Here is a 57,209-nt window from a genome sequence, read left to right on the forward strand (position 1 = left end):
CGCCGACGTGGCCGGAGTCGGCCGGGGCGTCCGCTATCTGGTCCTTCAGGATCACGATCACCGGTGCTGCCGGCCCGTCCGCCGACGCCGCGGGGGCGTCCTGCGGGGTCGGGGCGGGGGCAGCGTTCGCGCAGGTCCCGAAGGTGAGGACCATGGACGCGGTGGTGACCGTGACGGCAGCTGCGAGCTGGGCTTTCCGCCAGCCGATCAATGGACATCCTTTCGTCTGATGAGACGTCAGGTAGCACGGTCCACCGTACGCGAGTCCGGATCGGCCGCGTGGTTGGTCCGGACCGCGCGTCCCGACAGCGGTCGCATTCCAGCGCATCCGACACGACCACGACAAGGGGGGAAATCCCCATCAGAAAGTAAAAATGACCATCAGAAAGTAAAATTCACGGGAGAAATCGGGCCAGGTCCCCGCTTTTTCCCTGACCACGCCTGGTCGCAACGGACCGAAGTCGAACGAAAAAAGTCGGTGGCGAACTCTGGACACTGGCGAACCATCGCCACGTACGCCCGGGCGGTGACCACGGCGGCGCGAGGCGTCCGCGAACCGCCTCGCACCGTTCCCCGCGCCCGCCGGGCTCAACCCTCACGACCGGCCGGCGGCCCGTTCCTGCAGCTCCCGCGCGTCCGCCAGGTCCTCGGCCGTCGGGGCGTCGTCCTGGGTCAGCCGGTGGCGCCAGTACCCACTGAACTCGACGGCCTCCTTCGCCACCCCGCGCTCCGTCACCAGGTGGCGGCGCAGCGCCCGTACGGCCCCGGCCTCCCCCGCCAGCCAGGCGTACGGCCGGCCGGGCGGCAGTTCGGCGGCGGTCAGCGCGGCGGTCAGGGCCACCCCCTCGGGGGCGCCGTCGCGGTGCAGCCAGCGCACGGTCAGACCGGGCGGGCCGTCCAGCGGTTGCCGCTCCCGTACGTCCGCGACCTCGACGAACGCCAGCGCCCGGGCCTCGCGCGGCAGCGCCCCGACCAGCGTCGCGATGGCCGGCAGCGCGCTCTCGTCCCCGGCCAGCAGCACCCAGTCGGCGGCCGCCGCGGCCGCCGCGAAGGGGACGGGCGGGGCGTACAGCGCGGAGGGGCCGACCATCCCGAGCCGCTGCCCCGGCGCGGCGCGCAGCGCCCAGGCGGAGGCGGGGCCCGCGCCCTCGTGGAGCACGAAGTCGACCTCGATCAGCCGGGTGCCGGGCCGGCGGTGGCGCAGGGTGAAGCTGCGCATCAGCGGGCGGCGGGGCTCGGGGATCGCCAGGTAGGCCCGGTACCAGCTCATCGGGTCCTCGGCGGGCGCGGGCAGTTCGGGTACGGCCTGGCCGGGGCGCGGGAAGCAGAGCTTGAGCTGCTGGTCCGGCGCGGTGCCCACGGAGTCCGCGAGCGCCTCGGCCTCGAAGGTGATCCGGGCCGTGCGCGGGGTGATCCGGCGGGCCTCGACGACCTCGACGCAGGTGACCGGCAGGGTGGTGGGCGGTGTCATCGCGAAACCCCTTCGATTGATAGCCTTACGGCATAAAGAGTTGCCGTCGGGAACGATACTTTACGCCATAAGGAGATGCCGGATGACCGTCTACGCCGGGCAGGGCGACGCCCGTCGCACCCTCGACCTCCTCTGGGGCGCCGCACCCGCGCCCGCCGTGCGCAGCGGCCCGAAGCCAGCGCTCAGCGTGGAGGCGATCGTGAGCGCGGCGATGGAGGTCGCCGACGTCAGGGGCATGGCCGCCCTCTCCATGCGCGCCGTCGGCGAGCGGCTCGGGCGCACCGCCATGGCGCTCTACACGTACGTGCCCGGGAAGGACGAGCTGCTCGACCTCATGCACGACCGCGCGCTCGCCGAACTCCCTTCGCGTGAAGGCGGATCGGAGGACTGGCGCAGTGCCGTCACCACCTGGTCCGAGGATCTTTACGAGTGCTACCTGCGCCACCCCTGGATGCTCCAGGTCTCCCAGGCGCGCCCCGTCCTCGGGCCGGCCGAACTCGGTGCGATGGAAGGGCTGTTGAGCGCCCTCGCGCCCGCCGGGCTGGAACCCCGGCGGCTGCGCGGGGCCGTGGCCGCGCTCTGGCAGTTCGTCCGGGGCCTGGCCGCCGCCACCGCCGACGCGCGGGGGGCCGCCGCCGCGACGGGCGTCTCCGACGAGGCCTGGTGGGGCGCCCGCTCCGCCCGGCTCGCCGAGCTCGCCCCGGACCTGCCGCAGCGCTTCCCGCAGTTCGTCGCGATGCAGGCGGGGGGCGCCTCCGATCCTTCCGCGGGAGAGCCGGACGCCTTCAGCAGCGGTCTCGCCGTGCTCCTCGACGGCATCGCCGTATCCTGCACCGGCACTTGATCGAAGTTTGATCGAAAGATACAGTTCGATCAAACACTCACGGTCCGGGAGCGACCGGCGGAGGGGGCGGAGCGATGGCCATCTCGGCCGACGAACGTCGGGAACTGATCCTGCGAGCGGTCCGGGAATCCGGCACGCCGCTACGGCTGGCGGAACTCGCCGACCGCCTCGCGATCCCGGCGGTCACCGTCCGCCGGGACGTCGCCGCCCTCGCCGAGGCCGGGCGCGTCGGACGCTCCCACGGCTTCGTCTCCTTCCGCGAGGCGCCCGGGGAGCCCACCCCCGCCTCCGCCCGCACCGTCGGACTGCTCGTCCCCTCCGTCGGCTCCTACTTCGACGAACTGATCGCCGGAGCCCGCGCCGCGGCCGCCGCCCAGGGCGCGCGCCTCGTCCTCGGCATCGCCCCGTACGAGGTCCGCGACGACCGCGCCCAGGCCGCGCAACTCCTCGAGAACGGCGCGGACGGCCTCCTCCTCGCCCCCAACCTCCTCCCCAACGGCTCCGCCCGCGACCACCGTTGGCTCGACACCCTCCCCGTCCCCGCCGTCCTCGTCGAACGCGGCCGACCCGACCACGGCACCCTGGGCGACCGCCTCGACATGGTCTACTCCGACCACCGCCACGGCGTCCTCCTCGCCCTGCGCCACCTCGCCTCCCTCGGCCACGAACGCGTCCTCCTCGCGGCCCGCGACGACTCCTGGACGGCACTGGAAGTCCGCGCCGGCTACGAACAGGGCATGCGCCTCCTCGGCGCCCAACCCCTGCCCGTCCTCTCCACCCTCGACCCCGGCGCCCGCCCCGCCGACCCCGCCCTCCTCGCCGCCCACATCGCCACGGCCGCCGCGAACGGAGTCCGCGCCGTCCTCGTCCACAACGACCAGGACGCCATCCAACTCCTCCCCCACCTGCGCACCCACGGCCTCACCGTCCCCGACGACCTCGCCCTCATCGCCTACGACGACGTCTTCGCCGCCCTCGCCGCACCCCCGCTCACCGCCGTCTCCCCACCCACCCGCGCCGTCGGCGAAACCGCCGTCGACCTCCTCCTCCGCCGCCTCACCACCGCCACCCCCCTGCCCGTCCACCGGACCGCCCTCCTCCCCACCCTGCGCATCCGCACCTCCTGCGGCGGGTGAGGTTCACCCGTCACCGGGCTCCTGGCGGGAGATCAGCACGTGGAACTGGCATCCACAGCGGCGGCGGAGCGCCGACTCAGGCTGAATCGAGGAAGCAGGCGTTTGACTTCTTCCGCGCCGGTTTCGATGTAGGTGCCGTCGTTCGCCGCGGTGTCTTCGATGAAGATTCCGCCCGCCAGGAAGGAATGGAGATGGGCGAACCTGGGGGCGAGTTCCGTCAGCACGTCCAGCGGTTCGTCCTCGCAGTACTCCTCCTCGATGACCAGGTCCTGGATGCGCAGATGCTCAAGCTGTGAGAGGAGGGGCGAGTTCGCGAGGACGAGAAAATCGGTGGCCTCTTCCGGGTCGAAGTCGGCGTTTCCCAGATCGAGATTCCTGAGCTTCGGGAAACGCTGCGGTGCGAGTTCGTCGAGGACGTCGTTCAGGACGTGAACGCCGTGCACGTTCTCGCGGACGTCGACTTCCAGCGAGACAAGACCCGGTGTCGCGGACGGGAACATGGACCTCGTGAATGTGTACCCCCGAATCCGCAGCCGGGTGAGGGTTTCATGCTCGACATCATGGAAGAGGAAACCGCCCTCGAGTTCCAGCGTGCGCAGTGCGGGAAGCGACCTCCACAGCGTTTCACCCGCCTCTGCGGAAACCACGCCCGTCTCCACGTGATCCTCGGGGTCGATCACCTTGCCCGCTGACGTCTCACCTGGTTCGCAGAGGTAGGTGAAGTCGTAGCCGTAGTACATGCGTTCCAGCCGGGGGCGTCGGCGGCCGGCAAGTGAGATCGCGGAGTTTTCGCCGGAGTGGTGGTAGTCGGTGAGGTGCAGTTCGAGTGTGCGCAGCCGGTAGGTGGCGGGGTGGGTGAGGAGGGTGTCGATCAGTGCGCTTTCCCACTGTTCGGGGTCGGCCGGGTCGATGCTCGCGGTGTGGGGGTGGTCCGTCAGGAGCCGTTCCACCAGGTTTCGGCGTTGCGGCCGGGTGTCTTCGGCCAGGCGGAAGCATGCCTCGTCGATGAAGCCGCGGGACCAGGTGAACTGCCAGGAGCCGTCCTCCCGCAGCACGTCCAGTCCCAGTTGCCGTTCCACCTCCGCGTACGCCGCGGTCGGGCGGGACGGGTCCGCGTCGCCGTGCTCGCGGTGGTGTTCCTGCCGGATGGCCTCTCCCCGCAGGTCACCTTCCCGGGTCAGCAGGTCCGCGTAGGCGAGCCATGCCTCCCAGTCATCCGACTCCGGAACGGCTGTGGCATCGAAAAGGCTCATGTCGAGGATTCTCCGGCCGGCGATGAAAGAAAGGGGCAGCTGGTGCACCGCTGGTTCCTCGGCGAGTACGCGGAACCTTCAGGGCGCATCGTCACATCGTCGTCACCATAGATGCCCCCTCTGACACCGGCCCGCCCCACAGGTACGTGCACCTGGGTCACGCCCCGAGGTGCGCTCCTGCCCGCACAGACCGTCCTCGTGGTCGAGGCACCTCAAAGCCCCGACGCGGGCCCTCGCCCGGCGCTACGCGCGGGCCGGGAGAGGGGTGTGCAGCTCGCCGGTGGCGAAGTGGGCGGGGTCGTCGCCGAGGGTGGAGAGGACGAAGGCGGTGGTGAGCGCGCGGATGTCGTCGGCGCGCTTCACCAGGAAGTGGCCGCCTTCCGGCACCTCGTAGCGGGCGAGGTCCGGGACGAACTCGGCGGCCCGCCGGGCGTAGGCGAGGGAGTGGGCGGCGCTCGCCGTGGAGCGGTCGCGGTCGCCGTGGACGACGAGCACCCGGCGGCCGGCCAGGTGGTCCACGGGGTCGCCCTCCGGCAGCCAGGGGGCGATCCCGGCCACACCGACCACGGCGGGGTCGCCGGCGCACCAGAACGCGGCCCGGCCGCCGAGCGAGTTGCCGACCAGGACAACGGGGACGCCGCCGTAGCGCCGGGCGATCTCGGCCAGGGCCCAGCGGGTGTCCACGGCGGTGTCGGCGGCCTCGCCGTTCCAGCCCCGGTAGCGGTAGCGCAGCAGGTGCACGGCGATGCCGTGGTCGCCGCCGCGCTCCGTCAGTTCGGTCGCCAGGTCCCGCAGGCCCAGCTCGGCGAGCTTCAGCGGCCCGCGCCGACTGCGCACCGACCCGCCGGGCAGCAGCAGCGCCACGCCCTTGACCTCGCCGCTTCCCCGCCGGTCCGTCAACTCCGCAGCGCGCTCGCGCGATCCGAACACATCGACCTCCCCCGTAGACCGCGGAGATCCTACCGCCGGCCGAGGACCGCCCGGAGGCGGGGAGCGGGGTGCCTCCGGGCGGGGCCTCGGCGCCGCCGCCGGTCAGCCGGTGGCGCCCTGCTGGTCGGCGACGGTGCCGGAGAGGCGGTATGCGGTGGAGGTGTCGACGCCGAGGGCGGTGAGCAGGTCGAGGGCGGCGGCGAGGGGCGGGGCTCCGGTCGTGCGGGCGGCGGCGAGGTGGGCGGGGAGGCGGTCGGCGGCGATCAGGGCCGTCCACTGGGTGGCGGAGAGGGCGAGGTAGCGCAGGCCGGGGAGGTCGGCCAGCGGCGCCAGGTCCGGGGTGGCGCAGCGGGACAGGTCGAGGGAGCGCAGCGCGGGGAGGGTGCGCAGCGGGGCGAGGTCGATCGGGGTCTCGGAGGCGACGGCGAGTGAGGCGAGGTGCGGGTGGCCGGTGAGCGGGGTGAGGTCGGCCTCGGCGGCGAGGCCGACGGTCAGGTCCTCGACGGGGAGTGCTGTCACGGGAGACAGGTCGGTGGTGGCGCAGCGGTTGAGGTGCAGGCGCAGCAGGCGCGGGGTGGCGGAGAGCGGGGACAGGTCGACGGGTGACGGGGCGTCATTGAGGTGGATCGCCTGGACGCCCGGTGCGAGCCCCTCGTCCAGCGCGGAGACCACCACCTTGCGCGGCCCGTCCCCGGACTGCTGCGGGGCGTGCGGATCGGGCTGCCCGAGGGCCTGGCCGAGCCAGGCGGTGACGGAGGAGGCGACATGGCTGGGGCCTTCGTTGAAGTCCCGTCCGACCTCGATCACCTGGCCGGGGCGGCCGTCCGCGGCCGGTGCCAGGTCCACGGCGAAGTAGTTGCCGTCGAACCAGGTGGCGATCGGGAGCCAGCCCGGATGCCCCGAGCTGCGGCGCACCGTGTTCGGCGGGTCGGCGTCGAAGACCACCTGGCTCCAGCCGAGGCCCCAGCCGAACCAGGTCGGGACGCCGATGTACCCGTCGTGTGCGGCCAGCGCCTCGTCGAGCGACAGCCAGCAGTACCCGTCCAGTGCCTCGCTGCCGCCGTCCCCGTCGGCCTCCAGGTACAGCGCGCGCAGGTCCGCGGGGAGTGCCCGCCCGAGGCGGAGCTCTGCGGCGGCGAGCTGTTCCTCGGTGGCGGGCGCCGGCATCGGCGCTTCCCGGCCGGTGCGTTCGGCGTGCTGCCGGAGTACGGCCCGCAGCCGCTCGACCGCCTCCGACGGATCCCCGCCCGGGTGCGGCTCGGACGGTTCCGCGCCGTCGACCGCGCCCGGTTCCGACGGGCGGAAGTCGGGGTCGAGGGTCAGTATCCAGCCGTCCTCGCGGCGGGCCTCGGGTTCCAGTGCGTCCCGGAACACCACCAGCTCGAACGCGCCGGACGGGTGGCAGGTCAGCTCCAGGGCGATGGCCTCCCAGCCGTGGCTCTCCCGGAACCGGGACGCCAGCGATGCGACGCTCTCGTGCGGGAACGGCACGCCGGCGTAGGGGCCCGGACGGCTCGGCACCACGTATCCGCTGCCGAACATGCCGGCGCTCGCCCGGCTCGCGCGCACCCGCACCACGCACTCCGACCAGCCTTCCGGCGCCTTCGCGACGATCTCCGCCGCGATCTGCCGTGCCGTCCGTTCCACCGTCAGGTCCATGCCCGCCCCTCGTCCGTGCCGTGCGGACGATCATGCCAGTCGGCTCCGACAGGGCGATCGGCCGTCGGCCGGCGCCGGTGCCTACCTCCGGCGGAGGCCCTCCAGGAAGCGTGCGCCCTCCGCCAGGAGCGGCGGCAGGGGGGCCGCGGCGGGGTGCCAGGGGGCCTCGTACTCCCAGCAGGTCCAGGTGTCCGCCGGGAGGAGGGCGAGGCTGTCCGCGAGGGGCAGGGTGCCGGCGCCCAGGGGGAGGGGGGTGCGGTCGGCGGGGGAGGCGATGTCCTTGACCTGGACGTGGCCGAGGCGGGCCGCGAGGGCGTGGTGGGTGGCGGAGGGGGTTTCGCCGGCGAGGACGGTGTGCTGGAGGTCCCAGAGGGCGCCGACTGCGGGGTGGTCGGCGCGGGCGAGGAGGCGGGCGAGGGCCTGGCCGGTGGGGTGGGAGTCGTGGGTCTCGACGAGGATGCGCACGCCCAGGGCGCCCGCCCGGTCGGCGACGGCGGCCAGCCGCCGCGCCGCGCGGTCCTCGGCCGTGCGGGGGCCGACGGCGGAGCCGCCGGGGAAGACGCGCAAGGCGGGGCAGCCGAGGTCGGCGGCGAGTTCGAGGTGGGTGGCGAAGTCGGCGAGGAGTGGCTTGTCGAGGGGCTGGCCGGCGAGGGTGAGGTAGGAGGCGAGGGCGATCGGCTGAACCCCGGCGTCGGCCAACTCCCCTACGGCCGCGCGCCGTTCGTGGGCGTCGAGCCCGGGGTGGACGGGCTGCCCGGGGGCGCAGCGCAGTTCGAGGCCCTGCCAGCCGGTGTCGGCGGCCAGGCGTGCGGCGCGGGCGAGGGGCAGGTCGGGCAAGCCGAGGGTGGAGAGCGCGAGTCGCACCGGTCAGACCTCCACGACGGAGACGTGCCCGGGGCGGAGTTCGGCCTCCTGGGCGGTGCCGTCCGGCCAGGTCACGCGGAAGCGGCCGGGGTCGAGCAGGTGCAGGGTGACGGCGGAGAGGGGGGAGGAACTGGCACCCGAGAGCCGCGCCGCGCTGACGAGCAGCTGCTCGGCGCCCGCGATCGAGCCGGTGAGGACCGGCATCTCCCCCGCGGCCCCGAACGCCGTCCCGCCGTCGACCGCCGGCCGGTCGGAGCCCGTGTACCCGTGCAGGCCGAGCAGTTCGCTGCTCAGCCCCCCGGTGACGGCCCAGCCGCTCTCCCGTACGGCCGTGCCGCGAGCAGCCCCCGCGACCAGGTGCGCCCGCACCTCCTCCGCCCCCCGCGCCAGCGTCACCGAGGTGACGACCACCCCCGGCAGCGGCACGTGGCTGGACGCCGCCCAGCCCTCGCCGGTGCCCAGCGGGGTGATGCGGCCCCGCTCGGTGGCCTTCCCGTCGACCAGCAGCGCCAGGTGGTTGTCGGCGGGCCCGGAGCATGCGGGCCCCGTGCCCGTGGAGTAGGCGAGGCGCGCGTAGTGCGGGTCGTCGGGCCGGACGGCGCCTGCGGGCTGGTCGTCGCTGCCGTGGTTGTGCAGCCGTACCAGCCCGTCCGCCGCCGTGGACTGCACCAGCCAGCCGGGGGCGGGCAACGCCCTTACGGTGTCCCGGAGTTCGGCGGGCCCGGCCTCCTCCCGGTCCGTCCACACCGGGTGCTCCGGCGGCAGCAGCAGCCCCAGGAACGCGGACGAGGCCCAGTACGGCGAGGCCGGCCCCGAGTACGGCTGGACGAGCGGCGGGTGGGCGCCGTACCAGCCGAGGGTGAGCAGGCCGTCGGGCCCGACGGCGCCCCGGTCGAGGAAGTGCCGCAGGGCGCCGGAGGCGAGGCGGCGGGTGGTGCCGGGGGTGAGGGGGGTGTGGCCGGTGAGGGCGCCGGCCCAGAGGGGGGCGGCGGCCGCGAAGCGGTAGATGAGCGAGCGGCCCTGGTGGACGGGAGCGCCGTCCACTCCGAACAGGTGAGCCTGGTCGGCGAGGTGGAGGGCGAGGCGCTGCCCGTACTCGTCGAGGAGGGCGCCGTCCCCGGCGAGGTGGGCGTGCAGGACCGGGTAGAGGTGCAGGGCCCAGCCGTTGTAGTGGTCGAAGGCGCGGGGGCGGCCGTCGGTGTACCAGCCCCGGCCCAGGTGGAAGCGTTCGATGCGCTCCAGGCCGCGCCGGACGGCGGCGTGGGCGGCGGCCTCCTCGATACCCGCCTCGGCGAGGAAGCCGCCGACGGCGAGGGGGAAGAGCCACCAGTTGTTGTCGTTGGGGGTGCGGTGCAGGGCCTCGGCGAGCCAGCGGCCGAGGCGGTCGCGGACGGCGGGGGCGAGGCGGTCCCAGAGCCAGGGGCGGGTCAGGCGCAGGGCGAAGGCGATCGAGGCGGCCTCGACCATGGCCTGGCCCCGGTCGGTGACGGCGGGCCAGGAGTGCCGGTCGCCGTCGGCGAGGTGGCGTTCGGCGGTGGGGTGGCGGGTGCCGGCGTCGAGTCCGTCGGCGTAGCCCGCGAGCAGGCCACCGGGGTCGCCGCCGGCCCCGGCGGTGCGGAGGGCGGCGAGCAGGAAGGTGCGGGAGAAGCCCTCCAGGCCGTCGGAGCGCCGTCCGGACCAGCTGGGCCGGGGGCCGGGCAGGTCGATCAGGGCGTGTCCGGGGAGGGCGAAGGGCCGTACGGCGGCGAGCAGGTCGTCGGCGACGGCCTCCCAGTGGGCCCTGGTCCAGCCGGTGCGGGGGCTGAGGGCCCGGTCCTCGGGGGGAAGCGGCATGACGGTGGGTCCTCCCTGGCCAGGGCACGCGCGAGCTTGTCCGATGGTCGGGAAATCTAGGAAGCCCGTGATCGTTCGTCAAGAGCTGTGATCATTTCAGATCATTCGATACCGATCTCTTGACTCCGATCGATCGGCCTGCCCAAGATGACGTCCATTCACCCCCCACCAGGCCGCGATCCCGCGCCCCGCCCACCGGAGTCGTGCATGTCCTCACCCTCGGCATCCCGCCCCCCGCTGCGCCCCGCCGCCCCCACCGCCGCGCCCGCCACCGTGCCCTCCCCCGGCCCGGCCGCGCGCCGCAGAGCCCTGAGCGCCGCCGCCGGCCTGCTCTGCACCGCCCTGCTCGCCGCCTGCGGGAGCAACGGCGGAAGCGGCGACACCGCCGCCAAGGACGACGGCAAGCCCGTCACCCTCACCTTCTGGGGCTGGGCCAAGGGCACCAAGGACGTCGTCGCCGCCTTCAACTCCTCCCACCCGAACATCAAGGTGGAGTACGAGGAGATCCCCTCCGGCGCCGCCGGCGGCTACGCCAAGATCTCCAACGCCGTGAAGGCCCACAACGCCCCCGACGTCTTCAACGTCGAGTACCCCCAGCTGCCCGACTTCGTCAGCCAGGGCGCCGTCCAGGACATCACCTCCCTCGCCCCGGACTCCCTCAAGTCCCAGTACCTGCCCCAGGCCGTCGAGCTGACCACCCTCGGCGGCCGCACCTGGGCCCTGCCCCTGGACGCCTCCCCGCAGGCGTTCTACTACCGCAAGGACCTCTTCGAGCAGGCCGGCATCACCGCGCCGCCCAAGACCTGGGACGAGTTCCGCACCGCCGCCCAGAAGGTGAAGCAGGCCGAGCCGAACACCCGGATCGCCACCTTCTTCCCCGACGACCCGACCACCTTCGAGGCCATGGCCTGGCAGGACGGCGCGCACCTGTTCTCCGCCAAGGACGACGCCTGGGGCGTGGACCTCAACGGCGCCGGCACCAAGCCGACCGCCGACTACTGGCAGCAGATGATCACCGACGACCTCGTCCGGGTGCAGCCCTCCTTCAGCCAGCCCTGGACGGCCTCCCTCCAGAAGGGCGAGACGGCCGGCTACCTCGGCGCCTCCTGGGGCGCCGGCGTCCTCAAGGGCACCCTGCCCGACGCCGCCGGCAAGTGGGCCGTCGCCCCGATGCCCAGCCGCGACGGCAGCCCGGCCAGCGGCATGCTCGGCGGCACCACCTTCGCCGTCTCCAAGGACAGCAAGAAGGCCAGGGCCGCCGTCGAGTTCGCCACCTGGGCCACCACCACGCCCGAGGGCATCAAGGCCCGCATAGCCTCCGGCACCTCCTCCGCCTACCCGGCCGCGCCCGCGCTCGTCCCGGTCGCCAAGGACGCCTTCAAGGCGGACTTCTACGGCGGCCAGGACGTGTACGCCGTCTTCGCCGACGCCGCGAAGTCCATCAAGCCCAACTGGCAGTGGGGCCCGGCCATGGGCGCCACCAACGCCTCCCTCAAGGACGCCTTCGGCAAGCTCCCGCAGAACGGCACCGTCCAGGGCGCCCTGGACACCGCCCAGCAGGCCACCCTCGCCGAGCTGAAGAACCGCGGCCTCAAGGTCGGTCAGTGAGCGCACCGGGCATCCGGAAGCGGCCGCGGCGGCGCCAGGGCGGCGCCGCGGCCGTGCTCCTGGCCCCCTTCCTGATCCTGTTCACCCTCTGCTCGCTGATCCCCATCGGCTACGCCGTCCACCTCAGCCTCTACACCGAGCACCACTCCGGCCTCGGCTTCGGCGGCTCCGAGACGGTGTTCACCGGGCTCGGCAACTACACCCGCGCGCTGGGCGATCCGGCCTTCCGCTCCAGCTTCCTCACCAGCGCCGGCTACTGCCTGCTCTACATCCCGCTGATGACGGGCCTGGCCCTCGCCCTCGCCCTGCTGCTGGACTCCGGGCTCGCCCGCGCCCGCCGCTTCTTCCAGCTGGCGCTGTTCCTGCCCCACGCCGTGCCCGGCGTCATCGCCGCGCTGGTGTGGACGTACCTGTACACGCCCGGGATCAGCCCCGTCATCGACCTGCTGAACTCGGCCGGCGCCCACCCCGACCCGCTCGGATCGCCGCTGCCCGCCGTCGTCAACATCGCGGTGTGGGAGTGGACGGGCTACAACATGGTGATCTTCTACGCGGCCCTGCAGGCCGTGCCCCGCGAGGTGCTGGAGGCCGCCGTGGTCGACGGCGCGGGGGCGCTGCGCACCGCGTTCAGCGTCAAGATCCCGCTGATCCGCGCCTCGGTGGTGATGGTCTCCCTGTTCACCCTGATCGGCTCGCTCCAGTTGTTCACCGAGCCGATGCTCCTGCACGACGCCTCCCCCGGCGTCGTCTCCACCTGGACCCCCGGCATGTACGCCTACTCCGCCGCCTTCGGCCGCAACGACTACGGCCTGGCCGCCTCCTCCTCGGTGCTGCTGGCCCTGGCCGCGGCCGTCCTGTCCTACCTCGTCACCCGCCTCGCCCGACGGAAGGAGGCCTGAACGTGAGCGTCCTCGCCCCCGAGCGACCCGAGCGACCCACCACCTCCCGAAGCGCCCCCACACCGGGGCGCCGCCGCCCCCGGGCGCTCTCCCGCGGCGCCGTCAACGCCGCCCTCGTCCTGGCCACCGCCTACACGCTGCTGCCGCTCGGCTGGCTGCTCACGGCCTCCGCCAAGAACACCGGCGACCTCCTCGGCGGCCGCACCCTCTCCCCCTCCACCTGGCACCTGGGCGAGAACCTGCGCCACCTGTTCACCACCGACGACGGCGTCTACCTGCGCTGGTACCTCAACTCCCTGCTCTACGCCGGGCTCGGCGCGCTGCTGTGCGCCCTGGTCTGCGTCGCCGCCGGGTACGCGTTCCACGTCTACTCCTTCCCCGGGAAGGAGAAGCTCTTCGGCCTCGTCCTGCTGGGCGTCCTGGTGCCCGCCACCGCCCTGGCCCTGCCGATGTACCTGCTCGCCTCCGACCTGGGCGTGGTCAACAGCTTCTGGTCGGTGTTCGTCCCCTCCCTGGTCAACCCCTTCGGCGTGTACCTCGCCCGGGTGTTCTGCGAGGGCTACGTCCCCGCCGAGGTGCTGGAGGCCGCGCGGCTGGACGGCGCGAGCGAGCTGCGCGCCTTCCGCTCGATCGGCCTGCGGATGATGGCGCCCGGCTTCGTGACCGTGTTCCTGTTCCAGTTCACCGCGGTGTGGAACAACTTCTTCCTGCCGCTGGTGATGCTCTCCGACAGCCGCCTCTTCCCCGTCAGCCTCGGGCTGTACGGCTGGAACTCCCAGACCCACGCCTTCCCCGAGTACTACCCGCTGGTCGTCACCGGCTCGCTGCTCGCCGTCCTGCCCCTGGTGGCCGCGTTCGTCCTGCTGCAGCGCCACTGGAAGGCCGGCATGACCGCAGGAAGTGTCAAATGACCACTGTCGCCACCCGCCGCCCCCGCGCCCTGCTCGCCATGGACCCGGCCGTCTCGGCCCGCCTCCTGGACGCCGGCGCCCTCGCCCGCCTCACCGCCCTCGCCGACCTCGACCCCGCCCTGGTCGTGGACGACTTCGCTGCCCCCGAGGCGCGGGCCGCCCTCGAACAGGCCGAGGTGGTGATCACCGGCTGGGGCTGCCCGCCCCTGGACGAGGCCGTCCTCGACGCCGCGCCCCGGCTGCGGGCGGTGATCCACGCCGCCGGCTCCGTCAAGCACCACGTCACCGACGCCTGCTGGGAGCGCGGCCTCCAAGTCACCTCCGCGGCCTGGGCCAACGCCCTGCCCGTCGCCGAGTACACCGTCGCGGCCGTGCTGTTCGCCAACAAGCGGGTCCTCGCCCTGCGCGAGGAGTACCGCCGCCGCCGCGCCCCGCACGACTGGCTGGGCGGCCACCCGGCCGCCGGGAACTACCGGCGCACCGTCGGCGTGGTCGGCGCCTCCCGGATCGGCCGGCGCGTGCTCGAACTGCTGCGCCCGTACGACCTGCGGCTGCTGCTGCACGACCCGTACCTGGAGCCCGGGGAGGCCGAGCGCCTCGGCGCGAGCGCCGTCGGCCTGGACGAGCTGTGCGCCGCCTCCGACGTCGTCACCGTCCACGCGCCCGAACTCCCCGAGACCAGGCACCTGGTGGACGGCCGCAGGCTCGCCCTGATGCGCGACGGCGCCACCCTGGTCAACACCTCGCGCGGCTCCCTGATCGACCAGGAGGCGCTGACCGCCGAGCTCGTCTCCGGCCGCCTCGACGCCGTCCTCGACGTCACCGTCCCCGAGGTCCTGCCCGCCGACTCCCCGCTGTACGACCTGCCGAACGTGCTGCTCACCCCGCACGTCGCCGGCTCCCTCGCAGGAGAGCTGCACCGCCTGGCCGACGCCGCCGCCGACGAGCTGGACCGCTACGCCCGTGGCCTGCCCTTCGCCCACGCCGTGAGCCCCGAGGGCATCCACCGCTCCGCCTGAACCACCGCTCCGCCCGAAGCACCCGTACGAGAGGAACTCCCGTGACCCGCAAGGTGATCGGCGTCGTGATGAACGGCGTCACCGGCCGCATGGGCTACCGCCAGCACCTGCTCCGCTCCGTCCTCGCCATCCGCGAGCAGGGCGGCCTCGACCTCGGCGACGGGGTGACGCTGTGGCCCGAGCCGATCCTCGTCGGCCGCGACGCCGGGCGCGTCGGCGCCCTGGCCGAACGCCACGGCCTGACCCACTGGACCACCTCCCTCGACGAGGCGCTCGCCCACCCCCTCGCCGAGGTCTACTTCGACGCCCAGGTCACCCCCGCCCGCGAACAGGCCATCAGGGCCGCCATCGCCGCCGGGAAGCACGTCTACACCGAGAAGCCCACCGCCACCTCCCTGGACGGCGCCCTCGAACTCGCCCGCCTCGCCCGGGAGGCCGGCGTGAAGACCGGCGCCGTGCAGGACAAGCTCTACCTGCCGGGCCTGCGCAAGCTCAAGCGGCTCGTGGACGGCGGCTTCTTCGGCCGCATCCTCTCCGTGCGCGGCGAGTTCGGCTACTGGGTCTTCGAGGGCGACTGGCAGAGCCCGCAGCGCCCCTCCTGGAACTACCGCGCCGAGGACGGCGGCGGCATCGTCCTCGACATGTTCCCGCACTGGAGCTACGTGCTGGAGAACATCATCGCCCCGGTGCGCTCCCTCTACGCCCACACCGCCACCCACGTCCCGCTGCGCCACGACGAGCGCGGCGAGCCGTACCGGGCCACCGCCGACGACGCCGCGTACGGGGTCTTCGAGCTGGAGGGCGGCATCGTCGCCCAGCTCAACTCCTCCTGGACGGTACGGGTCAACCGCGAGGAGCTGGTCGAGTTCCAGGTCGACGGCACCGAGGGCAGCGCCGTCGCCGGGCTGCGCGAGTGCCGCGTCCAGCACCGGGCCACCACCCCCAAGCCGGTCTGGAACCCCGACCTGCCCGTCACCGAGCGCTTCCGCGAGCAGTGGCAACTCGTGCCCGACAACGAGGAGTTCGACAACGGCTTCAAGGCGCAGTGGGAGGCCTTCCTGCGCCACGTCGCCACCGGATCGCCGTACGCCGGGGACCTGCTGGAGGGCGCCAGGGGCGTCCAGCTCGCCGAGCTCGCCCTGCGCTCCGCCCGCGAGGGCCGCCGCCTCGACGTGCCCCAGCTGGAGCTGTGATGACGCCCCCTGGTCTCCGCATCGCCTTCGCCGCCGCCCACGTCGTCGCCGACCCTCGCACCGAGCAGGCCCCCGGGCGGCCCGCCACCGTCGACTGGGACGCCACCCTCGCCTTCCGCCACCACCTGTGGTCCCTCGGCCTCGGCGTCGCCGACGCCATGGACACCGCCCAGCGCGGCGCCGGCCTCGACTGGGCCGCCACCCGCGAGCTGATCACCCGCAGCGGCGCCGAGGCCCGGGCCGTCGGCGGAAGACTCGCCTGCGGTGTCGGTACCGACCAACTGACCGCCCCGGCCCGTACGCTGACGGAGATCACCCGCGCGTACGAGGAGCAGCTCGCCGTGGTCGAAGGCGCCGACGCCCAGCCCGTCCTGATGGCCAGCCGCGCGCTCGCCGCCCTGGCGCGCGGGCCCGAGGACTACCTCGCGGTGTACGGCCCGCTGCTGCGCCAGAGCCGCACCCCGGTCGTCCTGCACTGGCTCGGCCCGATGTTCGACCCGGAGCTGACCGGCTACTGGGGCTCCACCGACCTCGACCGGGCCACCGACACCGTCCTCGCCCTGATCCGCGAGCACGCCTCCGCCGTGGACGGCATCAAGCTCTCCCTCCTCGACGCGGACCGCGAGATCGCCCTGCGCCGCGCCCTGCCCGAGGGCGTCAAGCTCTACACCGGGGACGACTTCCACTACCCGGAGCTCATCCGGGGCGACGAACTCGGCCACAGCCACGCCCTGTTGGGCGTCTTCGACCCGATCGCCGCCACGGCCGCCGCCGCGCTGGAGGCCCTCGCCGCCGGGGACGCCGACCGCTACGACGCCCTGCTCGCCCCGACCGTCCCGCTGGCCCGGCACCTGTTCGCCGCACCGACCCGCCACTACAAGACCGGCGTGGTCTTCCTCGCCCACCTCGCGGGCCACCAGGACCACTTCACCATGGTCGGCGGCGCCGAGGGCGAGCGCTCCGCCGCCCACCTCGCCGAACTGCACCGCCTCGCGCTGGCCGCCGGGATATTGCCCGACCCGGAGCTGGCCGCCCACCGCGCCCGCGCCGTCCTCGGGAGTGCGGCATGAGCCTCGACCGCCTCTCGCTCAACCAGATCACCACCCGCTCCTGGTCCCTGGCCGAGGCCGTCCGGGGCTGCGCCGAGGCCGGCGTTCCCGCGATCGGCCTGTGGCGGGACAAGGTCGCCGAGGCGGGCGGCGGCGCCCGCGCCGCGAAGCTCGTCCGCGAGGCCGGGCTCACCGTCAGCAGCCTCTGCCGGGGCGGCTTCCTCACCGCCGCCGACCCGGCCGGTCGCCGCGCCGCCCTGGAGGACAACCTGCGGGCGATCGAGGAGGCGGCCACGCTCGGCACCGACACCCTCGTCCTGGTCGTCGGCGGCCTTCCCGAAGGCAGCCGCGACCTTCCCGGCGCCCGCGCCCGCGTCGCCGAGCTGATCGCCGAACTCGCCCCGCACGCCGGGGCGGCGGGCGTACGGCTGGCGATCGAGCCTCTGCACCCCATGTTCTGCGCCGACCGCGCCGTGGTCTCCACCCTCGGCCAGGCCCTCGACCTCGCCGAGCCCCACCCCGCCGGGCAGGTCGGCGTGGTCGTCGACGCCTACCACGTCTGGTGGGACCCGGCCCTGCCCGAACAGATCGCCCGGGCCGGACGCGGCGGCCGGATCGCCGCCTACCAGGTCTGCGACTGGACGCTCCCCCTGCCCGCCGACGCCCTGCTCGGCCGGGGCCACGTCGGCGACGGCCACATCGACCTGCGCGCCCTGACCACGCTCGTCGCGGCGGCCGGCCACACCGGCTGGATCGAGGTCGAGATCTTCAACGAGACGATCTGGGCCGCCCCCGGCCACGAGACCCTCGCCACCGTCCTCGCCCGCCACCACCTGCTGTTCCCACCAGCCTCCCCTCACGACAGGTGACGCCCCCGTGCCCCGACTCGACCTCGACGCCGACGGCTTCCTCCGCGACGGCCAGCCGCACCGCATCGTCTCCGGCGCGCTGCACTACTTCCGCGTCCACCCCGACCAGTGGGAGGACCGGCTGCGCCGCGTCCGCGCCCTCGGGGTCAACACCGTCGACACCTACGTCCCCTGGAACTTCCACGAACTCCCGGGCGGAGCCGTCGACTTCACCGGATGGCGCGACCTCCCCCGCTTCCTGCGCCTGGCCGGAGACCTCGGCCTGGACGTGATCCTGCGCCCCGGCCCGTACATCTGCGCCGAGTGGGAGTTCGGCGGCCTGCCCGCCCGCCTCCTCGCCGTGGACGGCCTGCGGCTGCGCTGCGCCGACCCGGCCTACCTCGCCGAGGTCGACGCCTGGTTCGACGCCGTGGTCCCCGCGTTCCTGCCCCTGCTCGACAGCCGGGGCGGGCCCGTGGTCGCCGTCCAGATCGAGAACGAGTACGGCAGCTACGGCGACGACGCCGCCTACCTGCGCCACCTGCGCGACGGCCTGGTCCGCCGAGGCGTCGACTGCCTGCTGTTCACCGCCGACGGCGCCCAGGACACCATGCAGCAGGGCGGCTCCCTGCCCGGCCACCTCGCCACCGCCACCTTCGGCTCCCGCGCCATGGAACGCCTCGGCGTCCTGCGCGCCCTGCGCCCCCAAGGGCCGCTCGCCGCGATGGAGTTCTGGATCGGCTGGTTCGACCACTGGGGCAAGCCGCACCACGTCCGGGACGCGAAGGAGTCCGCCGCCTCCCTGGACGACCTGCTCGCCACCGGCGCCTCCGTCAACCTCTACATGGCCCACGGCGGCACCAACTTCGGCTTCTGGGCGGGCGCCAACCACACCGGCGCCCACCCGTACGACGCCGGGTACGAGCCGACCGTCACCAGCTACGACTACGACGCGCCGATCGGCGAGGCGGGCGAGCTGACGGAGAAGTTCCACGCCTTCCGCGAGGTCATCGGCCGCTACGTGCCACTGTCCCCGGACGAACTCCCGCTTCCCGCAGCCCGTTTGTCCCCTTCGGTCATCCGCGCCACCGGCCGCACCCCGCTGCTCGCCTCCCTGGACGCGCTCTCCACCCCCGCCCACCGCCCCTGCCCCGAGCCGATGGAACTCCTCGGCCAGGACCGGGGGTTCATCCACTACCGCACCCGCGTCCCCGGCCCGCGCGAGGAACTCCCGCTGCGCGTCGACGGATTGGCCGACCGCGCCTACGTCTTCGCGGACGGGTGCCCCCTCGGCACCCTCGACCGCAACCGCCCCGGCGAAACCCTGCCCCTGGCCACCGGCGAGGACGGGGTGGTGCTGGACATCCTGGTCGAGGCACTCGGCCGGGTGAACTACGGCCCCCAGATGGACGATCGCAAGGGCATCACCCGCGGCGTCTCCCACGGCCACCAGCGGCTCTTCGACTGGCGGATCCGCCCGCTGCCGCTCGACGACCTCTCCGGACTCGATCTCTCCGGCCTCCCCCACGTCCCCGACGGCGAACCGGCGTTCCACCACTTCACCACCGAACTCCCCTCTCCCGCCGACGGGTTCGTCGCCCTTCCCGGCTGGGGCCGCGGCCTCCTCTGGCTCAACGGCTTCCTCCTCGGCCGCTACAGCGCCGAAGGCCCCCAGCGCACCCTCTACGCCCCCGCCCCGCTCTGGCGCGAGGGCGCCAACGAGCTGATCGTCCTCGAGCTCCAGCGGCACGGCGACACCCTGGAGCTGCGCGACCGGCCGGACCTCGGCCCCACCACCCAGGCCCCCAGCAACGAGTACTGACCGGCCCCGCCCCGTACCCCCGTCCCTCAGCCCCGCTTGGCGGCCGGGATCGCGAGCAGCACGCCCAGCACCAGCAGCGTCGCGTACCCGGCCGTCTCGTGGCCGTCCGGCACCAGGACCCCGACGAAGCCGAACAGCCGGAAGCCACCGAGGCGGTCGGCCAGCAGTCCGGTGCCGCCGCCGAGGATGAGTACGAGGCCGAGGTAGCCGAGCAGGTCCTTCATACCGGTGAGCCTAGGAAGCGCCGGGCGCCCGGTCATCCGACTTTCGGCGCGGCCCGGGCTCACCAAAGTCGCGCCACGCGCCTCAGGGGCCACGGTCCGGACGGAGCAGCAGGTACGGCGCTCCGGAGGCGGCGCGGTTACGTTCACGGTGTGTCGAAACACCCGAACCGCCCCGCCCGTGGACAATGGCGGCGCCCCGTCACCCGGATGGCGGGCGCCGCCGCGGCCCTCGCACTCACCTCCGGCGCCCCGGCGGCCTCCGCCCAGGACGCGGCCCCCGCCGTCGGCGGCGAGCGCCTCGCCCGTCAGGCCGTCCAGGTCGCCCCGCTGGCCGGGGCGCCGGCCCTTCCCCCCGAGCTGACCGGCCGCTCCTGGCTGATCGCCGACGCCGGCACGGGCGAGGTGCTCGCCGCCCGCAACGCGCACCTGCCGATGCCCCCGGCCAGCACGCTCAAGATGCTGTTCGCCGACACCGTCATGCCCAAGTTCGACCGCTCCGCCGAGCACAAGGTCTCCCCCGCCGAGCTGGCCAACCTGGGCGCCGGGAGCAGCCTGGTCGGCGTGAAGGAGAACCTGCCGTACCGGGTCGAGGACCTCTGGCGGGGCGTCTTCCTCAGCTCCGGCAACGACGCCGTCCACGTCCTGGCCCACATGAACGGCGGCCTCCAGAAGACCGTCGGCGAAATGCAGTCCCGCGCCCGGGCGCTGCACGCCCAGGACACCCGGGTCGTCTCCCCCGACGGCTACGACATGGACGGCCAGGTCTCCTCCGCCTACGACCTCACCCTGTTCGCCCGCGCCGGCCTGCGGATGGCCGACTTCCGCTCGTACTGCTCCACCCGCACCGCCCGCTTCCCCGGCGGCCTGGACAAGGCGACCGGTCAGCGCACCAGTTTCGACATCGCCAACACCGACCGGCTGCTCGGCAAGTACCCGGGCCTGATCGGCGTCAAGAACGGCTACACCACCAACGCGGGCGCCACCTTCACCGGCGCCGCCGAGCGAGGCGGGCGCACCCTGCTGGTCACCGTCATGCACCCGGAGGCGCAGGGCAAGGTCTACGACGAGGCCGCCAGCCTGCTGGACTGGGGCTTCGCCGCCGCCGGGAAGGTCCAGCCGGTGGGCCACCTGGTCGAGGAGGCGGGCGCCCCCTCCGCCCCGGCCACCGCGCCGCCCGCCGACCTGCCCGGGGCCGCCGCCACCGACCTGCTGGGCTGGGCGGCACAGCCGCCGATCCTCCACCCGGGCGACGACCCGGGCCTGGCCCCGGCCGCCTGGACGGCCGCCCTCCTCGGCGGCGCCCTCGCCGTCTGGGCCGCCACCCGCACGGTCGGCCGCCATCGCACCGCGCCCGCGCCCGCCACCGCACCGGGCTGCTCCGGAGGCTCCACCGCGATCGGCGGACCGCGCTCCCGCCGCCGCCTCTCCCGCCGCGCCCGCGCCCTCTTCCGCACCCCGCGCGGGCCCCGGCCGGGCAAGTAGCGGGCGCAACGGAAAGGCCGGCCGACCCGGAGTGACTCCGGGTCGGCCGGCCTCGATGACCGGTGACGCCTGTCAGCCGGTCACCTGCGCGGTGAGGCTCCAGCGCTGGTTGGCCCCGCCCTGGCAGTCCCAGATGTCGAGCTGGGTGCCGTTGCCCGTGGCCCCGCTGGGGAGTTCGAGGCACCGCCCGGACTGGGGGTTGTAGATGGTCCCGTCGTAGCGCCGCTGCCACTGCTGGCCGCCTTCGGCGGGATTGCAGTCGCGCAGGACGATCTTGGCCCCGTTGCCGGTGGCGTTGTCCTGGGTGCCGACGCACTTGCCGAGGACGGTCATGGTGTTGTCGGGGGTGAAGGTGAAGTGCTGGTTGGCGCCGTTCCAGCAGTCGTAGACGGCGATCATGGCGCCGGTCGTGCCGCCGCCCCAGTCGTCGACGCACTTGGTGGAGGCGAGGGCGTTCTGGACGTGGACGCTGGAGTTGGTGGTGGCGAGGTTGTTGGCCTGCTGGTCGGTGAGCGCGTACGGGTAGAGGCGGACGTCGCTGACCGCGCCGTCGAGCCCGTTGACGTTGGGCCGCTCGACCATGCTCTCGGAGCCGATGGTGAGCGGGCCGTTGGTGGTCCAGCCGTGCCAGGTCGCGTCGACCTTGCTGGTGCCGGCGGCCTGGCCGTTGACGTAGAGCGTGATGGTCTGGGTGTCGGCGTTGTAGGTGCCGACGAGGTGGGTCCAGGCACCGACCTGAGGCGGGGCGTAGTCGTTGACCGTGTAGTACCTGGCCGGCGGGTAGCGGTCCTCACCGGCGAGGGTGAACGACCAGCGGCCGTAGGCGGAGGAGTACTGGAGGTAGAACGGGCTTCGCTGGTTGCCGGTCTGGGAGACGATGGTCCGGAAGCCGCTGGTGTTGTTGATCTTCGCCCAGGCGGCGATGCTGTAGCTGCGGGTGGTGTCGATGCCCGGGCTCTGCTTGGTCCTGTAGTAGCTGCTGCCGTTGAGGGCCGTGGCAGCGCCGGCGACATTGTTGTGGTCGGCGGTTCGGGTCGGGGCGCCGGTGGGGCTGAGCGGGTTGCCGGCGCTGCTGTCGACGACCTTGTCGGTCCTGCCGTCCAGCGTCCACCAGCTGGGAGCAGTGGCGGAGTTGGCGGCCGTCTGCGGGCCCGCGTCCCAGGCGAAGCCAGGGGCGCCGGCGTCACCGGTGCGGTGGCCCCACCAGATCTGGATCTGTCCGTCGGCGGTGCGTCCCCACAGGCCGGGGGAACCGTTGCCGGTCAGGTCGCCGTCGGAGCCGAGGACCGGCCAGGTCGCGGCGGAGACGTTGCCGATCGACAGGGCGGCGGAGAGGGCGGTCACCGTGGGCACGTTGATCGGGTTGCCGGATTCGTCGCGTACGGGCTCCCCGTTGTGGGTCGGGGCGTAGGTGCCGGTGGTGAAGGTGTACGCCCGCAGGTCGCCCGTGGCGCGGTTGCGGGTCCACAGGCCGGGGTGGCCCTGGTTCGCCCAGTCCCCGGGGGTGATCAGCTCGGTGTCCTTCCAGCCGGAGGCGGCCAGCTGTACGGGCGTACCGAGGCTCTGGCTGCCGACGGCCGGATAGAACCACAGGCCGGCATCGGTGCCGTTGCCGGTGCTCTCGACGGTGAGCAGGCCGGTCTGGTTCTTGAACTGCAGCCTGGTGTCGAGGTCGCTGTGCGCGGGGTCGCCGAGGGAGGCGATCTGCAGCGTGGTGGACCAGTCGGCGGCGTACGCGCCGGGCGCGCACTGCGGCGGGGGGCTGTCGGCGTCGCTGCAGGCGGGCTTCACGAGCGTCGCCTTGCTGTCGAAGCGGCCGGCGTAGCCGGTGTTGCCCGGGTTGCCGTAGAGGTAGACGTCCTTGCCTCCCGCCGGGTGGACGATGAGGTCGTCGACGTTCTTCCCGCCGGTGAGGGTGCCGCGGTGGGTGAACTGGACGCCCTTGCTCCAACTGCCGGTCGGCGAGTCGGCGGGCGTCGCCGCCAGGGCCGCGGTGGGGCTCTTGGCGAGGGAGTTGCCGGGGACGTTGTAGGCGCGCAGGTTCCCGGCCTGGTCGTAGGTGACGATGTCGGGAGCACCGTCGCCGGTGATGTCGCCGAAGACCGGCGGCGGGCCGTCGGGGTTCCACGGGACGTAGAAGGCGTACTGGGTGGCCGGGGAAACGTTCCCGGCGTCGTCCTGCGCCTGGATGAACAGGGCGTTGGTGCCCCAGCGCCCGGGCGTCACCGGGATGCCGCCGGTGGGCATGGCGCCGCCGCACTGCCAGGCGGCACCGGCGAACTGCGGGTCCCAGCTCCAGCGCAGGCACTTCACCCCGGAGGCGACGCCGCCGCTCGGGACGGGGTCGGTGACGGTGACGGGGATCGTCCCGCTCTGCCCGGTGCGGACCTTGGTGGTCTGCCCGTTGCCGGAGGGCGGGAACTGGGTGGCCAGCGCGGCGTCGGAGAGCCGGTCGTTGACGCCGGGGACGGTGATCTGCGGCGGGGTCAGGTCGACACCGAAGCGGCAGGTCGGAGTGGAGGCGGACAGGCTGATCAGCTGGTCGCCGGCCATGATGCTGTAGCCGTAGAGGTGCCCGTCCTTGATGACGCCCGGGTTGACGGTGAACGGGGCGTTGCTCCCGCCGTTGACGAGCGGGGAGAAGCCCCTGTCGACGTCGGGTACGCCGGGGAGGCTGTAGTCCCAGATGTGGGACCAGGAGTAGAGCTGGCCCTGGACGGGGCTGCTGACGGTCGCGTTGAGGGTGACGGCACCGTTGGTGTCCGCGCCGGCGCCGAGCCAGCCCCAGGCGTCGCCGTTGCAGCCCTGCGTCTGGCGGGCGGGGTCGACGGTGTGAGGCACCGGGTAGGTGTAGGGGTTGGTGGGGACGTTGGGGGTGCGGTCGTACCTGACGGTGAGCGAGGCGCCGTAGTCGAAGCGCTTGAACGCGTAGGCGTTGTTCTCGTCGGACGCCTGGAGTCCGAAGGTGAGCCAGGGCTCGTTGACCCAATTGGCCACGGTGGGGCCGACGTTCCAGAACGTCACCGGGACGTTGTCGTGGCAGGTGCCTCGGCCGGAGCCGGCGACCTGGGCGGTCTCGATCGGCCCGCCGACGGGCTGGGGCCGGTTGTTCCAGTTGGTGCCCGGGCCGATGGGGCGGTCGACCAGGTACAGGTCGACACCGTAGGTCTTGTTGCAGTCCCAGTCGGCGGAGATGTACTCGGCGACGTCGATGCGCGCGTCCTTGATGGCGGCGCCGTTCAGACCGCGGGTGTCGATCTGGAAGTAGGCCCGCTCGATGTCGGCCGGGTTGCAGCTCGGGGCGCTGGGGTAGCTGCCGCACTTGCCCACGCCCAGGTGGTCGCTGTCGGCCGGGCCGTTGACGTTGTAGTGCGTCGCGGTGGGGTGCGAGGACTGGACGAAGGTGGAGCCGTAACTCCCGTTGGTCCAGGGGATCCAGTCCGGGTCGATGAAGTACGGGGCGGTGCCCGTGGCCAGGATGTTCTGGTCGGGGGTGAGGTCGATGCCCGAGGCGGTGGCGGCCACCGGCATCGTCGCGACCTTCGCGCCGGCGCCCGGGCCGGCGGGAGTGCTCACCGAGGGGACCGCCTCCCGGCCGCCCGTACCGGCGGGAGCGGTGGGAGTCGGCGACGGCGCGGGTGTCACGTCGGCCACGAGCGCGGGCGCGGCGGCGGAGCGCAGGCTCGCGGCCTTGACTCCCGCGGCGCCGGCCCGGGGTGCGCCGTCGGAGGAGGCCGTCGGGGCGGGGGTCTTCCCCGTTCCGGCGGCCGGGGTGCTGTCCCACATCCGAGGAGCGGGCGCGTGCCATCGGGGGCCGTCGGCGGCCGAGGCCGTCAGGGCGTGGTTCTCGTCGGACGTGATCGTGACCCCGTCCGTGACGGTGCCGAAGTGCAGGTTCCTCAGGGCCGGATCGGCCGCTGCGGCCGCGGTCTTGACGATCAGTACCGTGCTGACGCTGCCGGTCCTGCCGACGGTGACCTTCAGGTCGGTGTCCGCTCCGAGGACCGCCGGGTAGAGCAGGCTGTCGCCCTGGAGCTGCGGTGCGGGGAGCTTGAACGGCGCCGTCAGCGCGAGCTTCTTCCCGTCCGTGCTGGTCATGGTGGCCAGCGGGGCATCGCCTCCGCCGGACAGGACCACGTCGGACGGGGTGGCCCTGGGGGCGAAGCCGCCGCCGGGGCGTGGGGTCAGGGTCGCGTCCAGCAGGCGCCACTGCCCCTCGGCCTTCATCCGCTGCTGCTGCGGGTGGCGCGACTCCTGGACCTGGCCGTCGGGGGTGGCGTACGTCTCGGCGAACTCGGTGGTCAGACGGTCGATCAGGACGTTCTTGCCGCTGGCCTTCGCCTGGGCGAAGGCGGCCTCGTCCGCCGGACGGCCCGCGGGCCACTGCGTCGGACGGTCCTTGGCGTGAGCGGCGTCCGCGGCCGCCATCAGCTCGGCGAGGGACTTGGCATCGGCGCCGGCCGGGACGGTGTCGGCCTGTGCCGGCATCGCGGAGGACACGGCCAGGACGAAGCCGGTCGCGACAGCGGCCAACCGCAGCCGCGACGCACCTCGCCCTCGGGTTCTGGTGCGCGTGCTGGGTGGGTATTCGGGCATGACGGGGCCTCCCCCGGACGTGGTGGTCGGTGCGAACACCGCCGGGATCGGGCAATGCGCACAGGTCATGCGCAACTTCGCCTACAAAGTGAAGGTCGGTCAAATCACACGGTTGCCGAAATGTCCGCTTCATGGCTTCGACTGATGGTTTGTCAGCCAACGTGATGTATGCCACCTGTCAATAATTGATCATGGTCTCGACTGTGACATGGACAAGTTCGTAGGGTCACCGTCGTTAATTTCGGCCGTTCCATGCCCGGGGCATGGTCCATTCCTCCAGGGGGTAGCTGATGGCGTCCATCCGCCGTGCTCGATCAACCAGGGGAGGAACCGCCCGACGGGCGAGAACACCTCGAACAGCGCTGGTCAGCACACTGGCCCTGCTGTCCGGACTCATCCTTCCGACTGCAGGCGCACCGGCCTTCGCCGCCGGTGCGGACGAGAACAGGATCTGGTCGCCGCCGACCACGCAACTGCCGTCCACGCCCTCCGTTCCGGGCGGTGACGCGCGGCCCGACAAATCGGTTCCCCAACGAACTCCCACCCCCGACTGGGCTCCACCGAAATCCAAGGTGACGACCCCTCACGGTTCCTCCGCCGTCGAACTGGCGGCCCCGCCTTCGGCCGACAGCCGCGAGACCCGGCAGGACGAGGCCGGGAAGACCGTCACCGAGGCCTCCGCAGGAGCCTCCACCAAGGCGGGCGACCTCCCCGTGTGGCTGGCCCCCCTGCCCCGGGACGGCCAGGCGGGCCCGGCGAAGGACGCGCCCACCAAGCCCTCGGTGCAGGTGGAGGTCACCGACGCCAGGACCGCCGCGTCCGCCGGATCGCCCACCAACCTGGTGGCGCTCACGCCGACCGACCCGTCGAACACCACCAAGGTGCGCGTCAGCCTGGACGCCTCCGCCTTCGGGGCCGGGCTCGGCGGCGACTGGTCACGGCGCGCCCGGCTCTACACGCTCCCCGCCTGCTCCCTGACCACGCCTCAGGCGGAGGGGTGCCTGGAGCGCAAGCCCGTCGAGTCGCACTACGACGCGCAGAGCGGGAAGCTGGTCGCCGACGTCGACCTGCCGGCAGCCGCTGCCGGCACGGGCACGGCGCCCGCCCCGAAGGCGGGCACCACCCAGGCCGCCTTCCGTACGGCGCTCACCGCCGGTGCGGCCGCCCCCGCCGCCGCGCCGACCGTGCTCGCAGCCGACGCGCCCGCCTCCGGCGGAGCCGGCACCTACAGCGCCACGAGCCTGGCGCCCAGTCAGTCCTGGACGGCGGGCGAGGCATCGGGCGCGTTCAGCTACAGCTACCCGATACAGGCGCCCCCAAGCATCGGCGCGGCCGCGCCGAAGGTCACCCTGGGGTACAGCTCCACCGCGGTGGACGGCAGGACCTCCTCGACCAACTCCCAGGCGTCCTGGATCGGCGACGGCTGGGACTACGGACCGGGCTTCGTCGAACGCTCCTACCGCCCCTGCTCGAAGGACGGCATCACCGGCTCGGGCGACCAGTGCTGGGGCGAGGCCAACCTCGTCCTGTCCCTGGCGGGCCACTCGGGCGAACTCGTGCCCGACGACGCCTCCTGCCCGAGGACGGCGGGCCCGGGCGAGTGGTCCACGTGCACCTGGCGGCTCAGGACCGATGACGGCAGCAGGATAGAGTTCCTGACCGGCGCCACCAACGGCACCTGGAACGGCTCGTACATCAAGCTGACCGACGCCTCGGGCACGGCCTTCTACTTCGGCCTGAACCACCTTCCCTCGGCCACCGGCACGCCCACCACGACCGGCCCGGACACCAACTCCGCCTGGACCGTCCCGGTGTACTCGCCCAACAGCGGCGACCCCTGCTACGACGCGGGCAAGGGCAAGGACTCCTGGTGCCAGAGCGCCTGGCGGTGGAACCTCGACTTCGAGGTGGACGTCAAGGGCAACCTGACCACCTACAGCTACGTGCCCGAGACCAACTTCTACGCGCGCGGCGGAGGCCAGAACAGGGGCAAGGGCACCAACACCGCCTACACCCGCGGCGGCGTCCTCGCCTCGATCGGCTACGGGCAGCTGCTGTCCGACCAGCTGAACGCCGGCGGCAACCACCGCAGCGCCGCCCGGATCGACTTCGACTCCGGCGAGCGCTGCGTCACGGGCGCGGCGGCCTGCGACCCCGCCCAGCGCACCGTCGCCAACGCCGCGAACTGGCCCGACGTCCCCGTAGACCGGCAGTGCACGCAGAACGACGTCTGCGCCAACTACGGCCCCAGCTACTTCACCACGAAGTGGCTCAACACCGTCACCACCCGGATCCGCTCCGGCAACGGCTACCGCGACGTCGACTCCTACACACTGAACCACGTCCTCAAGGCGGTCCAGAACAGCACCGAGAACACCGCGGTCCCGTGGCTGTCCTCCGTGCAGCGCACGGCCAAGGACGACTTCAACGGCCAGGCGCCGGTGGCCGTTCCGCCCGTCACCTTCGCCGACATCCTGCTGCCCAACCGCGTGGACGGTGCCGGCCCCTCCCGACCGGCCTACAACCGGCCGCGCATCGCCTCGGTGACCACCGAGACCGGCGCGGCCATCAACGTCGACTACTACTCGGCGTCCTGCTCCCGCAGCGCCGGCGTGATGCCCGCCTCGGCGGACGACAACAAGCTGGCCTGCTTCAACGTGAAGTGGTACCAGCCCAATTCCACCGCCGACAGCACCCCGGTGGACGACTGGTTCCTGCGCTACCCGGTCAAGACGATCACCGTCGACCCGCGCTCGGACCTGGTCAAGGGCGCGCTCCCGCAGACCACCGCGTACACCTACGGCGACGCCGCCTGGCACCGCAACGACGCGCGGTTCGTCGACGCCAAGGACCGCACCTGGGACGACTTCCGCGGCTTCGCCACGGTGACCGCCGTGACCGGCACCGCGAAGGACGGCGTCCAGGGCCAGACGTCGACCACCTACCACCAGGGCATGGACGGCGACATCACCGCCTCCGGTGCCAAGCGCTCCCGCACCGTCACCGGCCCGATGAGCGGCGCGGTCACGGACAGCGACTGGCTCGCCGGGCAGGTCCTGGAATCGGACACCTACCCGCAGGCCGGGGCGAGCGAACCGGTCGCCTACAGCGTGACCACCAGCTCGGGCCCGACCACCACCGCGACCCACGCGCGCGGCGACGGCCTGCCCGACCTCGTCGCCCGCTACACGTCCACCACCAGCACCGTCACCGCCAAGGCCCGTAAGGTCGACGGTAGTTGGCGCACGACCACGGACACCACCACCACCGATCCCGCGCACGGGAACCGGCCCGTCACCGTCCTGAACCAGGCCGACGGCACCCCGGACGTCTGCGCCCGCACCACCTACGCCACGGGTACCGACCCGGCCATGACGGGGCTGGCCTCGCAGGTCCTCTCGGTCTCCGGCCCCGACGCCTGCACCGCCACCCCCACGGCCGCCAACACCCTCTCCGGAACCCGTACCGTCTTCGACGGCGCGGCCTTCGGAAGCGCCGGTGCCAGGGGCGAAGCGAGCAGCATCCAGGTCCTGGAGAAGTACGACGGCTCCGGCAACGCCCAGTGGACCACCACCGGGCGCAGCACCTACGACGCCTACGGGCGGGCCGTCACCGTCACCGACCCCACCACCACCGACTCCGCGCACCCGGACGGCGCGGCCACCACCACGGCCTACGGCTCCGCCAACCCCGGCGAGCTGCCCAACGCCACGACCATCACCTCACCGGCACCCGCCGGAGCCCCCGACGCCGCCACCGGCCGCGTCTCCACCGCCACCCTCAACCCGGCCCGGGCTCTGCCGATCACCGAGACGGACGTCAACGGACGCACCGTCACCCAGGCGTACGACGGCCTCGGGCGCCTCACCTCCGTGTGGCTCGCCGGCCGGACGACCGCCGACAAGGCGAACTTCACCTTCGCCTACACCGTCGCCGCCGGGGTGCCCAGCACCGTCACCACCGGCCGGCTGCGCGCCAACGGCAGCTACGCGCAGTCCGTCCAGATCATGGACGGGCTCGCCCGGGTCGTGCAGACCCAGGCCGACCCGGCGATCTCCGCGTACCACGGCCGGATGATCACCGACACCTACTACGACTCCCAGGGCCGGACCAACCGCCTCAACACCACCTACTACAACGACCAGGCCGGGCCCGGTAGTACGCGCTTCGAGCCGGAGGACGCCAAGGTCCCGAACCAGACGTACACCGTCTACGACGGCCAGGGCCGCCCGACCAGCGTCCAGTTCCGCGCCTACGGCGTGGCGCAGAACGCCACCACCACGGCCTACCCGGGCGTGGACCGCACCGACGTCACCCCGCCCGCGGGCGCGACGCCGACCAGTGCGGTCACCGACGCACGCGGCCGCGCGACCCAGCTGTGGCAGTACAGGACGCCCACCGCGACCGGCAACCCCGCCGACGCGGACGTCACCACCTACGCCTTCAACCCGGCGGGCAAGGAGACCTTCCGCACCGACGCCGCGGGCAACACCTGGTCCTACACCTACGACCAGCGCGGGCGCCGGACCGGCGCCGGTGACCCGGACGCCGGCACCAGCTCCACCACGTACGACGCCGCCGGTCGCGTCGCCTCCAGCACCAATGCCGGCGGCCAGACCGTGGTCACCACCTACGACCTGCTCGGCCGTCGGACCGGCACCTACAACGGCACGGTCAGCCCGGCGAACCAGCTGACGGGCTACACCTACGACACCGTCGCCAAGGGCCGGGCCACCGGCTCCACCCGCTACGTCGGCGGTGCGGGCGGCTCCGCGTACACCAGCGCGGTCGTCTCCATGGACGCCGGCTACCGGCCGACGAAGACGACGCTGACGATCCCCGGCGGCGAGGTCGGCCAAGCCAACCCCGTCACCTACACCACCAGCGCCAAGTACGACCCGATCACCGGGTCCAAGACCGAGGAGACCCGCCCGACCGTCGGCGACGTCTACTCCGAGACCATCGTCTACACCTACGAGGTCTACGGCCTGCTCTCCAAGTTCGGGGCGCTCGGCGGCAAGACGTACGACCTCCAGTCGGACTACGACGCCTACGGCCGCAACATCCGCTCCACGATGAACCCGTGGGGCACCCAGGTCGTCACCACCAGCACGTACGACGAACCGACCGGCCGCATCCTCAACCAGTACGTCGACAAGCAGACCTCGACCACCGGCACGGTCCAGAACACCACCTACGCGTACAACCGGGCGGGCCGCGTCACCGCGATCCGCACCACCCCCGACAACGCGCCCACCGCCACCGACCAGCAGTGCTTCGCCTACGACTACTTGGGCCGGCTGACCACCGCCTGGTCCGACACCGGACGCCTCGACCAGGCGCCCAACCCGTCCGTCGGCGGCCAGGGCGCCTGCGCCAACTCCAGCCCCACCAGCGGCGCCCAGGCGCCCGCCCGCACCACCGTCGGCGGCTACGCGCCGTACTGGCAGACCTACCAGTACGACCTGACGGGCAACCGCACCCAGCTCGTCACCCACGACGCGGGCGGTGACACGGCGAAGGACACGACGGTCACCCAGACCTTCCCCTCCGCCGGCACCCGCAACGCCCCGACCACCGCGCCCAACAGCGGCGGCGGCACCGGAGGCCCGCACGCCCTGCTGAGCTCCACCAGCGCCACGGGCACCAGCACCCCGACCACCAGCACCACCCAGTACGACGCCTCCGGCCGCACCACGGCCATCACCGACACCAACGGCACCGCCACCCTCACCTGGAACGGCGAGGACCGGCTCGACTCGCTCACCCGGACCGGATCCGGTACCACCACCTACGTCTACGACGCCGGTGGCAACCAGCTGGTCCGCCACAACCCCGGCAGGACCACCATCAACATCGGCGGCGACGAACTCACCGTCGACACCGCCACCAAGCAGCTCACCGGGGCCCGCTACTACGAGATCCCCGGCGGCACCACCCTGGTCCGCCAGGGCGGCGGCAGGCTCACCTACCAGATCTCCGACCACCACGGCACCGGCGTCCTGGGCATCGACTCCGCCACCCTCGCCGAATCCCGGCGTCCCAGCGACCCCTTCGGCAACCTCCGCGGCACCCCGCCCAGCTCCTGGGCCGGCGACAAGGGCTTCGTCGGCGGCACCAAGGACGACGTCACCGGGCTCACCAATCTCGGCGCCCGCCAGTACCAGCCCACCACCGGCCGCTTCCTCAGCCTCGACCCCATCCTCGACCGCGCCGACCCCCAGCAGTGGAACGGCTACGCCTACAGCGGCAACGACCCCGTCAACCGCTCCGACCCGAGCGGCGAGTTCGCCGTCTGGGGCCCGTTCGGCGGGGGCGGCTTCCACGACCCGCAGCCCGGAAACATCCCGCTCAGGATGATGGGCCTCCTCTCGGACGAGGACGACGGCGAGAACGTCGCCGCCGTTCAGAAGGCCCACGAGGCGAAGGAGAAGGCCGAAGGCGCCAAGCAGAAGGTCCTGAGCGTCGGCAAGGAACTGGCCAAGATCGCGGCCGACGAACTCGGCATCACCGACGCCTTCAACTGCGTCACCAAGGGCGACCTCGGCGCCTGCGGCGAGACGGTCCTGAACATCGCCACCAGCCTCATCGGCGGCGGCCCGCTCGCCAAGCTCGCCAAGAAGTACGCCTTCCACTGGGGCAAGGCCTACGACCTCGCCAAAACCGTCAAGCGCCTCGCCAACGAGCTCTACGACGGCTTCAAGGCATGGCGGGCGGAGTCCAAGGCCGCCCGCGAGGCCGAGCAGATCGTCACCAGCTGTCCGCTCCGCGGGCCGAAGACCCACAGTTTCAGACCCGACACACCCGTCCTCCTGGCGGACGGCAGCACCAAACCCATCAAGGACATCAAACAGGGCGACACCGTCCTGTCCACCGACCCCCAGACCGACACCACCGGTGCCGAACCCGTCACCGCGACCATCGTCACCCCCGACGACCGTCAGTTCACCGATCTGACCCTCGCCGCCGACGACAAGCCCGCCGTCACCCTCACCTCGACCCAGCACCACCCCTACTGGGACGAGACCACCCAGCGCTGGACCGCCGCGGCGGACATCCACGCCGGCGACCGCCTCCGCGCCGCCGACGGCACCCTCCTCACCGTCCGGGCCACCCGCTCCTACGACACCCAGCCCCAGGAAGCCCACGACCTCAGCGTCGCCGACCTGCACACCTACTACGTGCTGGCCGGAACCACGCCGGTCCTGGTGCACAATTGCGCCGGTGGTGGGAGCACGCCCATTTACCGGGGCGTTTCGGAGATCAGCGGCCAGACCGGCGAGCTGAACCCCGCATTCGACGACGCCGTGATGGGAATCGCCCGCCCGCGAGGTGGACCCAACACCCCCGAGATGCACCAGTACGGTCGCACGGAAAGCGATTACACGAGTTGGACCACCTCGGAGGCAGCCGCTCACAGGGCGGCCGTCAAGAATGGCGGAACCGGCGTAGTCATCGAGGGCACCATCCCGGCCGGAAGGTTCCACGTTCATCCGAACGAGGAGCCCTGGGGAGAGGAAAGCCTCAGGGGTGAGATGGAGGTCATCATCCAGGGCGAGATGCGTGGGGTGTCGAAACCCGCATATCCTGGTTCTCTCGGTCAATAGTCAGGAGCATCTGCATGATGGTCGAAGTTTCACGGGAGAGAATCGAAGGAGCCTTGCGCGCGTCCGACTGCGAGGCGGTGAAGAAGGTCCCCGAGGGGGCTCTTTCCCTGATCGTCGGCAATATCGAACAGACCGTCCCCGTCGGGATGGGGCCGGCGGCCAATCTCGCTCCCATCTATCGTGACCGGTACGAGTCGATCAAAGAATTCCGCGAGGAGAGCTTCGGCTGGCGCGGATTCTTCGATGTGCTGAACGAAGTCAAGGAACCGGTTGGCCTGGTCGCCGTTCGCGGCGGCGGGTGGAGGATGATTCTTCTCCTGGATGAATCCTTCGATTCCGTGGTCGCTTCTCTGGTCAGGCCGCCGAGCCGCGAGGAGTGGCCGGAAGGGGCGAGTACGACGTAACCGGAAAAAGAACAGAAGAAGGATGACGGCGAACGGATGACAGATCTCACCATCTGTCATCCGTTCGCCGTTTGTCGTCCTTCGGCACCTGCCGACCGCGTCCGCCCGGGGTTCGTGCCATGCTCGCCCGGCCCCCGCCGGCGCAGCCTCTAGACTTCGCGCATGACCACCCCCGACGCCGACCGGCTCGCCCGGATCGTCCGCCTCTCCTCCGGCAGCTACCTGCTCGTCACCACGTACAAGAAGGACGGCACCGCCGTGCCGACGCCGGTGTGGGTGGTCCGCGACGGCGAGGCGCTGGGCGTGTGGACGGTCACGGACTCCTGGAAGGTCAAGCGCATCCGCCGCCGCGCGGACGTGCTGGTCGGCCCCTGCGACGTCAAGGGCCGCCCCACCGGCGAGCAGTACCCGGGCACCGCCGAGGTCCTCTCCCCCGAGCGCACCGGCGCCTACCGCACCCTGCTGCGCCAGAAGTACGGCCTCCTCGGCGTGCTGACCCTCCTCGGCAGCCGCCTGCGCCGGGGCGAGCGCGGCACGGTCGGCATCCGGATCACGCTGACGGACTGACCCCGCCGACGGACCGACCGTGCCGACGGACCGACCGCGCTACGGGTGCGGGTTCGCCAGCACGCTCGGCTTCGCGGCGAACTCGCTCTCCGGCCCGAACCGTTCCTCCATCGCGTCGGCGAGGGCCGTGAGCGCCGCCGCGCCGTCCCCGCGGTAGGAGGAGCCGTGCATCACCGCCAGGGTGCGCGGCCGCAGTTCGGCGAGCGAGCGCAGGGCGGCCGTGGCGGCCGTCAGGCAGGAGGTCTGGCGGAACAGTTCCTCGGAGCGCAGCGCCGCCTCGACGAGGTCCTCCTCGGTGACGGCCGGCCCGTTGCCGAGGTGGGTGAAGAGGTCCCCGCAGAACAGGGTCCGCGTCTCCTCCTCGAAGAGCACTCGCGCCTCCCAACCGTGGGGCACGTGCGGGGTGTTGAGGTTGCGCACGCGGCGGCGGCGCACCTGCCTGCCGCCGAGGTCCAGCACCTCCCCGTCGTCCATGGGCACCGGCGGCCGGTCCGCGAGGTCGTTGAGGGAGACGAGGCAGCCCAGGGTGTTGTGCGCGACCTCGGCCCTGGGCGCCGCCGCCAGGAACTCGTTCATCGCCCCGCACTCGTCCGCCTCGACGTGACCGAAGGTCACCCACCGGAGCCGCTCCAGCGGCACGACCTGCCGGATCGCCTCGGCGACGGCGGGGAACAGCGAGCGCATCCCGGTGTGGAAGATCAGCGGTTCCTCGGCGTCGATCAGGAACTGGTTGAAGGTGAACCCGGCCGGTGGTGCGATCTCCGGGACGTACGTCGAAACCCGGTAGATGCCCTCGGCGACCTCGTCGATGCGCGTTTCCATGCCTCCGTTGCCTACCCGACCCCCGCCCCGCCTCTCCGCACCGTGCCGCGGACATGCCGCCCGCGTCCCCGGTTCGGCCGATGTCCGAGGCACCCGGTAGCCTCCCCGCCATGGTTGCCCCCTTCACCCGGCTCGTCGACGGCCTGATCCACGCCTACCGGCCCGCCCCCGACGAGGTCGGTGTGCTCGCGCCCGTCGCCTCCCTCCGGCCCGCCGCCGGGGACGAGGTCGTCGACCACACCGTGGCCGCCGACCTCTCGTTCGCCTGCTACACGACGCTGAACGCGCTGGTCCGCGTGGCGGCGGACGGCACGGAGGCCTGGCGCGCGCCGTTCGAACCGAGGTCGACCGCGGTGCACGGGCACCACCCGGGCTGCGCCCTGTCGGCGGACGGCCGGGTGGTCTGGGTCTACCGCCCCGATGCCATGGCGGGGCGCGGCCGGGAGGACCGGCTCGTCGCCTTCGACGCGGCGACCGGCGAGGCCCTGGCCGAGGAGGAGCTGGAGACGGTCGGGCACGGCGCGGTCCAGCTGGTCCACCCGACCAGTGGGGAGGTCCTGTGCGACGTGGGCGAGGGCCAGGACGGGACGGTCGTGTACCGCGCCTCGCTGAGCGGGGGCGGGGACGGGGGCGGGGGCCGGATGGAGCTGACCCGCTACCCCTGGGACGACCGCTGCCTCATCGGCCTGTCGCCCGACGGCCGCCACTTCCTGACGGTCGACCACGCGCAGAACGACCTGACCGTCCACACCTTCCCCGGCGGCGAGGAGGTGTTCACCCTCACCGTCGACGCCTTCGGGCAGGACCCGGAGCGGATCTACGTCGAGTGGGCCGGCGGCTACCTCGACGGGGACACCCTCCTGATCAGCCTCATGGGGGAGGTGGAGGAGGACGACGAGGACGAGGACGAGGAGTGGTTCCGCTCCTACCGCGTCGACGCCCGCACCGGCCACGTCCACGGCGAGCTGGCCACGCACGGCGAGGGCTCGTACGACCTGATCCCCCTCGGGGACGGCTCCTGGCTCACCGGCTCCCCCGGGGAGCACCCGGTCCGTCACCTGGCCCGCTGAGCAGCATCTCCAGCGCCGTCTCGGCGACCCTCGTCAGCTCCTCCCGGGAGCGCCCGGCGGCCGCCTGGACGGCGAGGCCGTCGGAGACGGTGTGCACCAGCACGGCGAGTTCGGCCGCGCCGAGGCCGCCCGGCAGGTCCCCGTCCCGCTCCAGCCGCCGCCGCAGCGCCGCCTCCCCGGCCCGGCGCGCCGCGACGGCCTCGCGCCGCGCCCGCTCCGCCTCCTCGTCGCCGCCCGCGTGCACGGTCTTGACGCACAGGCACCCGGCCGCGTCGGGGCCGGTGGTGAGCTCGACGGCGCCGAGGACCAGCCGCCGGACGACGTCCCGGGCGGTGGGCTCCTCCAGCGCGGCGGCCGCGTACGCGCCGGGGCCGTCGACGTAGCGGGCGAGGACCTTGCCGAACAGCTCCGCCTTGTTGCCGAAGGCCGCGTAGAGGCTGGGCCGGTTGATGCCCATGGCGGTGGTCAGGTCGGTGAGGGAGGTGCCCTCGTAGCCCTGGCGCCAGAAGACCTCCAGGGCGTGGTCGAGGGCCGTGTCGGGGTCGAACGACCGCGGGCGTCCGCCGGGCATGGCGTCCTCCTTGTAGTCCCTGAGGCCTGTAGTCCCTGAGGCTTGTAGTCCCTGAGGGTTTTTTACCTGTCGGTACGGTACCCCTTGCGCCCGGGCCGCCCCCTCTCCTAGTTTCATACCGCTAGGTACATAACTGGTCGAGGAGGCGCACATGATCCGCGTAGGAGTCGTCGGGGCGAGCGGCTGGGCGGACGCCTCGCACCTGCCCGCGCTCACCGCACTGCCCGAGTACGAGCTGACGGCCGTCGCCACCACCCGCCGGGCCAGCGCCGACCGGACCGCCGCCAAGTACGGCGCCCGGCACGCCTTCACCGACGCCGGCGCGCTCGCCGCGCACCCCGAGGTCGACCTGGTCGTGGTCTCCGTGCGGGTGCCCGAGCACGCCGCCGTCATCCGCGCCGCGCTCGCCGCCGGGAAGGACGTGCTCTCCGAATGGCCGCTCGGCGTCGACGAGGCGGAGGCCCACTCCCTCGCCGAGGCCGCCACGGCGGCGGGCGTGCGCCACGCCGTCGTCCTCCAGGGACTTCACTCCCCGAGCGTGCGCCACGTCGCCGACCTGGTCGCCTCGGGGCGGATCGGCGCGCTCCGCTCGGCCGTCCTCGTCGCCTCCGGCGACCCCTTCGGAGGCCCGGGCATCCCCGCCGACCTGGCCTGGACCCTCGACCCGGCCGCGGGCGCCTCCATCCTCACGATCATGGCGGGCCACTTCCTGCCCACCCTCGAACGCGTCGCCGGCCGCCTCACCGAGGTGAACGCCTGGCTGCCGCGCCTCCACGAGCGCGTCCGGATCGACGGCACCGACCGGTACGAGCCCAACCCGACCCCCGACCAGGTCCTCGTGCACGGCCGGCTGGAGGGAGGCGCCACCGCCTCCGTCACCGTCCACGGCGGGCACGGGCGGGCGGCGGACGGCTTCCTGCTCAAGCTCTCCGGCACCGGGGGCACCCTGACGGCCGTCCCGGCGGACGGACTGCCGTACCCGCACTGGGGCGAGTGGGACATCCGCATCGACGGCGAACCGCTGGCCGTGCCCGACTCCTACCGCACCGTCCCCGCCGACGTCCCCGCCGGGCCGCCCGCCAACATCGCCGCCCTCTACCGCGACCTGGCCGCCGCGCCCGACTTCGCCGCGGGGCTGCGCAACCACCGGCTCCTCGCGGCCGTGGAGCGCTCGGCCGCTACGGGCAGGGCGCAACTGGTCGCGTGAGGCCGGGGCGGGGAACACCACGGCCGCCCCCAGCCCCTCCCGCACCATGCCCATGGCAAGCTGGCCCCCATGGAGCGCGAGGAAACCGCCGCCGCCGTGCGGCCGCTGCTGGTGGTGGACGGGGCCAATGTCGTCGGCTCGGTGCCGGACGGGTGGTGGCGGGACCGGCGGGGTGCGGCCGAGCGGCTGCGGGACGCGCTGGTGGCCGTCGCCGAGCGCGGGCTGCCGGAGCTGCCGGGGCCGCTCGACGTGGTGCTGGTCGTGGAGGGCGCGGCCCGGGGCGTCGCGGGGCTTCCCGAGGTGCGGGTGGTCGAGGCGAGCGGCAGCGGCGACGACCGGATCGTGGACGTCGTCCGCAGCGCCCGCGTCGAACACCCGCACCGTGCCTGCCTGGTGGCCACCGCCGACCGCGAACTCCGCACCCGCGTCACCGCCTTGGGCGCCACCACCACCGGGCCCCGCAGCGTCCGTCCGTAGCCGCAGCCACCCCGCCTCCACGACCTCCGCCTACACCTCGGTGAACACCAGCGAGGCGTTGTGCCCGCCGAACCCGAACGAGTTGGTGAGCGCGGCGGGGAGCCGCCCCTTCCGGGGGGCGCCGGCGACGACGTCGAGGGGGATCTCCGGGTCGAGCCGGTCGAGGTTGGCCGTCGCCGGGACGACACCCTCGCGGATCGCGAGGACGGTCGCGAGGGCGCCCATCGCCCCGGCGGCGCCGAAGAGGTGGCCGGTCATCGACTTGGCCGCCGTCACGGCCGGGTGCGGCCCCACGGCCGTCGCGATGGACTCGGCCTCCGTCCGGTCGCCGGACGGGGTCGAGGTCGCGTGCGCCTGGACGTGCGCGATGTCCCGGGGCGCGAGGCCGGCGGCGGCCAGGGCCATCCGCATCGCCCGCACCTGCCCGTCCGGGTGGGCGGCGGTGATGTGGTGGGCGTCGGAGGTGATGCCCGCGCCGGCCAGGGCGGCGTGCGCACGGGCGCCGCGCGCCGCCGCGAACTCGGCGCGCTCCAGGACGAGGAGGACGGAGCCCTCGCCGATCACGAAGCCGTCCCGGTCCGTGTCGAAGGGCCGGGAGGCGCGCTGCGGCTCGTCGTTGCGGGTGGAGTGGGCCTTGGCCTGGGCGAATCCGGCGAGCGGCAGCGGGTGGATACAGGCCTCGGCTCCGCCCGCGACGACCACGTCGGCGCGCCCGAGCCGGATCAGGTCGAGGCCCATGGCGATGGCCTCCGCACCGGAGGCGCAGGCGCTCACCGGGGTGTGGGCGCCGCCGCGCGCGCCGAGTTCGATGCTGACCCAGGCGGCGGGCCCGTTCGCCATCAGCATGGGCACGGTGTGCGGGGAGACCTTGCGCACGCCGGAGGCCTCCAGCACGTCGTCCTGCCCGAGCATGGTGAGCGCCCCGCCCGTGCCCGTGCCGATGACCACCGCGAGCCGCTCGGGCTCGACCTCGGGCCGCCCGGCGTCGGCCCAGGCCTCGCGGGCGGCGATCAGCGCGACCTGCTCGCAGCGGTCCAGCCGCCGGGCCTGGACGCGGTCCAGCACCTCGCCCGGTTCGACGCGCAGGCGCCCGGCGATCCGTACGGGCAGGCCCGCCGCCCACTCCTCCTCGATCGCCCGGATGCCGGAGCGGCCGGCCAGCAGCCCCTCCCAGGTCGAGGCCACGTCGCCGCCGAGCGGCGTGGTGGCGCCCAGTCCGGTCACGACCACGTTCGTCGTCATCACAGAACCCCTTTGTAGAAGAGTGACACCTCCCATGTCAGGAGCGAACGGGAGGCCTTCGACTTACCAGCCACACTGCCAGTCACCTTACGACCCATTAGGTGTTCACTCCGATGGATCTCCCTCCTACCTTTTGTCACTTTCCCACATTCCCCGGAACAACCTCGGACCGTATGGGAACCACCGCGCACCGCCGTCCGACTGCTGAGGGGTGAACGTGAAGTCATGGAGTGTGCTGGCGGGGTTCGCCCTGCTTCTGGTGGCGGTGTTCGGCGTCTCGTACGCCGTGGGCCGCCAGGTCGGCCCGGTGGCCCCGGGCCTGCGCCCCAGCGGGGGCGTCGGGGGCGTCTCGCCCGGGGCGGGCGGGCACGACATGGGCGGGATGCGATGAGCACCGCAGCCCCCGCCCCCGCCCTGGTGAGCACGGACCTCGCGGTGGGCGGGATGACCTGCGCCGCCTGCGTGGGCCGCGTGGAGAAGCGCCTGGCCCGGATCGAGGGGGTGAGCGCCGGGGTGAACCTGGCGACGGGCCGCGCCCGGGTGCTGCACCCGGCCGGCGTGCCGGTCGCCGATCTCGTGGCGGCCGTCGAACGGGCGGGCTACACCGCCGAGTTGGCGCGGCCCGACACCCCGGTGACCCCGGAGGAGCCGGAGGACCGCTGGCGCCTGCCCGTCACCGCGCTGCTCGCCCTGCCCGTCCTGCTGGTCTCGATGGTGCCCGCACTGCAGTTCCCCGCCTGGCAGTGGGTCTGCTTCGCCCTCTCCGTCCCGGTGGTGACCTGGGGTTCGGCGGGCTTCCACCTCCGGGCCCTGCGCGGGCTGCGCCACGCGGCGGCGACCATGGACACCCTGGTGAGCCTCGGCGTCGTCGCCTCCTTCGGCTGGTCCGCGTACGCGCTGGTGTTCGGCGGCGCCGGGGCCGTCGGCATGCGAATGCCGTTCTCGCTGACGGCCACCGGCGGCGCCGCGCACGTCTATCTGGAGGCCGCCGTCGGCGTCCCCCTGTTCGTGCTGGCCGGGCGCCGCCTGGAGGCCCGGGTGCGGCGCAGCGGCGGCTCGGCGCTGCGGGCGCTCGCCGAGCTGGGCGCCAAGGAGGTGCGGCTGCGTGGGGCGGACGGCTCCGAGCGGCCCGTGCCCGTCGAACTCCTTCTCCCCGGGCAGGAGTTCGTGGTGCGCCCGGGCGAGCGGGTGGCCACGGACGGCGTGGTGGTCGACGGCTCATCCGCGCTGGACCTGAGCCTGCTGACGGGCGAGAGCGCCCCGGTGGAGGTCGGCCCGGGCGACGCGGTGGCGGGCGCGACGGTGAACGTCGGCGGCGCGCTGGTCGTGCGGGCGACGGCCGTCGGCGCGGACACCCAACTGGCCCGGATCACGGCCCTGGTGGCGGAGGCGCAGGCCGGGAAGGCGAAGGCGCAGCGGCTGGCGGACGCGGTGGCCGGGGTGTTCGTGCCGTGCGTGCTGACGGTGGCGGCCTGCGTGTTGGGCTTCTGGCTGGGCGCGGGCGCGGCCGGGCAGACGGCGGTGACGGCGGCGGTGGCGGTGCTGGTGGTGGCCTGCCCGTGCGCGCTGGGCCTGGCGACGCCGACCGCCCTGCTGGCGGCGACGGGCCGGGGCGCGGAGCTGGGGGTGCTGGTGCGCGGCCCGGAGGTGCTGGAGAGCCTGCGCCGGGTGGACACGGTGGTGCTGGACAAGACCGGCACGCTGACCACCGGCCGGATGACGCTCGCCGAGGTCGTCACGGCCGAGGGCGTCACCGAGGCCGAGGCCCTGCGGCTGGCCGGCGCGGTCGAGGACCGCTCGGAGCACCCGATCGGACGGGCCGTCGCGGCGGCGGCCCGCGAGCGCTGCGGCGACCTGCCGCCCGTGGACGGCTTCGCGGCCACCACCGGCCTGGGCGTCTCGGGCACGGTCGAGGGCCGCGCCGTCCGTCTGGTCCGCCCGGACGCGGCCGCCGCTCCCCCGCCGCCCGCGCTGGCGGGGGCCGTGGCGGCGGCCGGGGAGGCGGGCCGCACGGCCGTCCTGATGGAGGTGGACGGGCGCGCCGAGGCCGTCCTCGCCGTGGGCGACACCGTACGGGCGGGCAGCTGGCGGGCCCTGCACCGGCTGCGCGGGCTCGGCCTGGAGCCGGTGCTGGCGACCGGCGACGCCCCCGGCCCGGCGCAGGCCGTGGCCCGCGAGCTGGGCATCGCCCGGGTTCACACGGCCGCCTCGCCCGAGCGCAAGGCGGAGCTGGTGGCCGAACTGCGGGCCGACGGGCGCCGGGTGGCGGTGGTCGGCGACGGCGTCAACGACGCGGTGGCCCTGGCCTCCGCCGACCTCGGGGTGGCGCTGGCCTCGGGCAGCGACGCGGCGATCGGCGCGGCCGGGCTGACGCTGGTGCGCGGGGACATCGAGGCGGTGGTGGACGCCGTGCGCCTGGCGCGGCGCACGCTGGCGACGATCCGGGTGAACCTGCTCTGGGCGTTCGGCTACAACCTGGTGCTGATCCCGCTCGCGGCGGTCGGGCTGCTGAACCCGATGCTGGCGGCGGTGGCGATGTCGCTGAGTTCGCTGCTGGTGGTGGGCAACAGCCTGCGCCTGCGGACCTGGCGGCCGGGGCGGGCCACCGGGGTGCGCCGGTGAAGCTCCAGCGCCTGAATCCCGACCGTCTCGCCGTCCTCGCCCCGCCCCTGGGCGCCGCCGCGCTCGCCCTGGTCCTGCTCACCGCCTGGACGGCGGTCGGCGGGGCGGGCCGTGCCCGGGCGGTGGAGGCCGCAGGGCCGGGCTGGGTGCTGCTGCCCACCGCCGGCGCCGCCCCCGCCACGGCGGCCTTCTTCACGCTGCGCAACCCCGGCGACATACCCGACGAACTCACCTCCGTGGAGTGGGAGTTCGGCGGCCGCCTCACCCTCAAGCGGCATGTGCACCAGGGCGCGGCCGGCCGCTGGGAGCCGGTGCCCACCCTCCCGGTGCCGCCGGGCGGCGAGCTGGCGCTGACCCCGGAGGACGCGGACGTGCTGATCGCCGACCCGCCGCCGCTGACGGCGGGCCGGTGGCTGGAGTTCACCCTGCACTTCCGCCACAGCCCGTCCCTGCGCGTCGCCGCCCAGGTCCTGCCTCCGGGCTCCGCCAGGCCGCAATGACCCCTGCCCCGGCGGCCGCACCCCCGTAGCGGCCGCCGGGGTGGTCGGTCCTACCTCCGCAGCGCCGTCACCACCGAGGCCAGGTCCCGCTCGGCGAGCGCCGGATCCGCCAGCAGCACCTCCCGCGCCGCCCTCAACACCGGCCCGCCGCCCGCCAGTCCGAGGTCCTTGGCCGCCAGCCGCACCGGGAAGTCCGAGTTCGCGGTACGGGCCCGGGCGAGCGCCCCGGCCAGCGGACCGGCCGACAGCGTCTCCAGGACCAGCTCCTGGTCGAGGCCCAACTCCTCGGCCACCTCCAGGACTTCGGCCACCACCGTGACCGAGGCCACGATCCCGCCGATCACCACCACCTTCAGCGCCGCCCCCGCGCCCGGCCCGCCGCAGCGGACCACCCGGCCGAGGGCCTCCAGCACGGGCTGCGCCCGGTCCAGGTCCGCCTCCTCACCCCCGGCGAGGACGGTCAGCCCGCCGGTGGCCGCCGGGCCGACGCTGCCGAGCACGGGGGCGTCCACCATCCCGACGCCGTCCGGCAGTTGGGCGCGCAGCCCGGCGGCGGCGCCCGGGCCGATCGAGGACATGTCCACCCACAGCGCGCCCGGCGCCAGCTCACCCGTGAACCGTCCGGCGACCTCGGCCACGGCCTCCGGGTCGGACAGCATGGTGACGACGATCCCCGCGCCCCGTACGGCCTCGCCCGGGGTGGCGGCCTCGACGAGCCCCTCGGCGCGGCCGGGGGATCGGTTCCAGACGGTCAGGGCGTGGCCGGTGGCGGCGAGTCGACGGGCCATCGGCAGGCCCATGCGGCCGAGCCCCAGAAATGCGATCTTCTCCATGGCCACCACGCTAGGCAGCCCTCAGCCACGCGACAAGCGAATGTCCGGCATGGTAACCATGCGGGATGGACATGGCTTGGCTGGACGTCTTCCGCACCGTCGCGCACCTGGGCTCCTTCACCGCCGCCGGGGAGCGGCTGGGCTACACCCAGTCCGCCGTCTCCCGCCAGATCGCGGGCCTGGAAGCCGAGTTGGGCGCCCCGCTGTTCGACCGCCTCGCCCGCGGCGTCCGGCTGACCGACCACGGACGCACCCTCCTCCCGCACGCCGAGGCCGTGCTGGAACGCCTCGACACCTCCCGCCGGGACCTCGCCGCCCTCACCGACCTGAGCGCCGGACGGCTGCGGGTCGGCGCCTTCGACAGCGCCAACGTCGCCCTCGTGCCCGGCGCCCTCGCCGCCTTCCGCGCCGCCCACCCCGGCGTGGCGATCAGCCTCACCGAGGGGCTCTCCACCGCCCTGCTCGCCCTCCTCGCCGATGGCACCATCGACCTCGCCCTCCTCGCCACCTTCAACGACGAGAGCGAAGAGGCCTACGACAGCGGCCAGTTCGAGCTGACCCTGCTCACCGAGGACCCGGTCCTCGTCGCCCTCCCCCGCACCCACCCCCTGGCCCGCCGACGCCGCCTCCACCTCGCCGAACTCGCCGACGAACCCTGGATCGCCGCCCGCCGCAGCCCCGAGTCCACCCTCCTCGCCGCCTGCGTCCGCGCCGGCTTCCAGCCCCGCATCGAGTACGCCGTCGCCAACTGGACCGCCAAACTCGGCCTCGTCGCCGCCGGCCTGGGCCCCACCCTCATCCCCTCCCTCGCCGTCCCCGCCACCCGCCCCGACATCGCCCTCGTCCCCCTCCACCCCGCCGACACCCCGATCCGCCACGTCTACACGGCGGTCCGCCGCGGCCAGAGCCCGCCCCCGGCCGTCGAGGCCTTCACCGCCTTCCTCCGCGCGGGAATCCCCACGGCCTGAGGCCGGCGGGGGCCGTACGGAACGACGAACGGCGGCGAGGCCGCACGGAACGACGATGACGGGCGGCGCCACGGATGGCGGGGAGAACGACGAACGGCGGCGGGGCCCCCACGCCCCGCCGCCGAGCCTTCGTCGCGCCGTCAGCCCTGCGGGACGACCACCACCGGGGCCTGCGCGTGGTGCAGGGCCGCGTGGGCGACCCGGCCCAGGCGGGGGCCGAACTCGATCGGGCGGCGCCGACGGCCGACGACCACCAGGGCCGCGCCCTCCGAGGCCTCCACCAGGCCCCGCGCCGCGCCGAGCCGTACGTCCTCCACCACCTCGACCTCGGGGTGCTGCTCCCGCTGGTCCGCCAGCGCGAGCGACAGCAGCTTGGCCTCCAGCGCCTCCAACTGCGCGATCTCCGCGGCCGGAACGGCCCCGCCCGCGTAGCCGAACAGCGGCGGCAGGTCCCAGCCGTGCACGGCCCGCAGCCGGGCCCCGCGCAGCGCGGCCTCACGGAAGGCGAAGGCGAGCACCTCCTCCTCCGGGCTGTGCGCGTCCACGCCGACGACGACCTCGCCCGCGCCGCCGCCCTCCCGCGACTCCCGCACCACGGCCACCGGCACGGCGCTGCGCCCGGCCACCGCCATGCTCACCGAGCCGAGCATCAGTCCGGCGAACCCGCCCAGCCCGCGCGAGCCGAGCACCAGCAGCTCCGCCTCCCCCACGGAGGCGGCCGCGAGCAGCCCGTCCACCGGCGCGTCCAGGACGGCGTCGGTGCTGACCTCCAGCCCGGGGTGCTGCGCCCGGATCTCCCGGACGGCCGCCTCCAGGGTCTGCAGCGCGGCGGCCGGCAGGTCGTCAGGCTCCGCGAACGTCGACACGCCGTCCGTCAGCCAGGGCCAGGCGTGCAGCAGCCGCAGCGCGGCCCCACGCCGCAGCGCCTCCCCGGCCGCCCACTGCGCGGCCGCGGTGCTCGCCGGCGATCCGTCGACCCCGGCCGCAACGATGCGCGTCATGACTTCCTCCACTGTCTCGGGCACTGTCCAGACCACCGCTTCGGGCTCCGCGCGGCCTGACGGCCCGTCCGCTCCTGCCCTCACCCTCGCGCCCGCGCCCACCGGCGCACCAGTGCCGCAGGGCCCGAAGGGGCGGGACGAAAGACCCGCCCGCCGCGCCGTACGCCCCGCACCGTACGCCCCACCCCGGCCTACCGCCCCGCGACACCCGGGCACTACCGTGAACCACGGAGATCACGGCGATCCCGCTGGTCGGACGGCTCCCCCGGGCCCGTCGGGCAACCAGCGGGCAGGCAGCGGCGGGCACGAGGAGGACAGCGGTGGGCGGAGCAGGCGTCGGCACGGCGGGTGGCGCGCGGGTGCCCCGGATGCGCCTGGACGAGCTGCTGGAGGAGCTGCAGCTGCGCATCGACGCCGCGCGCGGCACCCGCGACCGGGTGCACAGCCTGCTGGAGGCGGTGCTCGCCGTCGGCCGCGAGCTGGACCTCTCCCAGGCGCTGCACGGCATCGTCGAGGCCGCCGTCGACCTGGTCGACGCCCGCTACGGCGCCCTCGGCGTGATCGGCCCGGACGGGCACACCCTCTCCCAGTTCCTGACCGTCGGCCTGACGGAGGCGGAGATCGCCGAGATCGGCCCGCCGCCCTCCGGCCGGGGCATCCTCGGCGAGCTGATCCGCGAGCCCGAGCCGCTGCGCTGCCCGGTGCTCTCCCAGCACCCGGCCTCCGTCGGCTTCCCCGCCAACCACCCGCCGATGCACACCTTCCTCGGGGTACCGGTGCGCGTGCACGGCGAGGTGTTCGGCAACCTCTACCTGACCGACAAGCGCGGCGGCCTGGACTTCGACGAGGACGACGAGGCCGTCATCTCCACCCTGGCCGTCGCCGCCGGCGTCGCCATCGACAACGCCCGCCTCTACGAGGAGGCGCAGCTGCGCCAGCGCTGGCTGCGCGCCAGCACCGAGATCACCCGCAGCCTGCTCTCGGGCGCGCCCCGCCTGGAGGTGGTGGAGCTGATCGCCGACCGGGCGCGGGAGATCGCGGGCGCCGAACTCGCGGACGTGTCCGTGGCGTTGGCCTCCCCGGGCGAGCGCGCCGAGGAGCTGACGGTGGAGGTCGCGCTCGGCGCCGTCCCCGCCGACCGCCTGGGCGTGACCGTCCCCGTGGACGGCACCCTCTCCGGCGCCGCGTACGTCTCCGGCTCCCCGGTGACCAGCGAGGACCTCGCCTGCGACGCCCGCTACCTGGCCGGCCCCGCCGGGCGCTTCGACGGCCTCGGCCCGGCGGTCGCCGTGCCGCTGGGCACCGGCGCCGGCTTCGGGCGCGGCGTGCTGCTGCTGGCCCGCGCGGCCGGCCGGCCCGCCTTCGGCCCGGAGGAGACCGGCCCGCTCCTCGGCTTCGCCGACCAGGCCGCGCTCGCCCTGGAGCTGGCCGAACGGCGGCGCGACGCCGAGCAGTTGAACCTGCTGGAGGACCGCGACCGGATCGCCCGCGACCTGCACGACCTCGCCATCCAGCGGCTGTTCGCCACCGGCATGACGCTGCAGAGCGCGGGCCGGCTGATCGACAGCCCGGCCGCCGCCGACCGGGTCGCCCGGGCCGTCGCGGACCTCGACGAGACCATCAAGATCATCCGCTCGACGATCTTCGGCCTGCGCGCCCACAGCGAACCCGACCGGGGCCTGCGCGCCCGCGCCACCCGCGTCGTCACCGAGGCCCAGCACACCCTCGGCTTCCCTCCACGCCTCAGCATGGAGGGCCTCCTCGACACCGACGTCCCCCAGGAGCTCGCCGAACACCTCGTCGCCGTCCTCGCCGAGGCCCTCAGCAACACCGCCCGCCACGCCCAGGCCACCCGCGTCGAGGTCACCCTGCGCGCCCTCGCCGGCCGCGTCCGCCTCACCGTCACCGACGACGGCGTCGGCACCCCCGACACCGGCCGCCGCAGCGGCCTGCGCAACCTCGCCGAACGCGCCGAACGCGTGAACGGCACCTTCGCCCTCACCGCACCCGAGGGCGGCGGCACCCGCCTCACCTGGGAGGCGCCCTTCTGACGAGCGCCCCCAAGTACCCTGCCGGGATGGACGAGTTGACGCTCCCGGCCCAGGGCATGACGATCAGCGTCCGGCACCGCCAGGACGTGGTGGTCGCCGATCCGGAACGCCTCCTGGCCGCCGCCCGCGCGGCCTTCCGCGAGCTCCACCCCGACATCCCCGACGCGGACGTGCCCGCCCACGTCGCCGACGTCCACGACGCCGTCTTCGCCCTGCTGGAGCGCTTCGGCCGCCTCGCCGACGGCACCGACGGCCTCTCCCCGGCGGGCGACCGCGTCGAGGTCGTCCTCGACGTCGACCGGCCGCTCCAGGACTACGGCTGCTTCGGGCCCGCCTGACCCGTCCCCGGCCCCGCCCCGAAGGCCAGCAGCCGGTACTGCGGGTCCGGACGCGGCGCGTCCTGCTCCGGCAGCTCGGCCAGCGCCCGCACGACGGCCGCCGCCTCGGCCGGGTCGGCGCACCAGCCGATGCGGCCGCGCACGATCGCTTCGCGCCAGGCGCGCGGGCTGCGGCCCTGCCCGCGCCCGGGGAACCGGGCCTCCCCCACCGGCCGCAGGCCCAGCGCGGCGGCCTGCCGGGCGAGGCGGCCCGTCCCGTCCGTGACCTGCGGGGCGTGGCGGCGGCGCAGCGGCGCGGTGAGGTCGGCGATGTCGCCGGGCTCCTCGAACGAGGCGTCGTTCTTGTCCGCCGTGGTGATCAACACCCCGCCCGGGCGCAGCACCCGCCGCGCCTCCGCGAGGACGGGCCCGGCGTCCGGCAGCAGGTGCAGCAGCCACACCAGCACCACCGCGTCCACGGAACCGCCACCCAGCGGCAGCCGCGTCGCGTCCCCGCAGGCCACCGCCCCGGGCATCCGCCGCCCGGCGGCCGCCAGCATCCCGGGCGACCGGTCCACGCCGAGCACCGCCCGCCCGGGCCTGCGCAGCAGCGCCGTGACGATGCCCGTCCCGCAGGCCACGTCCAGCACCGTACGGGCCTGCGGCGGCAGCAGCCGCTCGACGGCCTCCGCCGCGGCCCGCGCCCGGGGCTCCCCGCCCCGCGAGGCGTCGTAGTGCCGCGCCTCCGCGTCGTAGTCGATCATCCGCGCTCCCCCCGCTCGCCGGTCAACCTACGGCAGCCGACGGCCCACCACGAGCTCGGGGCGGATGCGGATCTGCAGGGCGCCGGCGGTCGGGAGGGTGTGGGCGTGGCCGAGGACGGTGACGCACCAGCCGGAGCCGTCCGTGTCGTCCACCTCGTCCGCCTCGAAGGCGATCACCGCACCCTCGACGGCCCGGGCGAGCTCCTCGTCCGCCGGGGTGGTGAGCAGCACCCCGCCGGGGCCGAGCCGGAACGGGACCGGCAACACGGCCGGAAGGGCGCCGATGGTGTAGACCACCCGCCCGACCGTCGCCCGGCCCAGCAGTTCCAACGCCCGCTCCGGGCCGAGGTCGGGGTCTTCGACGTCACGATCGCGGTTCATACCGCCGATGCTCACCCTCTCCCACCCCCGCCGACGAGGGCCGATGGTCCCGCCGGGCCCGTCCGTCGGGCCCGTATGTCAGGCCCGTCCGCGCCGCACCTCGGTGGCGATCAGCGCCGCCTGCACCCGCCGCTCCACGCCGAGCTTGGCGAGCAGCCGGGAGACGTGGTTCTTCACCGTCTTCTCCGCCAGGTACAGCCGCTCGCCGATCTGACGGTTTGTCAACCCCTCGCCGATCAGCGCCAGCACCTCCTGCTCGCGCGCGGTCAGCCCAGGCCCGGCCGCCACCGGCTGGGCGGGCTCGGCGTCGCTGCGCAGCCGGTTCAGCAGCCGGGTGGCCGCCCCGGGATCGAGCATCGACCGGCCGGAGGCGACGGTCCGCACGGCGGCGACGAGGTCCGTCCCGCTGATCTGCTTGAGCACGTACCCGGCGGCGCCCGCCATGACGGCGTCGAGCAGCGCCTCCTCGTCGTCGAAGGAGGTGAGCATCAGGCACGCCAAGTCGGGCATCTTCGACCGGAGTTCACGGCAGACGGAAACCCCGTCCCCGTCCCCGAGCCGCACGTCCAGCACCGCCACGTCCGGCCGCAGCGCGGGCACCCGCACCAACGCCTGCTCGGCGGTCGCGGCCTCGCCCACCACCGTCAGGTCCGGCTCCCCGTCCAACAGGTCGTGCACCCCACGGCGCACCACCTCGTGGTCGTCCAACAGGAACACCCGGACCGGCGCCGCAGCCCCGGCCCCCTCCACCACGGTCGCCATCTCCGGCTCCACCCTCACATCACCCCGCACACCACCGGCGGGTCCCAGGGCATCATCCCCCACCCACCCGCCCCCACCCAGGGCCCAACGACCCCATCCCCCAGGCCCTCCGGCCCGGCACCTGGCCCAACTCCGGACGGGCCACAGCGGTCTGCCCTCCGGCACTACCGAAGGCCAGGCCGAACAACAACCGATTCCCCTGTCACTCTGCCATCCCCACCTCAGAGGGGAACAGAGCCAAACCTCTACCGATGAGCCCCAACTCGCCCCCACTACCCCGAAGAAGCCCGCACGGCAGAAAGGGCCTGCCCTCCGGCAAGGCCGGAGGGCAGGCCGGGAAACGACCCAAGCCCCTTCCCATCCGCTCATGCACCCAGCCGGAGCCGCACTCCGGGAGAACCCGGAACCCGATGAGCCTGGCCTCCAGCTACGCGGAGGCCAGGCTCATCAAGTCATATTCGCCCGCCCGGATATCCCGACCAGACCTACGCCCGGTGGGATACACCCACCACGCCGCCCGAGGGGCCCGACGCCGACACGCCATGCGTCCTCCGGCCCAGCCGGAGGACGCATGCTCCCCAGGTTCTTTACTCGCCGATGCCTCCCCACCTGATTCAGCGGCCCGGAGGGGCGCCCCAACGCGGCCCCGGAGAGCCCGGAGCAACAGGCCCAGAGGCGCACAGGAGCCAACAGGCCTGGCCTCCGGCAACGCCGGAGGCCAGGCCGACCAAGCCTCTGTCCCCACCGCCGAACCATGCACCCCATAACCGAGCCAGCAGCCCACTGACCAACGATTCTCCGCCGATTCGGCACCCCGAAAAGTCCCCAAATCAACAACCCAGAAGGCACAAATTCCACCCCCACCCTCCCATGGGCCTTGGACCACCTCGCGGAACAACAAACGGGGCCTGCCCTCCGGCCGCGCCGGAGGGCAAGCCCCTCACAACGATCCGATACGCGCACAGGCCCTGCTCTGCTTTCCACAGGATGAGGGAGAGGGTGGACCCATTCACTTTCACATGTCATTTTTTCCGGCTGCCAGCGGTACGCGAATCTCCGGGACCTCGACACGGGCAAGGACTTCTGCCTCACCTGCGCCGTAGCCATGCTGCTCGCTGCGGACGACCCGATCACTGACTTCCGGGAGTTCGACGGCGCAACCGAGTACGCCGAAGCGCTGCGGAACCGTCCGATCCTCGGCCTGTACGGTTGGCCCGGCACGGTCCCGCCGGGCGACGTGGGCCGATAGCCTCGGAGCGACGCCGAGCGAGAGGGCAGGCCGTGCTCGAACCCGACGACGAGACCGTGATCGACTGGTACGGCGCCCGCGCCGACCGGGAGCGCCCGCCGGGGACGCGGGACGCGCTGGCCCTCGATCCCGCGATCCGGCGAGGCCGCCTGTTCCAGGACACCCCGCGCCTGGTGGTGGAGTGGGACGGCGAAGCGTGGTCGCCGGTGGGCGTCGCGACCACCTACGCCGACGCGTACCCGGTGATCGTCAGACGGGGCACCGACTTCGCACCGCCGCAGGAGGACACCCCCGTCGCGTTGCTCCGCAAGGGAAGCGGACGCCACCGGAGAGACTGAGCCGACGGGCGGGCTGGCTCAGCAGCACCCAGAACGATGGACGTGCATACGCCCTTGGCGGTCCTCGAACTCGACGCTGTAGGACAGGCGGAGCCCGTTCAGGGCGTCCAGCAGGTGCATGAGGCGGTCGGGATCGACGAACCCGCTGAAGTGGACGGGGTCGCCCGGGCAGAGCTCCAGCTCCGCGAAGGTGTTCTCGACCTCGAACTCGGTCCAGCTCGACCGCCGCACCCTCCATCCGGCGCCGAAGAACGATCCCGCCACACGGTGAGCGTCGGTGGTGCCTGCCAGGGACCCCCAGACGTTGTTGCCGAGATCGAGGTGGGCCAGGGCGGCGGCGTCGAGGCGTGGCCCGTAGGTCCCGTCAGAGGTGAAGTCCACGGCGAACAGTCCCGGTCAGACTGCGGAGAGCCGCAGCTTGAAAGGCGATCCGTGGGCGCTCGGGGTCCAGCCGTTCGACCGCGCCGCCCGGATGCCCGCGGCGACTTCGCGCGGCAGGATGACCTCCGCCGGCACTAGGCTCGGTGGATAGACGGCGGGCCGACCCGTCTCCACGACGAGTGTCGTTCCGGGACTGGCCGCGTCCTCCACCATGTAGTCCAGGGTGCTGACGTCGTAGTCGCAGCACCAGTGCTTCCCGCTCACCCGCCAGCGGTACTCGACACCGTCGACGACGATGCGGCGGGAGCCCTTCTTCGGCAGTGCCACGCTCGGCCCTTCGGTCGTCGGCTGCTCGTCCTTGCCGTGGCCAGTCTCCCCGCACGGCACGGGTCGTGTCACCGGGTTTCGGCGGCAACAGCTCAAGGGCGGCTCTCGCGGCGGGCGTTGGTCAGGCCGACGAGGAGGAACACCACGGCCACGCCCGCGCCGCTGCCCGCCGCCAGACCGACCCGTGCGGCGGTCCCGCCGTCGTCGGTGAGGAGGACGGAGGCGGCCCCCAACAAGGCGACGGCGGCGCCGACGACGAGCCAGGCGGCGAGGGCGACCGCTGCCGGGCGGCCGGTGCGCGGGGCGGGTCCGGCGTCCAGGGTGGCCCAGCGGTCGGCGGCCTCGCGTTGTTCGGCGCGCCGGTCCCACAGGGCCCGCAGGCGCAGGGCCGCGCCGCCGACGAGCCCGGCCAGGGCGATCTGGGCGGCCGGGCGCCAGTCGGGTATCGCGAGCAGCAGCCCGCCCGCGAGGGCGAGGGCCGCCCACCACAGGACGCACGCGGCGGCGGCCGTACGGGTGGAGCGGGGCCGGTCCGCGCCGGCGTGCAGGTCGGCGATGGCGGGCAGGTACCAGACGCAGCCGCTGGCGGTGAGCGCGGCGGTGCCGATGGCGAGGACGGTGTGGGTCATGGGCCGGCCTTCCTGAGGCGAGCTGGGGCAGGGAAACCGCCCCCGCCCCTCGGGGGTGGGGCGGGGGCGGGGCTTCAGCGCCGGGCGCTACGGGGCAGCGGCCGGTCGTACTTCGCGGGCTCCACGCCCGGCAGGTGCGCGGCGGGCTTGCCGCTGTGCTCCAGCACGTCCCGGGCCGCGATGTCGGGGTGGTGCAGGTCGAACGCCGGGGACTCCGACCGAATCCGGGGCAGCGTCACGAAGTTGTGCCTCGGCGGCGGGCAGGAGGTGGCCCACTCCAGGGAGCGGCCCCAGCCCCACGGGTCGTCCTCCTCGACGCGCTCCCCGTACTTGGCGGTCTTCCACACGTTGTAGAGGAACGGCAGGATCGACAGCCCCAGCAGGAACGACCCGATCGTCGAGAAGGTGTTCAGCGTGGTGAACCCGTCCGAGGCGAGGTAGTCCGCGTACCGCCGGGGCATGCCCTCGGCCCCCAGCCAGTGCTGGACGAGGAAGGTCGCGTGGAAGCCCACGGTGAGCGTCCAGAAGGTGATCTTCCCCAGCCGCTCGTCGAGCTTCTTGCCCGTCATCTTGGGCCACCAGAAGTGGAACCCGGCGAACATCGCGTACACGACCGTCCCGAACAGTGTGTAGTGGAAGTGCGCGACGACGAAGTAGGAGTCGGAGACGTGGAAGTCCAGCGGCGGCGCGGCGAGCAGCACGCCGGTCAGGCCGCCGAACAGGAAGGTCACCAGGAAGCCGACGGTCCACAGCATCGGCGTCTCGAAGCTCAGCGAGCCGCGCCACATGGTGCCGACCCAGTTGAAGAACTTCACGCCGGTCGGGACGGCGATCAGGAAGGTCATGAAGGAGAAGAACGGCAGCAGCACCTGGCCGGTGACGTACATGTGGTGCGCCCAGACCGTCACGGACAGGCCCGCGATGGCCACGGTCGCGGCGATCAGGCCGGCGTAGCCGAACATCGGCTTGCGGCTGAACACCGGGATGACCTCGGAGACGATGCCGAAGAACGGCAGCGCCAGGATGTACACCTCGGGGTGCCCGAAGAACCAGAACAGGTGCTGCCACAGCATGGCGCCGCCGTTGGCCGGGTCGAAGACGTGCGAGCCGAACTTGCGGTCCATCTCCAGGGCGAACAGGGCGGCGGCGAGCACCGGGAAGACGAGCAGCACCAGGACGGAGGTGAGCAGCACGTTCCAGCAGAAGATCGACATCCGGAACATGGTCAGGCCGGGGGCCCGCATGCAGATGATCGTGGTGATGAAGTTGACGGCGCCGAAGATGCTGCCGAAGCCGGAGAGTGCGACGCCCATGATCCACATGTCGGCGCCGACGCCGGGCGAGTGGATGGCGTCGGAGAGCGGCGCGTAGGCGAACCAGCCGAAGTCGGCGGCGCCCTGCGGGGTGAGGAAGCCGGCAGCGGCGATCAGCGATCCGAACATGAACAGCCAGTACGACAGCATGTTCAGCCGGGGGAACGCCACGTCGGGCGCCCCGATCTGCAGCGGCATGATCCAGTTGGCGAAGCCGGTGAACAGCGGCATCGCGAACAGCAGCAGCATCACCGAACCGTGCATGGTGAACGCCTGGTTGAACTGCTCGTTGGAGAGGATCTGCGTCCCGGGCCGGGCGAGTTCGGCGCGCATGACCAGGGCGAGGACGCCGCCGATCAGGAAGAACGCGAACGAGGACACCAGGTACATGGTGCCGATCGTCTTGTGGTCGGTGGTGGTCAGCAGTCTGACCACGGCCGAGCCGGGCCGCCGGGGCCGCCCATCGAGTGGGGAGGTCAGCGGCCGGGTGGCGTCGCCCTGTGCCTGGATGGCGCTCAAGGACGCACTCCTTCGGAACGTCGTGCGAATGGATGCGCTCCATGATCGGAACGCACCACCGCCCCGCCCCAGGGCCGTTGGGCCCGGCTCCCCGGGGCCCCTCGACCCGACTTCCGCCACCCCACCCGGGACCTTGAGGTCCCCCGCGGGCTACCCGAGCCGCAGGATCTGCCCGCGTTCCAGCGCCGCGTACACCGCGCCGTCCGGCCCCACCGCGATCCCGTGCGGCTCGGCGCCCTCCCCCGGGACGGGGTACCCGTCGAGCCGCCCGTCCGGGTGCAGCACGCCGATCCGGCCGGCGCCCCACTCGGTGAACCAGAGCCGGCCCTCGCCGTCGGCGGCGATCGCGTGCGGTTTGGCCGAGCGGTCGGCCAGCGGGTGCTCGCTCACCCGCCCGTCCACGGTGATCCGCCCGACCAGCCCGCCGCCGATGCCGACGTACCAGAGCGCGCCGTCCGCCCCGGCGGTGATGCCGACCGGCGCGGTGCCCCCGGTGGGCAGGGCGTGGACGGCGACCGAACCGTCCGTCGCGATCCGCGCCACCGCGTCGGCCTGGTTGAGCGTGCACCACAGCGCGCCGTCCGGCCCGGCCGTGATCATCGACGGGAACGCGCCGTCGAGCGGCAGACCGTACTCCGTGACCTCTCCCTCGACCGTGATGCGCCCGATCCGGCCGGCGTTCAGCTCGGTGAACCAGAGCGCGCCGTCCGGCCCGGCCGCGAGCCCGTACGGTCCTGCGCCCTCGCCGGGCAGGTCGAAGGCGCTCGCCTCGCCGCCCGTCGTGATCCGGCCGATCCGGTGGTCGCGCATCCGGCTGAACCAGAGCGCCCCGTCGGGCCCGGCCGTGATCACCGCCGGGCCGCACTCCGGCGCGCCGAGCCCGTACCGCGCCACCGCGCCGTCCACCGACAGCCGCCCGATCTCCCCGCTGTGCACCAGCGTGAACCAGACGCCGCCGTCCGGGCCCACGGTGATCCCGTACGGCCCGGCGCCCTGCGGCGCGGCGTCGATCAGTTCCAGTACTCGTCGCACCTTCAACCCCCTCGTTCCCTCGCGTCCCGCGACCCTCACACGACCGCCGCCCTCCCGCAACGGCTTAAGTGCGCCCCGGGGCTCCGCGCAGGACGGAGATCACACCGACCGCCGCCGCGCAGACCGGTACGGCCAGCAGCGCGCCGATGATGCCGGCGATGCCCGAGCCGGCGACGACGGCGACCATGATGGTCGCCGGGTGCAGCTCCACCGTCCGGCTCTGGATCACCGGCTGCAGGATGTTGCCCTCGATCATCTGCACCGTGAGGACGACCCCGAGGGCCCACAGCGCCGTGCCGAGGCCCCCGTCGGCGAGCGCGACCAGGACGGCGACGGTGCCGGAGAGGAAGGCCCCGACGAAGGGGATGTACGCGCCGATGAACACCAGCGCGCCCAGGCCCGGCGCGCCGGGCACGCCGAGGGCGACGAGGCCGATGGTGATGAAGCCGGCGTCGATGAGGGCGATCAGCGTGGTGCCGCGCATGAAGCCCGCCATCGCCTCGAAGGCGCGCTGGGCGCAGGCCGTCACGGTGGCGGCGGCGCGTTCGGGCAGGTAGGAGCGGATCGACTCCGGAGTGCGGTGGCCGTCGCGGAGGAAGAAGAACACCAGGGCGAGCGCCAGCACCCCGCCGGTGATCAGCTGGGTGAGGAGGCCGAGCCCGGAGAGCACGCCGCTGGTGAGGGTGGAGACGAGTGAGTTGGTCTCGCCCTTGGCGTTGTTGAGCGCGTGCTGGATCTTGGCGCCGGCCGGGCCGAGCCAGTCGGCGAGCCGGTGCCCCGCCTCCTGGAGGGAGGAGGCGATCTGCGGGGCGCTGTGCACCAGGGAGTTGACGAGCAGGGCGATCACCCCGCCGACGGCGACGACCAGCACGGCACAGGTCAGCCCGGCGGCCAGCCCCCGCCCGACGCCCCGGCCGACCAGCCAGGGCACCACCGGGTACAGCAGCGAGGCGCCGAGCAGCGCGAGGACGAACGGCACGGTGGCCGCCCGCAGTTCGACGAGCGCGAACACCGCCAGCGCGAAGACGGCGATCAGCAGGATCACCGCCGCCGACCAGGCCGCGGCCTGCCGCAGCGCGGGCGGGAGCATCAGGTACGGCCGGCGGTCGTCCTCCGGGGGTCTGCCGGGCTCCACGGTCACGGGCCACCTCCGCCGGGCGCGCCATCGATTCGGTCCGAACCGACCCAGCTCAGCAGACCCGGCCCGCGCCCGCCCGCCGAGCGCTCCGTACGGGTGCCGCCCCGCTGCTGTGCCGCACCCTCGAAGAGCACCCCCCGCGAAGACCGGCACCCGCCGCGCCGAGCACCCGCGCGGACCGGACCGGTCAGCTCACCGGCGGCCGTCCAGGACGGAGCGCAGCACGGCGATCCGGTTGCTGGTGATGGAGGCGGCCCTGGCTTCCCGCAGCCGTCGCATGGTGCGGCGCAGGTCGGCCGTCCAGGTGGAGACGGCGAGCCCCTGCTCGGCGGCCTCCGCGACGAACCGCGGGGTGACGAGCCCGAACGGCGGGTTGAGGTAGCGGGGGCGCAGGTCGTCGAGGAGGGCGCGGCCGGGCTGACGGGGCTGCTTCCAGGTGAGCGCGATCTCGGCCTCGGGGCTGAGCGCGCGGACGG

General features: G+C 73.6%; 48 protein-coding genes (2 of these 48 running past the window's edge). 24 read left to right on the forward strand and 24 right to left on the reverse strand.

Annotated features, from left to right (window positions below):
• Together ACIRRS_RS26180 and ACIRRS_RS26185 are read right to left on the reverse strand one after the other, a co-directional pair.
• On the reverse strand, positions 1-211 hold the 5' portion of the coding sequence (locus ACIRRS_RS26180; RefSeq protein WP_402975405.1) for a S8 family serine peptidase. Its footprint begins 3,269 nt before the window's first position; 211 of the gene's 3,480 nt are visible here — the first part of the coding sequence; its start codon is at positions 209-211; its stop codon lies beyond the left edge, outside the window.
• 384 nt (positions 212-595) lie between these two features.
• Complete coding sequence (locus ACIRRS_RS26185; protein WP_402975408.1) at positions 596-1,471, reverse strand: siderophore-interacting protein; 876 nt, start codon at positions 1,469-1,471, stop codon at positions 596-598.
• 82 nt (positions 1,472-1,553) lie between these two features.
• On the opposite strand from ACIRRS_RS26185, the gene ACIRRS_RS26190 reads away from it, so the two are divergent.
• Together ACIRRS_RS26190 and ACIRRS_RS26195 are read left to right on the forward strand one after the other, a co-directional pair.
• Positions 1,554-2,315: a TetR/AcrR family transcriptional regulator gene (locus ACIRRS_RS26190; RefSeq protein ID WP_402975411.1), complete on the forward strand. Its 762-nt coding sequence runs from the start codon at positions 1,554-1,556 to the stop codon at positions 2,313-2,315.
• Between the two features lie 74 nt (positions 2,316-2,389).
• Entirely contained in the window at positions 2,390-3,451 is a 1,062-nt protein-coding gene (locus ACIRRS_RS26195; RefSeq protein WP_402975414.1) for a substrate-binding domain-containing protein, read from the forward strand.
• A gap of 32 nt (positions 3,452-3,483) precedes the next feature.
• Here the strand turns inward: ACIRRS_RS26195 and ACIRRS_RS26200 are convergent, their stop codons facing one another.
• The 5 genes from ACIRRS_RS26200 to ACIRRS_RS26220 all read right to left on the reverse strand — a co-directional run bounded on the left by ACIRRS_RS26200 (position 3,484) and on the right by ACIRRS_RS26220 (position 9,990).
• Complete coding sequence (locus ACIRRS_RS26200) at positions 3,484-4,752, reverse strand: hypothetical protein (RefSeq protein WP_402975417.1); 1,269 nt, start codon at positions 4,750-4,752, stop codon at positions 3,484-3,486.
• A 195-nt stretch (positions 4,753-4,947) separates the two neighbouring features.
• On the reverse strand, positions 4,948-5,634 hold the full coding sequence (locus tag ACIRRS_RS26205) for an alpha/beta hydrolase (protein ID WP_402975420.1): 687 nt from the start codon (positions 5,632-5,634) through the stop codon (positions 4,948-4,950).
• A gap of 102 nt (positions 5,635-5,736) precedes the next feature.
• Positions 5,737-7,293 (reverse strand): SMI1/KNR4 family protein, encoded by a 1,557-nt coding sequence (locus tag ACIRRS_RS26210; protein WP_402975421.1) that lies wholly within the window; start codon positions 7,291-7,293, stop codon positions 5,737-5,739.
• Between the two features lie 81 nt (positions 7,294-7,374).
• Complete coding sequence (locus ACIRRS_RS26215; protein WP_402975424.1) at positions 7,375-8,157, reverse strand: sugar phosphate isomerase/epimerase family protein; 783 nt, start codon at positions 8,155-8,157, stop codon at positions 7,375-7,377.
• Between the two features lie 3 nt (positions 8,158-8,160).
• Positions 8,161-9,990, reverse strand: coding sequence for a DUF2264 domain-containing protein (locus ACIRRS_RS26220; protein WP_402975426.1), 1,830 nt, complete (start codon positions 9,988-9,990; stop codon positions 8,161-8,163).
• A 207-nt stretch (positions 9,991-10,197) separates the two neighbouring features.
• On the opposite strand from ACIRRS_RS26220, the gene ACIRRS_RS26225 reads away from it, so the two are divergent.
• The 8 genes from ACIRRS_RS26225 (at position 10,198) to ACIRRS_RS26260 (ending at position 19,339) form a co-directional block, all read left to right on the forward strand.
• On the forward strand, positions 10,198-11,598 hold the full coding sequence (locus tag ACIRRS_RS26225) for an ABC transporter substrate-binding protein (protein ID WP_402975429.1): 1,401 nt from the start codon (positions 10,198-10,200) through the stop codon (positions 11,596-11,598).
• Entirely contained in the window at positions 11,595-12,497 is a 903-nt protein-coding gene (locus ACIRRS_RS26230) for a carbohydrate ABC transporter permease (RefSeq protein ID WP_402975432.1), read from the forward strand. The genes ACIRRS_RS26225 and ACIRRS_RS26230 overlap by 4 nt, the downstream gene beginning before the upstream one ends.
• Positions 12,498-12,499: 2 nt before the next feature.
• Entirely contained in the window at positions 12,500-13,408 is a 909-nt protein-coding gene (locus ACIRRS_RS26235) for a carbohydrate ABC transporter permease (protein ID WP_402975435.1), read from the forward strand.
• A complete protein-coding gene (locus ACIRRS_RS26240; RefSeq protein WP_402975438.1) occupies positions 13,405-14,427 on the forward strand; it encodes a hydroxyacid dehydrogenase in 1,023 nt (340 codons plus the stop codon). Before ACIRRS_RS26235 ends, ACIRRS_RS26240 begins: the two co-directional genes overlap by 4 nt.
• Before the next feature lie 68 nt (positions 14,428-14,495).
• The gene (locus ACIRRS_RS26245) at positions 14,496-15,620 is read left to right on the forward strand and encodes a Gfo/Idh/MocA family protein (protein WP_402975546.1); all 1,125 of its coding nucleotides are present in this window, start codon (positions 14,496-14,498) and stop codon (positions 15,618-15,620) included.
• On the forward strand, positions 15,620-16,690 hold the full coding sequence (locus ACIRRS_RS26250; protein WP_402975441.1) for a dihydrodipicolinate synthase family protein: 1,071 nt from the start codon (positions 15,620-15,622) through the stop codon (positions 16,688-16,690). The genes ACIRRS_RS26245 and ACIRRS_RS26250 overlap by 1 nt, the downstream gene beginning before the upstream one ends.
• Positions 16,687-17,538 (forward strand): sugar phosphate isomerase/epimerase family protein, encoded by an 852-nt coding sequence (locus ACIRRS_RS26255; RefSeq protein WP_402975444.1) that lies wholly within the window; start codon positions 16,687-16,689, stop codon positions 17,536-17,538. Before ACIRRS_RS26250 ends, ACIRRS_RS26255 begins: the two co-directional genes overlap by 4 nt.
• A 7-nt stretch (positions 17,539-17,545) precedes the next feature.
• Entirely contained in the window at positions 17,546-19,339 is a 1,794-nt protein-coding gene (locus ACIRRS_RS26260; RefSeq protein WP_402975447.1) for a beta-galactosidase family protein, read from the forward strand.
• A gap of 26 nt (positions 19,340-19,365) precedes the next feature.
• On the opposite strand, the gene ACIRRS_RS26265 is transcribed toward ACIRRS_RS26260, so the two are convergent.
• Positions 19,366-19,563 carry a hypothetical protein gene (locus ACIRRS_RS26265; RefSeq protein WP_402975450.1) on the reverse strand — a complete coding sequence of 66 codons (198 nt, stop codon included), beginning with the start codon at positions 19,561-19,563 and terminating at the stop codon, positions 19,366-19,368.
• A gap of 150 nt (positions 19,564-19,713) precedes the next feature.
• On the opposite strand from ACIRRS_RS26265, the gene ACIRRS_RS26270 reads away from it, so the two are divergent.
• Positions 19,714-21,045, forward strand: a complete 1,332-nt coding sequence (locus tag ACIRRS_RS26270; protein WP_402975453.1) for a D-alanyl-D-alanine carboxypeptidase family protein — start codon at positions 19,714-19,716, stop codon at positions 21,043-21,045.
• Between the two features lie 72 nt (positions 21,046-21,117).
• Here ACIRRS_RS26270 and ACIRRS_RS26275 read toward each other — a convergent pair whose 3' ends face one another.
• Positions 21,118-25,578, reverse strand: coding sequence for a LamG-like jellyroll fold domain-containing protein (locus ACIRRS_RS26275; protein ID WP_402975456.1), 4,461 nt, complete (start codon positions 25,576-25,578; stop codon positions 21,118-21,120).
• Between the two features lie 635 nt (positions 25,579-26,213).
• Between ACIRRS_RS26275 and ACIRRS_RS26280 the strand changes: the two genes are divergently transcribed.
• From ACIRRS_RS26280 to ACIRRS_RS26290, 3 genes are all read left to right on the forward strand, one after another.
• Positions 26,214-33,248 (forward strand): polymorphic toxin-type HINT domain-containing protein, encoded by a 7,035-nt coding sequence (locus tag ACIRRS_RS26280; RefSeq protein WP_402975459.1) that lies wholly within the window; start codon positions 26,214-26,216, stop codon positions 33,246-33,248.
• A 14-nt stretch (positions 33,249-33,262) separates the two neighbouring features.
• Positions 33,263-33,652, forward strand: a complete 390-nt coding sequence (locus ACIRRS_RS26285) for a hypothetical protein (protein ID WP_402975462.1) — start codon at positions 33,263-33,265, stop codon at positions 33,650-33,652.
• Positions 33,653-33,814: 162 nt separating this feature from the next.
• Positions 33,815-34,219 carry a PPOX class F420-dependent oxidoreductase gene (locus ACIRRS_RS26290; RefSeq protein ID WP_402975465.1) on the forward strand — a complete coding sequence of 135 codons (405 nt, stop codon included), beginning with the start codon at positions 33,815-33,817 and terminating at the stop codon, positions 34,217-34,219.
• Between the two features lie 39 nt (positions 34,220-34,258).
• Here ACIRRS_RS26290 and ACIRRS_RS26295 read toward each other — a convergent pair whose 3' ends face one another.
• Entirely contained in the window at positions 34,259-35,041 is a 783-nt protein-coding gene (locus ACIRRS_RS26295) for an MBL fold metallo-hydrolase (RefSeq protein ID WP_402975467.1), read from the reverse strand.
• A gap of 110 nt (positions 35,042-35,151) precedes the next feature.
• Here ACIRRS_RS26295 and ACIRRS_RS26300 point away from each other — a divergent pair, with 110 nt between their 5' ends.
• Positions 35,152-36,111 carry a hypothetical protein gene (locus ACIRRS_RS26300; protein ID WP_402975470.1) on the forward strand — a complete coding sequence of 320 codons (960 nt, stop codon included), beginning with the start codon at positions 35,152-35,154 and terminating at the stop codon, positions 36,109-36,111.
• Here the strand turns inward: ACIRRS_RS26300 and ACIRRS_RS26305 are convergent.
• Positions 36,065-36,682 (reverse strand): TetR/AcrR family transcriptional regulator, encoded by a 618-nt coding sequence (locus ACIRRS_RS26305; RefSeq protein WP_402975473.1) that lies wholly within the window; start codon positions 36,680-36,682, stop codon positions 36,065-36,067. The genes ACIRRS_RS26300 and ACIRRS_RS26305 overlap by 47 nt on opposite strands.
• A gap of 151 nt (positions 36,683-36,833) precedes the next feature.
• Between ACIRRS_RS26305 and ACIRRS_RS26310 the strand changes: the two genes are divergently transcribed.
• Together ACIRRS_RS26310 and ACIRRS_RS26315 are read left to right on the forward strand one after the other, a co-directional pair.
• Entirely contained in the window at positions 36,834-37,889 is a 1,056-nt protein-coding gene (locus ACIRRS_RS26310; RefSeq protein ID WP_402975476.1) for a Gfo/Idh/MocA family protein, read from the forward strand.
• A 69-nt stretch (positions 37,890-37,958) separates the two neighbouring features.
• Positions 37,959-38,366: an NTP pyrophosphohydrolase gene (locus ACIRRS_RS26315; protein ID WP_402975479.1), complete on the forward strand. Its 408-nt coding sequence runs from the start codon at positions 37,959-37,961 to the stop codon at positions 38,364-38,366.
• 30 nt (positions 38,367-38,396) lie between these two features.
• On the opposite strand, the gene ACIRRS_RS26320 is transcribed toward ACIRRS_RS26315, so the two are convergent.
• Entirely contained in the window at positions 38,397-39,608 is a 1,212-nt protein-coding gene (locus ACIRRS_RS26320) for a beta-ketoacyl-[acyl-carrier-protein] synthase family protein (protein ID WP_402975482.1), read from the reverse strand.
• Positions 39,609-39,825: 217 nt separating this feature from the next.
• Here ACIRRS_RS26320 and ACIRRS_RS26325 point away from each other — a divergent pair, with 217 nt between their 5' ends.
• From ACIRRS_RS26325 to ACIRRS_RS26335, 3 genes are read left to right on the forward strand one after another with little or no spacing between them, the layout of a single operon-like run.
• A complete protein-coding gene (locus ACIRRS_RS26325; RefSeq protein WP_402975485.1) occupies positions 39,826-39,999 on the forward strand; it encodes a hypothetical protein in 174 nt (57 codons plus the stop codon).
• Complete coding sequence (locus ACIRRS_RS26330; protein ID WP_402975488.1) at positions 39,996-42,230, forward strand: heavy metal translocating P-type ATPase; 2,235 nt, start codon at positions 39,996-39,998, stop codon at positions 42,228-42,230. The genes ACIRRS_RS26325 and ACIRRS_RS26330 overlap by 4 nt, the downstream gene beginning before the upstream one ends.
• The gene (locus tag ACIRRS_RS26335; protein WP_402975490.1) at positions 42,227-42,730 is read left to right on the forward strand and encodes a copper chaperone PCu(A)C; all 504 of its coding nucleotides are present in this window, start codon (positions 42,227-42,229) and stop codon (positions 42,728-42,730) included. The genes ACIRRS_RS26330 and ACIRRS_RS26335 overlap by 4 nt, the downstream gene beginning before the upstream one ends.
• Before the next feature lie 50 nt (positions 42,731-42,780).
• Here the strand turns inward: ACIRRS_RS26335 and ACIRRS_RS26340 are convergent, their stop codons facing one another.
• Positions 42,781-43,563 (reverse strand): NAD(P)-dependent oxidoreductase, encoded by a 783-nt coding sequence (locus ACIRRS_RS26340; RefSeq protein WP_402975493.1) that lies wholly within the window; start codon positions 43,561-43,563, stop codon positions 42,781-42,783.
• Between the two features lie 65 nt (positions 43,564-43,628).
• Here ACIRRS_RS26340 and ACIRRS_RS26345 point away from each other — a divergent pair, with 65 nt between their 5' ends.
• Entirely contained in the window at positions 43,629-44,531 is a 903-nt protein-coding gene (locus tag ACIRRS_RS26345) for a LysR family transcriptional regulator (protein ID WP_402975496.1), read from the forward strand.
• A 140-nt stretch (positions 44,532-44,671) separates the two neighbouring features.
• Here the strand turns inward: ACIRRS_RS26345 and ACIRRS_RS26350 are convergent, their stop codons facing one another.
• Positions 44,672-45,532, reverse strand: coding sequence for a universal stress protein (locus ACIRRS_RS26350; protein WP_402975499.1), 861 nt, complete (start codon positions 45,530-45,532; stop codon positions 44,672-44,674).
• A gap of 368 nt (positions 45,533-45,900) precedes the next feature.
• Here ACIRRS_RS26350 and ACIRRS_RS26355 point away from each other — a divergent pair, with 368 nt between their 5' ends.
• Positions 45,901-47,583 carry a GAF domain-containing protein gene (locus ACIRRS_RS26355; RefSeq protein WP_402975549.1) on the forward strand — a complete coding sequence of 561 codons (1,683 nt, stop codon included), beginning with the start codon at positions 45,901-45,903 and terminating at the stop codon, positions 47,581-47,583.
• Between the two features lie 26 nt (positions 47,584-47,609).
• A complete protein-coding gene (locus tag ACIRRS_RS26360) occupies positions 47,610-47,921 on the forward strand; it encodes a hypothetical protein (protein ID WP_402975502.1) in 312 nt (103 codons plus the stop codon).
• Here the strand turns inward: ACIRRS_RS26360 and ACIRRS_RS26365 are convergent.
• The 3 genes from ACIRRS_RS26365 to ACIRRS_RS26375 all read right to left on the reverse strand — a co-directional run bounded on the left by ACIRRS_RS26365 (position 47,897) and on the right by ACIRRS_RS26375 (position 49,807).
• Complete coding sequence (locus ACIRRS_RS26365; protein WP_402975505.1) at positions 47,897-48,664, reverse strand: class I SAM-dependent methyltransferase; 768 nt, start codon at positions 48,662-48,664, stop codon at positions 47,897-47,899. The two genes, ACIRRS_RS26360 and ACIRRS_RS26365, sit on opposite strands and share 25 nt — an antisense overlap.
• A 27-nt stretch (positions 48,665-48,691) precedes the next feature.
• Complete coding sequence (locus ACIRRS_RS26370) at positions 48,692-49,045, reverse strand: pyridoxamine 5'-phosphate oxidase family protein (protein ID WP_402975508.1); 354 nt, start codon at positions 49,043-49,045, stop codon at positions 48,692-48,694.
• A 78-nt stretch (positions 49,046-49,123) separates the two neighbouring features.
• A complete protein-coding gene (locus ACIRRS_RS26375) occupies positions 49,124-49,807 on the reverse strand; it encodes a response regulator (RefSeq protein WP_402975511.1) in 684 nt (227 codons plus the stop codon).
• Between the two features lie 1,281 nt (positions 49,808-51,088).
• On the opposite strand from ACIRRS_RS26375, the gene ACIRRS_RS26380 reads away from it, so the two are divergent.
• Positions 51,089-51,394, forward strand: a complete 306-nt coding sequence (locus ACIRRS_RS26380) for a DUF6087 family protein (RefSeq protein ID WP_402975514.1) — start codon at positions 51,089-51,091, stop codon at positions 51,392-51,394.
• 18 nt (positions 51,395-51,412) lie between these two features.
• Here ACIRRS_RS26380 and ACIRRS_RS26385 read toward each other — a convergent pair whose 3' ends face one another.
• From ACIRRS_RS26385 to ACIRRS_RS26415, 7 genes are all read right to left on the reverse strand, one after another.
• Entirely contained in the window at positions 51,413-51,775 is a 363-nt protein-coding gene (locus tag ACIRRS_RS26385) for a hypothetical protein (protein ID WP_402975517.1), read from the reverse strand.
• Between the two features lie 15 nt (positions 51,776-51,790).
• On the reverse strand, positions 51,791-52,102 hold the full coding sequence (locus ACIRRS_RS26390) for a hypothetical protein (protein ID WP_402975520.1): 312 nt from the start codon (positions 52,100-52,102) through the stop codon (positions 51,791-51,793).
• Between the two features lie 92 nt (positions 52,103-52,194).
• A complete protein-coding gene (locus ACIRRS_RS26395; protein WP_402975523.1) occupies positions 52,195-52,731 on the reverse strand; it encodes a hypothetical protein in 537 nt (178 codons plus the stop codon).
• Positions 52,732-52,805: 74 nt separating this feature from the next.
• Positions 52,806-54,524 carry a cytochrome c oxidase subunit I gene (gene ctaD, locus ACIRRS_RS26400; protein ID WP_402975552.1) on the reverse strand — a complete coding sequence of 573 codons (1,719 nt, stop codon included), beginning with the start codon at positions 54,522-54,524 and terminating at the stop codon, positions 52,806-52,808.
• Positions 54,525-54,713: 189 nt separating this feature from the next.
• The gene (locus ACIRRS_RS26405) at positions 54,714-55,595 is read right to left on the reverse strand and encodes a virginiamycin B lyase (RefSeq protein ID WP_402975526.1); all 882 of its coding nucleotides are present in this window, start codon (positions 55,593-55,595) and stop codon (positions 54,714-54,716) included.
• 64 nt (positions 55,596-55,659) lie between these two features.
• Complete coding sequence (locus ACIRRS_RS26410) at positions 55,660-56,736, reverse strand: AI-2E family transporter (RefSeq protein WP_402975529.1); 1,077 nt, start codon at positions 56,734-56,736, stop codon at positions 55,660-55,662.
• A 189-nt stretch (positions 56,737-56,925) separates the two neighbouring features.
• Positions 56,926-57,209, reverse strand: partial view of a glycerophosphodiester phosphodiesterase gene (locus ACIRRS_RS26415; RefSeq protein ID WP_402975531.1) — the end only. It continues 409 nt past the right edge of the window; only the last 284 of its 693 coding nucleotides appear in the window; its start codon lies beyond the right edge, outside the window; the stop codon is at positions 56,926-56,928.

Origin of the sequence: Kitasatospora sp. NPDC101183, assembly GCF_044767945.1 — a bacterium.
GTDB lineage: Bacteria > Actinomycetota > Actinomycetes > Streptomycetales > Streptomycetaceae > Kitasatospora.

Coding starts and splice junctions, on each gene's coding strand:
- ACIRRS_RS26185 (WP_402975408.1), bottom strand. CDS start 1,471: ATGACACCGCCCACCACCCTGCCGGTCACCTGCGTCGAGGTCGTCGAG.
- ACIRRS_RS26190 (WP_402975411.1), top strand. CDS start 1,554: ATGACCGTCTACGCCGGGCAGGGCGACGCCCGTCGCACCCTCGACCTC.
- ACIRRS_RS26195 (WP_402975414.1), top strand. CDS start 2,390: ATGGCCATCTCGGCCGACGAACGTCGGGAACTGATCCTGCGAGCGGTC.
- ACIRRS_RS26210 (WP_402975421.1), bottom strand. CDS start 7,293: ATGGACCTGACGGTGGAACGGACGGCACGGCAGATCGCGGCGGAGATC.
- ACIRRS_RS26220 (WP_402975426.1), bottom strand. CDS start 9,990: ATGCCGCTTCCCCCCGAGGACCGGGCCCTCAGCCCCCGCACCGGCTGG.
- ACIRRS_RS26225 (WP_402975429.1), top strand. CDS start 10,198: ATGTCCTCACCCTCGGCATCCCGCCCCCCGCTGCGCCCCGCCGCCCCC.
- ACIRRS_RS26240 (WP_402975438.1), top strand. CDS start 13,405: ATGACCACTGTCGCCACCCGCCGCCCCCGCGCCCTGCTCGCCATGGAC.
- ACIRRS_RS26245 (WP_402975546.1), top strand. CDS start 14,496: ATGAACGGCGTCACCGGCCGCATGGGCTACCGCCAGCACCTGCTCCGC.
- ACIRRS_RS26250 (WP_402975441.1), top strand. CDS start 15,620: ATGACGCCCCCTGGTCTCCGCATCGCCTTCGCCGCCGCCCACGTCGTC.
- ACIRRS_RS26255 (WP_402975444.1), top strand. CDS start 16,687: ATGAGCCTCGACCGCCTCTCGCTCAACCAGATCACCACCCGCTCCTGG.
- ACIRRS_RS26265 (WP_402975450.1), bottom strand. CDS start 19,563: ATGAAGGACCTGCTCGGCTACCTCGGCCTCGTACTCATCCTCGGCGGC.
- ACIRRS_RS26285 (WP_402975462.1), top strand. CDS start 33,263: ATGATGGTCGAAGTTTCACGGGAGAGAATCGAAGGAGCCTTGCGCGCG.
- ACIRRS_RS26290 (WP_402975465.1), top strand. CDS start 33,815: ATGACCACCCCCGACGCCGACCGGCTCGCCCGGATCGTCCGCCTCTCC.
- ACIRRS_RS26295 (WP_402975467.1), bottom strand. CDS start 35,041: ATGGAAACGCGCATCGACGAGGTCGCCGAGGGCATCTACCGGGTTTCG.
- ACIRRS_RS26300 (WP_402975470.1), top strand. CDS start 35,152: ATGGTTGCCCCCTTCACCCGGCTCGTCGACGGCCTGATCCACGCCTAC.
- ACIRRS_RS26305 (WP_402975473.1), bottom strand. CDS start 36,682: ATGCCCGGCGGACGCCCGCGGTCGTTCGACCCCGACACGGCCCTCGAC.
- ACIRRS_RS26310 (WP_402975476.1), top strand. CDS start 36,834: ATGATCCGCGTAGGAGTCGTCGGGGCGAGCGGCTGGGCGGACGCCTCG.
- ACIRRS_RS26315 (WP_402975479.1), top strand. CDS start 37,959: ATGGAGCGCGAGGAAACCGCCGCCGCCGTGCGGCCGCTGCTGGTGGTG.
- ACIRRS_RS26320 (WP_402975482.1), bottom strand. CDS start 39,608: ATGACGACGAACGTGGTCGTGACCGGACTGGGCGCCACCACGCCGCTC.
- ACIRRS_RS26330 (WP_402975488.1), top strand. CDS start 39,996: ATGAGCACCGCAGCCCCCGCCCCCGCCCTGGTGAGCACGGACCTCGCG.
- ACIRRS_RS26340 (WP_402975493.1), bottom strand. CDS start 43,563: ATGGAGAAGATCGCATTTCTGGGGCTCGGCCGCATGGGCCTGCCGATG.
- ACIRRS_RS26345 (WP_402975496.1), top strand. CDS start 43,629: ATGGACATGGCTTGGCTGGACGTCTTCCGCACCGTCGCGCACCTGGGC.
- ACIRRS_RS26350 (WP_402975499.1), bottom strand. CDS start 45,532: ATGACGCGCATCGTTGCGGCCGGGGTCGACGGATCGCCGGCGAGCACC.
- ACIRRS_RS26355 (WP_402975549.1), top strand. CDS start 45,901: ATGCGCCTGGACGAGCTGCTGGAGGAGCTGCAGCTGCGCATCGACGCC.
- ACIRRS_RS26360 (WP_402975502.1), top strand. CDS start 47,610: ATGGACGAGTTGACGCTCCCGGCCCAGGGCATGACGATCAGCGTCCGG.
- ACIRRS_RS26365 (WP_402975505.1), bottom strand. CDS start 48,664: ATGATCGACTACGACGCGGAGGCGCGGCACTACGACGCCTCGCGGGGC.
- ACIRRS_RS26370 (WP_402975508.1), bottom strand. CDS start 49,045: ATGAACCGCGATCGTGACGTCGAAGACCCCGACCTCGGCCCGGAGCGG.
- ACIRRS_RS26375 (WP_402975511.1), bottom strand. CDS start 49,807: ATGGCGACCGTGGTGGAGGGGGCCGGGGCTGCGGCGCCGGTCCGGGTG.
- ACIRRS_RS26395 (WP_402975523.1), bottom strand. CDS start 52,731: ATGACCCACACCGTCCTCGCCATCGGCACCGCCGCGCTCACCGCCAGC.